At 35.8% G+C, this 57671-nt stretch carries 61 protein-coding genes (2 of these 61 cut by a window edge); 24 read left to right on the top strand and 37 right to left on the bottom strand.

Annotated elements, in window-relative coordinates:
• Window positions 1-46 carry the 3' end of a hypothetical protein gene (locus tag HN643_02580; GenBank protein MBT7500530.1) on the top strand. Its footprint begins 500 nt before the window's first position, so 46 of the gene's 546 nt are visible here — the last part of the coding sequence; its start codon lies off the left edge, out of view; the stop codon is at window positions 44-46.
• Between the two features lie 36 nt (window positions 47-82).
• On the opposite strand, the gene HN643_02575 is transcribed toward HN643_02580, so the two are convergent.
• The 7 genes from HN643_02575 to HN643_02545 all read right to left on the bottom strand — a co-directional run bounded on the left by HN643_02575 (window position 83) and on the right by HN643_02545 (window position 5588).
• A complete protein-coding gene (locus HN643_02575; GenBank protein MBT7500529.1) occupies window positions 83-667 on the bottom strand; it encodes a hypothetical protein in 585 nt (194 codons plus the stop codon).
• A 10-nt stretch (window positions 668-677) separates the two neighbouring features.
• Window positions 678-1646, bottom strand: coding sequence for an FAD-dependent oxidoreductase (locus HN643_02570; protein MBT7500528.1), 969 nt, complete (start codon window positions 1644-1646; stop codon window positions 678-680).
• A gap of 129 nt (window positions 1647-1775) precedes the next feature.
• Window positions 1776-2093 carry a thioredoxin gene (gene trxA / locus HN643_02565; GenBank protein ID MBT7500527.1) on the bottom strand — a complete coding sequence of 106 codons (318 nt, stop codon included), beginning with the start codon at window positions 2091-2093 and terminating at the stop codon, window positions 1776-1778.
• Between the two features lie 124 nt (window positions 2094-2217).
• A complete protein-coding gene (locus HN643_02560) occupies window positions 2218-2358 on the bottom strand; it encodes a ribbon-helix-helix protein, CopG family (GenBank protein MBT7500526.1) in 141 nt (46 codons plus the stop codon).
• A 255-nt stretch (window positions 2359-2613) separates the two neighbouring features.
• On the bottom strand, window positions 2614-3009 hold the full coding sequence (locus HN643_02555) for a diguanylate cyclase (protein ID MBT7500525.1): 396 nt from the start codon (window positions 3007-3009) through the stop codon (window positions 2614-2616).
• A complete protein-coding gene (locus HN643_02550; GenBank protein MBT7500524.1) occupies window positions 2999-3364 on the bottom strand; it encodes a hypothetical protein in 366 nt (121 codons plus the stop codon). Before HN643_02550 ends, HN643_02555 begins: the two co-directional genes overlap by 11 nt.
• A 238-nt stretch (window positions 3365-3602) precedes the next feature.
• Window positions 3603-5588 carry a translation initiation factor IF-2 gene (locus tag HN643_02545; GenBank protein ID MBT7500523.1) on the bottom strand — a complete coding sequence of 662 codons (1986 nt, stop codon included), beginning with the start codon at window positions 5586-5588 and terminating at the stop codon, window positions 3603-3605.
• A 367-nt stretch (window positions 5589-5955) separates the two neighbouring features.
• Here HN643_02545 and HN643_02540 point away from each other — a divergent pair, with 367 nt between their 5' ends.
• On the top strand, window positions 5956-7092 hold the full coding sequence (locus HN643_02540; protein ID MBT7500522.1) for a hypothetical protein: 1137 nt from the start codon (window positions 5956-5958) through the stop codon (window positions 7090-7092).
• Window positions 7093-7241: 149 nt separating this feature from the next.
• Here HN643_02540 and HN643_02535 read toward each other — a convergent pair whose 3' ends face one another.
• From HN643_02535 to HN643_02485, 11 genes are all read right to left on the bottom strand, one after another.
• Complete coding sequence (locus HN643_02535) at window positions 7242-8252, bottom strand: hypothetical protein (GenBank protein MBT7500521.1); 1011 nt, start codon at window positions 8250-8252, stop codon at window positions 7242-7244.
• A 290-nt stretch (window positions 8253-8542) separates the two neighbouring features.
• Window positions 8543-8851 (bottom strand): hypothetical protein, encoded by a 309-nt coding sequence (locus HN643_02530; GenBank protein ID MBT7500520.1) that lies wholly within the window; start codon window positions 8849-8851, stop codon window positions 8543-8545.
• Between the two features lie 102 nt (window positions 8852-8953).
• Window positions 8954-9460 (bottom strand): hypothetical protein, encoded by a 507-nt coding sequence (locus HN643_02525; protein ID MBT7500519.1) that lies wholly within the window; start codon window positions 9458-9460, stop codon window positions 8954-8956.
• 162 nt (window positions 9461-9622) lie between these two features.
• Entirely contained in the window at window positions 9623-11560 is a 1938-nt protein-coding gene (locus tag HN643_02520) for an ATP-dependent metallopeptidase FtsH/Yme1/Tma family protein (protein MBT7500518.1), read from the bottom strand.
• Window positions 11561-11653: 93 nt separating this feature from the next.
• Window positions 11654-15571, bottom strand: coding sequence for a DNA-directed RNA polymerase subunit beta' (gene rpoC / locus HN643_02515; GenBank protein ID MBT7500517.1), 3918 nt, complete (start codon window positions 15569-15571; stop codon window positions 11654-11656).
• A gap of 87 nt (window positions 15572-15658) precedes the next feature.
• Complete coding sequence (locus HN643_02510) at window positions 15659-19003, bottom strand: DNA-directed RNA polymerase subunit beta (GenBank protein ID MBT7500516.1); 3345 nt, start codon at window positions 19001-19003, stop codon at window positions 15659-15661.
• A 291-nt stretch (window positions 19004-19294) separates the two neighbouring features.
• Complete coding sequence (locus HN643_02505; GenBank protein ID MBT7500515.1) at window positions 19295-19636, bottom strand: hypothetical protein; 342 nt, start codon at window positions 19634-19636, stop codon at window positions 19295-19297.
• A 33-nt stretch (window positions 19637-19669) separates the two neighbouring features.
• Window positions 19670-20974 carry a UDP-N-acetylmuramoyl-L-alanyl-D-glutamate--2,6-diaminopimelate ligase gene (locus HN643_02500; protein MBT7500514.1) on the bottom strand — a complete coding sequence of 435 codons (1305 nt, stop codon included), beginning with the start codon at window positions 20972-20974 and terminating at the stop codon, window positions 19670-19672.
• A gap of 96 nt (window positions 20975-21070) precedes the next feature.
• Window positions 21071-21292 (bottom strand): hypothetical protein, encoded by a 222-nt coding sequence (locus tag HN643_02495; protein MBT7500513.1) that lies wholly within the window; start codon window positions 21290-21292, stop codon window positions 21071-21073.
• A gap of 13 nt (window positions 21293-21305) precedes the next feature.
• On the bottom strand, window positions 21306-21818 hold the full coding sequence (locus HN643_02490; GenBank protein ID MBT7500512.1) for a hypothetical protein: 513 nt from the start codon (window positions 21816-21818) through the stop codon (window positions 21306-21308).
• Between the two features lie 176 nt (window positions 21819-21994).
• A complete protein-coding gene (locus HN643_02485) occupies window positions 21995-22495 on the bottom strand; it encodes a hypothetical protein (GenBank protein MBT7500511.1) in 501 nt (166 codons plus the stop codon).
• A gap of 268 nt (window positions 22496-22763) precedes the next feature.
• On the opposite strand from HN643_02485, the gene HN643_02480 reads away from it, so the two are divergent.
• Together HN643_02480 and HN643_02475 are read left to right on the top strand one after the other, a co-directional pair.
• Entirely contained in the window at window positions 22764-23099 is a 336-nt protein-coding gene (locus tag HN643_02480) for a ribosome-binding factor A (GenBank protein MBT7500510.1), read from the top strand.
• A 7-nt stretch (window positions 23100-23106) separates the two neighbouring features.
• On the top strand, window positions 23107-24057 hold the full coding sequence (locus HN643_02475) for a hypothetical protein (GenBank protein ID MBT7500509.1): 951 nt from the start codon (window positions 23107-23109) through the stop codon (window positions 24055-24057).
• A gap of 74 nt (window positions 24058-24131) precedes the next feature.
• On the opposite strand, the gene gyrA is transcribed toward HN643_02475, so the two are convergent.
• From gyrA to HN643_02460, 3 genes are all read right to left on the bottom strand, one after another.
• On the bottom strand, window positions 24132-26645 hold the full coding sequence (gene gyrA / locus HN643_02470; GenBank protein ID MBT7500508.1) for a DNA gyrase subunit A: 2514 nt from the start codon (window positions 26643-26645) through the stop codon (window positions 24132-24134).
• A 74-nt stretch (window positions 26646-26719) separates the two neighbouring features.
• Window positions 26720-27043: a hypothetical protein gene (locus HN643_02465; GenBank protein MBT7500507.1), complete on the bottom strand. Its 324-nt coding sequence runs from the start codon at window positions 27041-27043 to the stop codon at window positions 26720-26722.
• 85 nt (window positions 27044-27128) lie between these two features.
• Window positions 27129-27788 (bottom strand): MBL fold metallo-hydrolase, encoded by a 660-nt coding sequence (locus tag HN643_02460; GenBank protein ID MBT7500506.1) that lies wholly within the window; start codon window positions 27786-27788, stop codon window positions 27129-27131.
• A gap of 337 nt (window positions 27789-28125) precedes the next feature.
• On the opposite strand from HN643_02460, the gene HN643_02455 reads away from it, so the two are divergent.
• A complete protein-coding gene (locus HN643_02455; GenBank protein MBT7500505.1) occupies window positions 28126-29499 on the top strand; it encodes a S1 RNA-binding domain-containing protein in 1374 nt (457 codons plus the stop codon).
• A gap of 63 nt (window positions 29500-29562) precedes the next feature.
• On the opposite strand, the gene HN643_02450 is transcribed toward HN643_02455, so the two are convergent.
• Entirely contained in the window at window positions 29563-30033 is a 471-nt protein-coding gene (locus HN643_02450; GenBank protein MBT7500504.1) for a hypothetical protein, read from the bottom strand.
• Between the two features lie 423 nt (window positions 30034-30456).
• On the opposite strand from HN643_02450, the gene rny reads away from it, so the two are divergent.
• Window positions 30457-31974 carry a ribonuclease Y gene (gene rny, locus HN643_02445; protein MBT7500503.1) on the top strand — a complete coding sequence of 506 codons (1518 nt, stop codon included), beginning with the start codon at window positions 30457-30459 and terminating at the stop codon, window positions 31972-31974.
• 175 nt (window positions 31975-32149) lie between these two features.
• Here the strand turns inward: rny and HN643_02440 are convergent, their stop codons facing one another.
• A complete protein-coding gene (locus tag HN643_02440) occupies window positions 32150-32410 on the bottom strand; it encodes a hypothetical protein (GenBank protein ID MBT7500502.1) in 261 nt (86 codons plus the stop codon).
• A gap of 149 nt (window positions 32411-32559) precedes the next feature.
• Between HN643_02440 and HN643_02435 the strand changes: the two genes are divergently transcribed.
• From HN643_02435 to HN643_02410, 6 genes are all read left to right on the top strand, one after another.
• Window positions 32560-33357 carry a TIGR00282 family metallophosphoesterase gene (locus HN643_02435; protein ID MBT7500501.1) on the top strand — a complete coding sequence of 266 codons (798 nt, stop codon included), beginning with the start codon at window positions 32560-32562 and terminating at the stop codon, window positions 33355-33357.
• 34 nt (window positions 33358-33391) lie between these two features.
• Window positions 33392-33754: a four helix bundle protein gene (locus HN643_02430; protein ID MBT7500500.1), complete on the top strand. Its 363-nt coding sequence runs from the start codon at window positions 33392-33394 to the stop codon at window positions 33752-33754.
• Between the two features lie 50 nt (window positions 33755-33804).
• On the top strand, window positions 33805-34161 hold the full coding sequence (locus tag HN643_02425; GenBank protein MBT7500499.1) for an HU family DNA-binding protein: 357 nt from the start codon (window positions 33805-33807) through the stop codon (window positions 34159-34161).
• A gap of 148 nt (window positions 34162-34309) precedes the next feature.
• On the top strand, window positions 34310-34810 hold the full coding sequence (locus HN643_02420; GenBank protein ID MBT7500498.1) for an Hsp20/alpha crystallin family protein: 501 nt from the start codon (window positions 34310-34312) through the stop codon (window positions 34808-34810).
• 68 nt (window positions 34811-34878) lie between these two features.
• A complete protein-coding gene (locus tag HN643_02415) occupies window positions 34879-35097 on the top strand; it encodes a DUF3006 domain-containing protein (protein ID MBT7500497.1) in 219 nt (72 codons plus the stop codon).
• Window positions 35098-37041 (top strand): hypothetical protein, encoded by a 1944-nt coding sequence (locus tag HN643_02410; GenBank protein ID MBT7500496.1) that lies wholly within the window; start codon window positions 35098-35100, stop codon window positions 37039-37041. It begins immediately after the preceding gene.
• A gap of 60 nt (window positions 37042-37101) precedes the next feature.
• Here HN643_02410 and HN643_02405 read toward each other — a convergent pair whose 3' ends face one another.
• From HN643_02405 to clpP, 4 genes are all read right to left on the bottom strand, one after another.
• A complete protein-coding gene (locus HN643_02405; protein ID MBT7500495.1) occupies window positions 37102-37452 on the bottom strand; it encodes a hypothetical protein in 351 nt (116 codons plus the stop codon).
• Window positions 37453-37575: 123 nt separating this feature from the next.
• A complete protein-coding gene (locus tag HN643_02400; GenBank protein ID MBT7500494.1) occupies window positions 37576-38631 on the bottom strand; it encodes a type I glyceraldehyde-3-phosphate dehydrogenase in 1056 nt (351 codons plus the stop codon).
• Window positions 38632-38659: 28 nt separating this feature from the next.
• On the bottom strand, window positions 38660-39154 hold the full coding sequence (locus HN643_02395) for a hypothetical protein (GenBank protein ID MBT7500493.1): 495 nt from the start codon (window positions 39152-39154) through the stop codon (window positions 38660-38662).
• 526 nt (window positions 39155-39680) lie between these two features.
• On the bottom strand, window positions 39681-40253 hold the full coding sequence (clpP, locus tag HN643_02390; GenBank protein ID MBT7500492.1) for an ATP-dependent Clp endopeptidase proteolytic subunit ClpP: 573 nt from the start codon (window positions 40251-40253) through the stop codon (window positions 39681-39683).
• A 968-nt stretch (window positions 40254-41221) separates the two neighbouring features.
• On the opposite strand from clpP, the gene HN643_02385 reads away from it, so the two are divergent.
• The 6 genes from HN643_02385 (at window position 41222) to HN643_02360 (ending at window position 47526) form a co-directional block, all read left to right on the top strand.
• Window positions 41222-43684 (top strand): hypothetical protein, encoded by a 2463-nt coding sequence (locus tag HN643_02385; GenBank protein MBT7500491.1) that lies wholly within the window; start codon window positions 41222-41224, stop codon window positions 43682-43684.
• A 20-nt stretch (window positions 43685-43704) separates the two neighbouring features.
• A complete protein-coding gene (locus HN643_02380) occupies window positions 43705-44406 on the top strand; it encodes a helix-turn-helix domain-containing protein (GenBank protein MBT7500490.1) in 702 nt (233 codons plus the stop codon).
• Window positions 44407-44478: 72 nt separating this feature from the next.
• On the top strand, window positions 44479-45507 hold the full coding sequence (gene recA / locus HN643_02375) for a recombinase RecA (protein ID MBT7500489.1): 1029 nt from the start codon (window positions 44479-44481) through the stop codon (window positions 45505-45507).
• A 100-nt stretch (window positions 45508-45607) separates the two neighbouring features.
• The gene (locus HN643_02370) at window positions 45608-46309 is read left to right on the top strand and encodes a hypothetical protein (GenBank protein MBT7500488.1); all 702 of its coding nucleotides are present in this window, start codon (window positions 45608-45610) and stop codon (window positions 46307-46309) included.
• Between the two features lie 80 nt (window positions 46310-46389).
• Window positions 46390-46995: a hypothetical protein gene (locus HN643_02365; GenBank protein MBT7500487.1), complete on the top strand. Its 606-nt coding sequence runs from the start codon at window positions 46390-46392 to the stop codon at window positions 46993-46995.
• A gap of 54 nt (window positions 46996-47049) precedes the next feature.
• Window positions 47050-47526, top strand: a complete 477-nt coding sequence (locus HN643_02360; protein MBT7500486.1) for a hypothetical protein — start codon at window positions 47050-47052, stop codon at window positions 47524-47526.
• Window positions 47527-47595: 69 nt separating this feature from the next.
• Here HN643_02360 and HN643_02355 read toward each other — a convergent pair whose 3' ends face one another.
• The 6 genes from HN643_02355 to rpsF all read right to left on the bottom strand — a co-directional run bounded on the left by HN643_02355 (window position 47596) and on the right by rpsF (window position 50357).
• Window positions 47596-47826, bottom strand: coding sequence for a hypothetical protein (locus HN643_02355; GenBank protein MBT7500485.1), 231 nt, complete (start codon window positions 47824-47826; stop codon window positions 47596-47598).
• Window positions 47827-47867: 41 nt separating this feature from the next.
• Window positions 47868-48059 carry a hypothetical protein gene (locus HN643_02350; GenBank protein ID MBT7500484.1) on the bottom strand — a complete coding sequence of 64 codons (192 nt, stop codon included), beginning with the start codon at window positions 48057-48059 and terminating at the stop codon, window positions 47868-47870.
• 146 nt (window positions 48060-48205) lie between these two features.
• Window positions 48206-48769, bottom strand: coding sequence for an elongation factor P (efp, locus tag HN643_02345; GenBank protein MBT7500483.1), 564 nt, complete (start codon window positions 48767-48769; stop codon window positions 48206-48208).
• 87 nt (window positions 48770-48856) lie between these two features.
• Complete coding sequence (locus HN643_02340; protein MBT7500482.1) at window positions 48857-49081, bottom strand: 30S ribosomal protein S18; 225 nt, start codon at window positions 49079-49081, stop codon at window positions 48857-48859.
• A 113-nt stretch (window positions 49082-49194) separates the two neighbouring features.
• A complete protein-coding gene (locus HN643_02335; GenBank protein ID MBT7500481.1) occupies window positions 49195-49695 on the bottom strand; it encodes a single-stranded DNA-binding protein in 501 nt (166 codons plus the stop codon).
• A 137-nt stretch (window positions 49696-49832) separates the two neighbouring features.
• Window positions 49833-50357: a 30S ribosomal protein S6 gene (gene rpsF, locus HN643_02330; protein MBT7500480.1), complete on the bottom strand. Its 525-nt coding sequence runs from the start codon at window positions 50355-50357 to the stop codon at window positions 49833-49835.
• Between the two features lie 277 nt (window positions 50358-50634).
• Between rpsF and nusA the strand changes: the two genes are divergently transcribed.
• From nusA to HN643_02310, 4 genes are read left to right on the top strand one after another with little or no spacing between them, the layout of a single operon-like run.
• On the top strand, window positions 50635-52065 hold the full coding sequence (gene nusA / locus HN643_02325; protein ID MBT7500479.1) for a transcription termination/antitermination protein NusA: 1431 nt from the start codon (window positions 50635-50637) through the stop codon (window positions 52063-52065).
• Between the two features lie 17 nt (window positions 52066-52082).
• A complete protein-coding gene (locus tag HN643_02320) occupies window positions 52083-52877 on the top strand; it encodes a membrane protein insertase YidC (GenBank protein ID MBT7500478.1) in 795 nt (264 codons plus the stop codon).
• A gap of 14 nt (window positions 52878-52891) precedes the next feature.
• Window positions 52892-53200, top strand: coding sequence for a hypothetical protein (locus HN643_02315; protein ID MBT7500477.1), 309 nt, complete (start codon window positions 52892-52894; stop codon window positions 53198-53200).
• Window positions 53201-53203: 3 nt separating this feature from the next.
• A complete protein-coding gene (locus HN643_02310) occupies window positions 53204-54139 on the top strand; it encodes a hypothetical protein (GenBank protein ID MBT7500476.1) in 936 nt (311 codons plus the stop codon).
• A 39-nt stretch (window positions 54140-54178) separates the two neighbouring features.
• On the opposite strand, the gene HN643_02305 is transcribed toward HN643_02310, so the two are convergent.
• Window positions 54179-54634 (bottom strand): hypothetical protein, encoded by a 456-nt coding sequence (locus tag HN643_02305; protein ID MBT7500475.1) that lies wholly within the window; start codon window positions 54632-54634, stop codon window positions 54179-54181.
• Between the two features lie 112 nt (window positions 54635-54746).
• A complete protein-coding gene (locus HN643_02300) occupies window positions 54747-55154 on the bottom strand; it encodes a hypothetical protein (protein ID MBT7500474.1) in 408 nt (135 codons plus the stop codon).
• 74 nt (window positions 55155-55228) lie between these two features.
• On the opposite strand from HN643_02300, the gene HN643_02295 reads away from it, so the two are divergent.
• Window positions 55229-56533 carry a hypothetical protein gene (locus HN643_02295; GenBank protein ID MBT7500473.1) on the top strand — a complete coding sequence of 435 codons (1305 nt, stop codon included), beginning with the start codon at window positions 55229-55231 and terminating at the stop codon, window positions 56531-56533.
• The gene (locus HN643_02290) at window positions 56520-56891 is read left to right on the top strand and encodes an NUDIX hydrolase (protein ID MBT7500472.1); all 372 of its coding nucleotides are present in this window, start codon (window positions 56520-56522) and stop codon (window positions 56889-56891) included. Before HN643_02295 ends, HN643_02290 begins: the two co-directional genes overlap by 14 nt.
• Window positions 56892-56933: 42 nt before the next feature.
• Here HN643_02290 and HN643_02285 read toward each other — a convergent pair whose 3' ends face one another.
• A complete protein-coding gene (locus HN643_02285; protein ID MBT7500471.1) occupies window positions 56934-57275 on the bottom strand; it encodes a hypothetical protein in 342 nt (113 codons plus the stop codon).
• A gap of 40 nt (window positions 57276-57315) precedes the next feature.
• Window positions 57316-57671, bottom strand: partial view of a phosphatase PAP2 family protein gene (locus HN643_02280; GenBank protein MBT7500470.1) — the 3' portion only. Its footprint extends 283 nt past the window's final position; the window shows 356 of its 639 coding nt (coding positions 284-639); the start codon falls outside the window, past its right edge — the gene reads right to left on this strand; the stop codon is at window positions 57316-57318.

Genomic DNA, 57671 nt, shown 5'->3' with positions numbered 1-57671 from the left:
TGCTTATATGGGAGAGGATAGAGATTCAATTCACGTCTATAGTTAAACAAAATACAAAGTCACTATCAATTAGTGACTTTTATTATTTATACCCTAAACCTGCCAGAAACTTGTTTATTTTTTCACGAACTTCATCGCCTTTTTCACTTTCAATTTGGCTCATAACCATCCCGAACTCTTCAAGGTCAATATTTTGTTTAATTTCTTCAATTTGCATACCATTTTCTAGCAAGCCAAGAACAAACATCACTGAACTAATTCGTTTATTGCCATCCTCACAAGGATGATTTTTTGTTAAACGAAAAACCAAGGTAGCAAAAGCTTCTTTCGGATCTTCAAGATATTCCAAACCTGCAAAACAAGCAGCCAAAAAACGTCCACCTTCTCGATAAGTCATTTGCCAAGCTTCTTCTCCTCCAACTTTTAAAGTCACTTCTAATTCTTTAATCATTTCTTGCAGTTGCATTAAATCATATTCAAATTTAAATTCCCCTCGTTCAACTTCGGATTGTTCGAACTTTAACCCGTAATTTTCAAAATCAAAATCACGTGACTCTTCACCTTCAACCTCACCAAGACCAAGCTGGTGTAAATCATCTTTAAAAGTTTGGGAAATTTTTTGTAAACTTTGTTTTAGGCTTTCTTGTGGTTTAATTGATTCTTGCATAATTCATTATTTACTTTCGCTTAGCTCTATCACTCAAAACATCTCCAATCTCTCTCCCTCTTGAGCGTTGAATGTATACTGCTGCGCCCATAGCTGCCTTGGCGCCGTCACCCGCTGAAATTACAGCCTGTTTGAATGGAGTATCGGTAACATCTCCGGCAGCAAATATTCCGTCAGCTTTTGTTTTGCCTTCATTATCAACAACAACAAAGCCACGTTCGCTAACTTCAACCAATTCAGATAGTCCTTTAATTTGTTTAACTTGACTTTCCCAGCCAATTTCAATAAAAACACCCTCCAGTTCAAGTTCGCTTTTTTCCTTGGTTTCATTATTCATCAATTTCACTTTTTCTAATTTATGAGCACCAATAAATTCTTCAACTTCTATAAAATCTATAATTTCAACATTATCTCTTGCTTTGACTGCCTCAATTAAAGTGTCCTCAGCTCGATACACGTCTCGGCGAATAAACATATAAACTTTTTCTGCCAAATCTGCTAAATAGTCCGCTGCATCAAAAGCAGAATTACCACCACCAGCAACTGCAACCCTTTTTCCTTTGAATAACGGGCCATCACAGGTAGCACAATAAGCCACACCTCTACCAGTTAATTCCTTTTCACCTGGAACACCCAGCAGGCGCTGTTTTAAGCCAAAAGCGAGTATAACCACTGGGGCTTCATACTCTTCCTCCTTGGTTTTAACAACATAGCCAGATTCCTTTTTTTGAATCTCTGTAACTTCAGCAAATTTAATTTCTGCTCCAGACTTTTCAGCATGTTCTTTGAATTTCATAGCTAATTCAGGTCCTTTGATTGACAAAGTTCCTGGGTAGTTTTCAACTTCAGTAGTAATAGCTAACTGGCCACCTACATCTTTAGTTAAAACCACAGTTTTTAATTCACGTCGAGCGGTGTAAACCGCCGCGGACAATCCGGCACAAGCACCACCGATTATAATGACATCATATTTATTCATAAACTCTAAATTCTAATCGCTAAACTCTAAACAAGGCCCAAAACTCAAAATCACTAAATTCATCTCCATATTTGCATTTTGAAAATTTTAATTTGTTTAGGATTTAGGATTTAGATATTAGGATTTAAATTACATTAACGCTTGTAATTTTTCTTTTAGAACATCTTTATTTTGTAAACCATTCATGGTTTCCTTCGGTTCCCCTTTAACAAAAATAATCAATGTTGGAATACTCATTACGCCATACTTTTGAGCGGTTTGATTGCTCTCGTCAACATTTAATTTAAATACCTTTGCTTTAGTGTCCTGCATTTCCTTGGATAGCTCTTCAATGATTGGACCTTGCATTTGACACGGTCCACACCAAGGTGCATGGAAATCTACTAACACTGGCCCCTCTTCGTACTTAAGAACTTCTTGTTCAAAGTTGTTGTCTTTTAATTCCATATGAAATTGATTACTGATTGTTACTGATATACTGATAAATAAATTTAAATAGTAATCACCAACATCAATACAAAATAATTTTTAACTCTATTTTTTCACATCAGTAAATTAGTATTATCAGTACCTATTTACCATTATTCTCTAACCAAAAACGAAGAACATGTCGCATGAATTCACTTTTAGACACAAACTTATGTTTTTTCATTTGTTTTGCTACTTCTTTGCACATCTCTTCTGGCAAAGAAATGGTTACAACACATCGCATAACTATATAATGACCAAATCACAACCACCAAATAATAAACAAATTATAATATTCAATTCACAACTCTCAAAATATTTATAGTTTGGTTATTTTTATTTAGGTAATTGTTTAGGATTTGATTATTGATTATTGGTAATTCCTTCACGCATGGCAGTGTATTACATTGTAATACAATTTTATCATCTTAAAATTATTTGTCAAGAACAGTTGTGAGAAATAAAAAACCCGGAAATTTTTCCGGGTTGGGTCATTTAATTAGCTAGGCTTGAAGACAATTTGATAGTCTCCACTCTTCCCATATACAGACACACAATTCCTACAACCTGCATCCTTGCCATGCTTCATTGCACAAAATGCTTTTTCACGCAGTTGCGGTAAAGTCATATTATGATCATAAGTAGCGATCCCGATGGTAACAGCAATTTTGACCTCGTCGTCCTGCCCACTACCGAAAGCCTGACGATTTATTCTCTTAGAAATTTCCTGCGCTTTCATAATACCAGCTTTTGCATCACAATCAATCAGCGCTACCCGGAACTGTTGACCTTTTCTGGTAACAATGTCACATCCACGAATCTTTTTACTAATAACCATTGCCACGAATTGCAAAATCAGATCGCCAAAATCACTTCCATACTGATCATTGATCATTGATCATTGAGAATCGATCAACATCAATAACTAAAATTGTTAACGACTTCCCCGGAGCTTTCCCCAAACTATTGGTTACACTTTGAAGACTTCGTTGCGCTTGTAAGAAATACTTCTCTAAAATTTTATTGAACAATTTGGATGGCATCAAATCAGTTAGCTGATCTGTTTGAAACTCATCCAGTTTCTCCTTCAATTGCTCAATTTCTGCCAGTAATTCATCTTCCTTGACTCTCATAGAGCCAATCAAGTCATCAGCTTCTTTAAGCTTAGAACTAGTCTTTTTCATCAGTCTTTCAGTTTGCTGATACAATTCATACCAATTAATTGTACCTGTATCTGTAGGATTAGACATTTCACATCCTCCCTGTGTCCATTTAAAGGTCCTTATCAATAAAAGACTTTACCAAAACACTTTAATTTTGTCAAGAGTAACAAAAAAACCCGCGCCCTCACTTGTCGTCCCGGACTTGATCCGGGATCTCATGAATCATCACACAGATTCCGGGTCACGGCCCGGAATGACGGAGGGGAGTGATTAATCAGGAGTAACAAAAAAAACCTCTTGGTTAGGGTTTACTATTTACTATTTACTATAACGATTTAAAAACTTCTTCTTCTTGATAAATATCCAAAATATCACCTTTTTCAATTAAAGGCTGACCTTCAAAGCTAATGCCACATTCTTGACCCTTAACACAATCCTTAACTTCTTGTTTTCCAGCTTGCAATTGAGTCACCTTACCTGAAGTTATAAATTCCTCACCACGTAAAACTGCAACCTTTGAATTTGATTCAACTTTTCCAGAAATAACTTTTCCGCCAACAACCTGCATCTTATCAGCTTTCTTGAATATCTCTATTACTTCTAATTTTCCTAAATCACGTCGAACTACTTCCGGTTTGATTAATTCTTTCAGTCTTTTTTTGACCTCATCAATTAATTCATAAATTATTTTAAAGGTTTCAATTTCAACCTTACTTTCTTTTGCTAAATCAGTAGCTGCTGTTGAAGGCATAACATTGAATCCTAAAATCAATGAGCCAGTTGCTTCTGCACTCTGAACATCACTCTCTGTTATATTTCCCAATCCCTTAGAAACAAATTTAATTTTAATATCTGCATTTTGAATTTTAGTTAATGATTCGATAACTGCTTCCTGTGATCCAAGTACATCGGCTCTAAGAATTAAGTTTATTTGTGTAATTTTTGAATCATCACTACTTTCAGTATCTTCAGCTGAATGTTTAATGAAAGTTTCTTCTTTTTGCATTTTATATGACTTGGCTTTTGCTGCTGATTTTGGATCATCGGTCACTTCTAAGACATCACCAACCTTTGGGGCAATCTTGAATCCTAAAATTTCAGCTGGTACGGAAAGCTTAGCATCTTCGATTTCTTTTCCATGATAATCTCTCAATACTTTAACCTTACCATACAACACACCATCAATAACTAGATGATCACCTACTTTCAATGTGCCGTTACGAACCAATACCGTAGCTACAGGACCTGCTCCTGGATTTACATGCGACTCAATGATACTACCAACAAAATCACCGTCTGGATTGGCACGCAATGTTGCTTCTTCCATGTCCGCCATTAAAATCAAATGGTCCAAAATAGCATCAATATTTTTATTAAACTTTGCAGAAATTGCAATAAAGGCGGTCTTACCTCCCCATTCTTCTGCCACTAGATTATAATTACCTAATTCTTGTTTTACTTTATCTGGATTGGCATCAGGCAAATCAATTTTATTTACAGCTACCAAAATTGGAATTTTTGCTTCTTGAGCAATCTTTAGAGCTTCAACTGTTTGCGGTTTAACACCCTCATTGGCAGCCACAACTAAAACGGCAATATCTGCCACCTTTGCACCACGTGAACGCATCGCAGTAAAAGCTTCATGTCCTGGAGTATCTATAAAAGTGATCATACGACCCTTTTTCTCAACCTGATATGCACCAATGTGCTGAGTAATCCCACCAGCTTCACCAGCAACCACGTCAGTTGATCGAATTGCATCCAATAATTTGGTTTTACCGTGATCAACATGCCCCATGATAACTACAATTGGTGCTCGATGTTTTAGATCCTCTTCTTTTTCAGCTGTTAATTTATCAGAAACTTTCTGAGCTTTATCTAATTCAGTTTTTTCTTCTGCATTAATCTCTGATGATTCATAACCTAAATCAGCTGCCACAATTGCTGCTGTATCAAAATCAATTCGTTGATTCAAAGATGCCATTACTCCATTTTTCATCAATTCCTGAATAACAATCGTTACTGGTAATTTCAATAATTCAGCAAAATCTCTAACTGTTAAGACACCTGGAATTTCAACTTTTTTGTCTAATATTACTTTGCCTTGTTCATCTTTATTAGTAATAGCCTCATAAGCATCTTTCTGTCTTACCCTGTCCTGAAATTCACGCCAAGATCGAATTATTCTAGATGCTAATTTATCATCTACCTTAATTGCCTTTTGACCAATATCAAAACCAATCTCTGGTAATTTATCCCTGAGTTCTTGAGTATTGACTTTTAATTTTCTGGCCAGCTCGGTAATATTCATATAAACACAGATTCCGCTAATCTAACGCGGATAATGCGGATTATTGGCTAAATGTAATTACATTCTAGCAAATCTGCTAAAAATAGTCAATGTTACTATCTATAAACAAAATTCACTTCATCTTGTAGCAAGCTCTTGACAAATATTTACAAATATACTAAGATGTGCGGAAGGGTTGTGGAATAAGCTCTACTTGTAACAATCTCTCTCCTCATTATTAGTAGAGCAAACTGACACAGCCTTTTATTTTTGTTATAATGCAAAGAAGGTAAAAGTCCAAAGGTAAAAATTTACAGTATTATTATATTGTAATGAGTGCCTTATCAAATACTTTTACCTTTTACTTTTATACTTTTAACTAAAAACCATGGAATACTTTTTTATTCTGGGTAATCATCCAGAATTATCTAAATCTGAGATTCAAAGTGTTTTAGAAAAACAAAAAATTTCCTACAGTCAAACGGCTAGCGAAGCTACTTTTTTGATTCTAGAAATTGAACATGATTTAAATGGAATAGAATTTATCAATCAACTTGGTGGGACAATTAAACTTGGGAAAGTTATCGAACAGATCGGCCAACCAACCCCTCAAGCATTGGTTAAGGAAATTGAAATTGATGATAAAAAAATAAACTTTGGCATCAGCGTTTACAATAATAACCTAGATCCAAATAAACTTGGAATACAAATCAAAAGGCTACTAAAAGAAGACGGTCATAAGGTTCGTTTTGTAACTGGGAAAGAACAACCACTAAGTTCAGTCATTGTGAAAAAAAATATTTTGAACAAGCAAGGCACTGAACTTGTTTTACTCAAACATAAAAACCATTTTTATTTAGGTCAAACTCTGGCGGTGCAACCATTTGAACTTTATTCTCAATTGGACTATGGCCGCCCAGCAAGAGACGACCGATCAGGGATGATCCCTCCTAAGCTAGCGCAAATTATGATCAATCTATCCCAGATTGGCAAGGATGAAGCCTTACTGGACCCATTTTGTGGCTCTGGTACGGTTCTACAGCAGGCTTTACTTTCAGATTATCAGAAAGTAACGGGTACTGATGCCAGCAAAAAGGCTATTTCTGATTCCAAGGAAAATCTTGATTGGCTAGCCGATCAAATAGAACAAACTGTCACCGCTACTATTAAACAAGAAAACGTTGTAACCCTAGATAGAGTAATTAAACCTGAATCAATTCAGGCAGTTGTAACTGAGCCCTATCTTGGTCCACCTCTCCGCGGTGGTGAATCACCAGAAAAAATGCAAAGCATAGTCGAAGATTTAACTAACCTATATGCAAAAACTTTTAATTCGTTAAAAAAAGTTTTAGTTAAAAATGGAACAATAGTTATAATCATCCCCATGTTTCAAATGCTTAAAAATCAATACCCGATACATCTAGGAAACATATTACCAAAAGGCTTAGTACTTGAAAATCAATGGCAATATTCTCGACCAGGACAACAGGTAATTCGGAACATTTATAAAATTGTAAAAAAATAAACAACTAAAAAGAATTCCTTCAGGAATTTTTTAGTTTTAAAAAACAAAACTGCCCTTGTTTTGCGGCAGTCTTGTTTTTTGTTTTTGTTTTTGGGAACAGAATGCTCCCTATGATCCCCTCCCAGTGTGGAGGCTAAATGAACATAAGTTTATTTTCGTTTTTTCTTTCGGCCTTTAACGTTTTCAAACCAGCGTTGAATCTTGGACTTTGCATTAGAAGAGTCCAATTTTTCAAACAACAAGGCCCAAGTTCCTAATTGGAAAGAACTCCACCAAGATCCCACAACCAACATAACAGCAATAAAAACTAAAATCATAACTATCATTAAAACTGCAGGTATAATTTTTGCGCCAGTAAACAGGAATAAAACATAAATGACAAAAATTGGAGAAATAACTATGAAGTTGGCAATGAAAAACAAAATTCCAACAACAATATTCAAAATAAATAGCAAGAATCCCATTTCCAAATTCAACATTACATTCCTAGTAAATAATTTCCAAGCATTTTTAAGGCCTCCCCATGGTCCCTGATTTCGCAAAATAATATAAGCTGTACCATAAATAGTTAGGAAATAAATGATTATTCCCAAAATCACAAAAACTATAAATGACAAAACATAAATGAAAATATTAAACGCTGAAGATGCAAACACAATTAACGAAGCTAAATAAGCCAAGAATATCAGAATCCCTAATAAAAACACTTTAGTGATCACATTTAATTCAAGAATCGGCCAGAATTTTTCAACACCAACATGAAACGCATTTTTCAGCTTTACTTTTTTATTTTGATCAATACCAATAACTCCAGCGATCAATGCACCTTGTCCAATCACTCCAATAGTGATTAGAATTGCTATCAAGCAAATCATTACTATCATATAGAACATACTCATGCCAAAAGCTGAAGGATCTGTCTGCCACAAGGCTGACAACTTGGCCCAAGAAAACATGCCAAATACTCCAGATTCCACATACTCACGAAATGTAAAAAACACTGAGCGACCTTCTGAAATATTATTAAACCCACGAAGCAAAGCTTCATAAACACTGCCATTCCCAATTATAGCGGCAAACAAACCAAGTAACCACAACCACTTGTTTCTCAAGTTTATTTTCCAAGCATTAGTCAAAATTGAACGATAAAATTTTTCCATATAAAATTAAAAAGGGATAAAGGGGATAAAGGAGATATATTAATACCTTTATACCTCTTTTTTAAATTACAAAATTAAAACCCAAAATTATTAATAAAATTTTGCATTTATATTATAGCACATTTTGTGCGTTTACTGAAAATATTGTGTGGCTAATTATCAACAAGGACGGATTACTGATTTGTACGAATATACAGAGCTACAATAATCATCTTTATTAATCCGTACATCCGTACAAATCCGTAATCCTTAATAAAAAAAGCCCTGATTAGATCAGAGCTGTTGCTATCTCATTGTAAATAATCACATACCTCTTTTTGATAATTGTGATCATCCTTGAACAAAAGAGCAATCAATTCCTCTTGCATATGAGGATGGATGCTCAGTTCAGGCTGAAAAACTCCATTAAACAAAACCGCAAACTGTTTAGAAGAAATTGCATCTGAAAAAGATCCTAGTAATTCTAAACGATCTACTAGATCTAAACAAGCCTGTTTAATTATCTTCTTGTGTGTGTTAAAAAGCTCCCTCCACCACTGGTCTCCGTTAAACCATTCGTCTAGGTTTTTCAATCGCCAAAGTATATCCTGAGTTTTCACGAGAGCCTCCTTCGTTAACTAAAGATATTTTATTACACTTTCATACTAATGTCAAAATTTTATCCAAATAAAAAATCGGCAATGCTTTGCCGATTTATTTTTTTAAACATCATGTTCACGACCATGCGCAATACAATATCCATTAAAACCACTTTGCCTTCTTTTTTGACAACCCTTTTCTTTACATGGACCAGTAGATCTTTTCGTAATTCCATACGCTCGTCCGTGAGCAACACAATATCCATTAAAACCACTTTTCCTTCTTTTCTGACAACCCTCTTCTTTACATAAGATGCTGCTTATTTTCGTAACTCCATACTCTCGTCCGTGAGCAATACAATATCCACTAAAACCACCTTTCTTTCTTTTCTGACAGCCCTTTTCCTTGCATTCAGGATTAGATTTTTTTGTAATCCCATATTCACGACCATGCGCGATGCAATAGTTTTCAAATCCAAAAACTGCTACTTTTTTACAACCTATTTCTTTACATTCAGGATTAGATTTTTTTGTAATTCCCTGTTCACGACCATGCGCCACGCAATAACCGAAAAAACCATTTTGCGATTGCTTTTGACAATCCGGTTCATTACATTTTTTATTTCCCAAAGATATCCTCCTTTTCAGTTAAATGAACATCAAAATACATTAACTAAAATTAATCCTATTGTCAAGCATACTAATACTTTTAAATAATAAAACAAAAATAGGCACCTCCCCACAAGAATGCCTATTTTCTATACTGAACTTAACGAATCCATCCCGGGAACATTAAGCTTTTTCTTTATCTTTTTTTATTTCCTTTTTTTCCTCGGATTCATCTGAAGAAGTTGCTTCTTTATCTTCTTTGTCCTTCTTATCTTTTGAATCTTTAGGGGCAGGAAGTTTAATTCCATCAACCAAAAACAAGAATTCGTCTTTTTCTATTTTCTCCTTTTCTAATAATTCGTTTACTATTTTCTCCATTTTATCCTTGTTTTCAGAAATTACCTTCTCTGCTGTTTGAGCTGCTTGTAAAACTAGCTTGTCTATTTCACTATCTATTTGTTCAGCTACTTTTTCTGAATAATTTCTCTTTTCTGAAATTTCTCTACCCAAGAAAATCATTTCGTCTTTATCACCATAGGTTCGTGGAGCCAGATCATCACTCATACCATATTGGGTAATTAAACTGCGCGCTAAATCTGTTGCTCGCTGAAGATCATTTGAAGCTCCAGTTGTAACCTCACCAAATTCAAGTTTTTCTGCCTTATGACCAGCCAAAAGCACTGCTAAATTATCAATGTACTCTGATTTAGAATGTAAATATTTATCTTTCTCAGGTAAATTCATTGTATAGCCAGCTGCTCGACCACGAGAAATAATAGATACTTTGTGAACAGGGTCTGAATTAGGCAGAATATGTGATACTAGAGCATGACCAGCTTCATGAACTGCAGTTACCTTTTTTTCCGCAGCAGACAAAATATGACTTTTTCTCTCTGGACCTAACATAACCTTTTCAATACTCTCTAGCAATTCTTTTTGATCAATCTTTTTCTTGTCCCTGCGTGCTGCTAAAATAGCAGCCTCGTTAAACAAGTTTGCCAAGTCTGCACCAGAAAAACCTGGTGTGCGCTCAGCAACTCGTCGCATGTCTATATCTTTTGATAAAGGTTTTTGTTTAGAATGTACTTTTAGAATTTCTTCACGATCATTTATATCTGGCAATTCTAATATCACCCGCCGATCAAATCTTCCTGGTCGAAGCAAAGCTGGATCAAGCACATCTGGGCGATTCGTTGCGGCCATGACAATGACATTAGCGTGTGGATCAAAGCCATCCATTTCTACTAAAATCTGATTCAAGGTTTGCTCACGCTCATCATGAGAACCTCCTAGTCCTGCACCACGTTGTCTACCGACCGCATCAATTTCATCAATAAAAACTATACATGGTGAATTCTTTTTGGCCTTTTTGAATAAGTCTCGTACACGCGAAGCACCAACACCGACGAACATTTCTACAAATTCAGATCCTGAAATTGAAAAAAATGGCACATCTGCCTCACCCGCAACCGCTTTTGCCAAAAGAGTTTTACCCGTTCCAGGTGACCCCATTAAAAGAACACCTTTAGGAATTTTAGCACCTAAGGTGGTAAACTTTTTAGGGAATTTCAAAAATTCAACAATCTCTTGAAGTTCTTCTTTGGCTTCCTTAACACCTGCTACATTCTTAAATGTAACTTTATCTTTACCTGATTGTTTAACCTCTCGCGCTCGACTCTGACCAAAACTCATGGCTCGACTATTAGCACCCTGAACTTGACGTAGCATGTACCAAAGAAACACTCCGATAAACAGAAGCGGAATTAAAAATGGTAAAATAGCTCCCATCCAGTATTTAAAACCACTTTCGTCTTTAACTTCAATGGCAAATTTCTTCATCTTGTCTTCCGAAATACTAAAATTATTTAATAACTCTGACAATGACTCAGAAGTTTCTTTTTTTAATTCTTGATTTGTACCATCTAGTAGGGTTATCTTTAACATGTCTCCCTGAACATCAATTTTTTGCACTTTTTCTTCATTAATCTCCTGTACCATTTTCTGAATATCAATCTTACCAACCTCTTTTTCTGATACATTATACAAACTAAAAATACTTGCAATAAACAGGAATACAATTAGAAACAAAACTAGATTTTTTATAATACCGTATTTGTTCATACTTTCTAAATACGTAACTCATAACATTTATCACATAGCAACAACGTAATTGCCAATGCCTGGTATGTGATTATGTTACGCTCTACATTATTATCATTTCTTTACTTCTTTTTTCTCTGTATCTTTATGATAATGTTTAAACCCTGTACCAGCTGGAATCAATCGACCAATAATAACATTTTCTTTTAGACCCTCTAGATGATCAATTCTACCAGTGACTGCAGCATTGATTAAAACTTTGGCAGTTTCCTGAAAAGAAGCAGCTGACAAAAAGCTACTAGTAGATAGAGAAATCTTGGAAATTCCTAGGAAAATCTCATCTGCTGTTGCTGGTTTCTCACCTTTTTTCAAAGCTTCATTAGCTTTAACAAAACTTGCTTTTTCCGAAATCTCACCTTCTAATAGATCAGTATCACCGGAATCAGTTATATAAACACGAGAAAACATCTGTCGACAAATTAATTCCACATGTTTATCATTTAACTTTTGACCCTGAGAAGAATAAATATACTGAATTTCCTTAATAATATAATCTTGCACAGCATTACGTCCACTAATTTTATATAACTGCGCTAATTCCAAACTCCCCTCAGTCAACTGAGCTCCCTTTTCAATCAAATCACCATCTTTTACCCAGACGACTGTTCCTGGTGGAATGATATATTCTTTTTCACTATCAATCTCAGTCACAATTCTCAAAACACCTTCTTCAATCTTGGCTGTGCCGTGGCGCTTGGACTTTATCTTTTTCTTCTTATCATCAATATACAAGGTTTCCTTTTCATTAACCAAGGCACCTTCTTTTACCTTGATTGTGAAGCCTTCTTTTATTTTGTAAACATCTTCTTCTTTTTCGTCATAACGAATTTTCAAAATTCTTTGACCAAATGATGTCTTAGCAATAATTTCACCTTTTGGACCCATTATAGTTCTAGCCTGTTCCTCAATTGAAACCAAACCACCAACTTCAGCGATTAAAGCTTTTTTCTTTGGCGGACGAGACTCAAAAATTTCTTCTACTCGAGGTAACCCCTGAGTAATATCATCACCACCAGCTACACCACCAGTATGGAAGGTTCTCATTGTTAGCTGAGTTCCAGGCTCACCAATACTCTGCGCTGCAATAATACCTACAGCAGTTCCCAATTCAACTGGCTGATTATAAGCAAGGTCATAGCCGTAGCATTTTCGACAAGCACCTTTATCAAATCGGCAAGTAAGCATTGAACGAATTTTCGCAGATTCAAATTGAATTTTTTCTAATTTTCTAGCAATCTCGTGAGTAATCAATTCGCCTGCTTTAACTGCAACTCGGCCAGTCTTTTCATTTCTAATTGGGTCAATAAGATATCGACCAGTAATTCGCTCTATGAAATTCAAATTCATTTTATCACTATTTTCACGAGTAATAACTCGACCAACATCATCACCACAATCATCTTTCAGTACAACTACGTCTTGAGCTACATCAACTAAACGCCTGGTTAAATATCCAGCATTAGCAGTTCGAAGAGCAGTATCAGACAAACCTTTTCGAGTACCATGAGTTGAAATATAATATTCTAAAGCTGTAAATCCTTCCTTAAAATTCGCCTTAACTGGCAATTCAATAATTTGTCCAGCTGGATTAGTTACTAGCCCTTTCATTCCGAGCATCTGAGTTAACTGTCCCCAAGAACCACGAGCACCTGAACTAATCATAGTGAAAACCGGACCTCCGTCTGGTAAAACATTTTGACTTTGTGCAGTAACCTCGTCTTTGATCTTGGTCCAAGTCTCAATAATCTTGCTATAACGTTCATCATTAGTCAAAAGACCCTCTTCATACTGAACTTGAACTTCTTCAACGGACTTAAGACCTTTTTGAACTAATTCTCCTTTGCCTTTAACCTCAGGTAAATCACCCATTCCCCATGAATAGCCAGACTTAGTTAATTGCTTGAAACCAAAATCTTTAATTGCATCCAAAACTTCAGCTGTTTCATCAAATCCATAAAACTCTAAACACAATTGAACAATAGCAGCCATCTTCTTTTTATCAATCACTTCATTGTAAAATGGAATTTTATCAGGCAGTAAATTATTGAACAAAACTCGACCCAAACATGTTTCAAACGTTTCTTCCTTTATCTTCTTTCCTAATTCATTTTTATTTACCTGTATTTTAATTGGTTGTTTCAATGTAATCTTGCGAAGATCATAGGCGATCTTGGCTTCTTCTACAGTGGAAAACATTTTAATTGGCCCATCTTCCTTAGTCATGTAAGTCACATGAAAAGCGCCCCAAACCATATCCATAGTTGGAGTGGTAATTGAATTACCTGTTGCCGGTTTGAGCAAATTCTTACTTGACAACATACGTTCACGAGCCTCAGTTTTTGCTTCTTCCGTTAAAGGTACATGTACTGCCATTTGATCACCATCAAAGTCAGCATTAAAAGCTGAACATACTAATGGATGCAATTGAATAGCCCTTCCCTCAATTAAAACTGGCTGAAAAGCTTGAATTCCTAAACGATGCAAGGTTGGAGCACGATTTAATAAGACATGAGCATCTTTAATGATATTTTCTAAAATATCCCAAACTTCTGCTCGGTCAGCTTCAATAAAACGATTAGCGCTTCGAATATTATGTACGTATTCTCGTTTAATCAATTCACTAATAACAAAAGGTTTAAATAATTCCAAAGCCATCTTCTTTGGCAAGCCACATTGATGTAATCTTAAATCAGGACCAATAACAATTACACTACGCCCAGAATAATCAATACGCTTACCAAGTAAATTTTGTCTAAACCGACCTCTTTTACCTTTTAAATAATCAGCAATCGATTTCAATTTTCTTTTTTGACCAGTTGAAGCAGTTGTTGTTTTACTTTGTCTCGCAGAATTATCAATTAGAGCATCAACAGCTTCTTGTAGCATTCGTTTTTCATTTCTAATAATAACTTCTGGGGCATTCAATTCTTTCAAACGACGTAAACGATTATTTCTAGAAATTACTCGTCTATATAAATCATTTAAATCTGAGGTTGCATAACGACCACCGTCAAGTGGTACCATCGGCCTTAGATCTGGAGGGATAACGGGTATAACCGTCAAAATCATTTGTTCTGGCTTGATTTTATTACGAAGTAAACTCTTAAGCAACTTAGCCCTGTTAATCAATTTCTTTTTTCCTGCACTTTTATCTGTGCTCAACTCAGAATCTAATTCAGTAACCAACTTTTTCAAATCAACTCTTTCCAAAAGCTTGCGAATAGCTTCAGCTCCAATCGCAGCCTCAAACACATGTCCATATTTTAATGACAAATCATGATACTCAATTTCAGAAATAATTTTCAATGGTTTTAATTCTTTTAATTCCTTTTCTGCATCACTAAAATCTTCTTGTAGTTCCTCTAACAAAACTTGATTTTCTTCCGTTGATTGTTTAATTGCTTGTTTTTTGTCAGCACTCTTCATTTCATCATTAGCTTTGATCAATTCAACTTTTTGATTTAACTGAGCAGCATAAGATTTTTGCTTTGAGATGAATTCCTTTTTTACCTTTTCAACCTCTTCTTTTCTTAGATTTTCTTCAACATCAGTGACAATAAAATTGGCAAAATAAATAACTTTTTCTAATCTTTGTATCGACAAATCTAAAATTAGACCAATCTTTGAGGGGATTCCTCTTAAAAACCAAATATGCGAAACTGGCACTGCCAAATCAATATGGCCCATTCGCTGACGTCTCACAACTGCACGAGTCACTTCAACACCACATTTATCACAAACAATTCCCTTATATCGAATTTTTTTATATTTACCACAATAACATTCCCAATCCTTACTCGGACCAAAAATTTTCTCGCAAAACAAACCATCTTTTTCTGGCTTCTGAGTACGATAGTTAATAGTTTCTGGCCGAACAACTTCGCCGTGTGACCATTCATGAATATCACTTGGTGAGGCCAACTTAAGACGGATTGCATCAAAGTCATTTATCTTTAAGCTTTCTAAACCCATATTTTATAATCATGTATCATATATCATGTATCATGTATCACCACTAAAATTGATGTTACATGTCACATGTTACATGTTATATGTATATTATTTTTTAGTTTTTTTATCCTCAAAGTCTTTTTCGTCAACTTTAATCCTTTTTCCATCTTTCAACAGTTCAACATCTAAGCATAAACCTTTCAGTTCACGAACCAATACATTGAAAGACTCTGGGACATTTAATCTTTTTATAGGCTCTCCCTTAATAATCGACTCATACGCTTTTGCACGACCCAAAACATCATCCGATTTGATCGTTAAAATCTCTTGCAAGGTGTGGGCACAACCATAACCTTCCAACGCCCAAACTTCCATTTCTCCAAAACGTTGACCACCAAATTGAGCTTTACCACCAAGAGGCTGTTGGGTAATCAATGAGTAAGGACCAATTGACCGCTGATGGATCTTGTCCTCAACCATATGATTAAGTTTTATAATATAGTTATAACCAACAGTTACTTTATTTTCGAATTGTTCTCCCGTCTGACCATTATATAAAGTCAATTGTCCATCTTCAGGAAATCCTGCTTTGACCAATTCTTCTTTTATCTGATCTTCATGAATACCATTCAAAACTGGAGTAGCAGCTTTATAGCCAAGTTTATCTGCAGCTAGTCCTAAATGTGTCTCTAGAATTTGCCCCAAGTTCATACGTGACGCAATTCCAAGTGGAGTCAAAATAACATCTACCGGTGTACCATCTTCCATGAAAGGTAGGTCTTCAAGCGGCACAATCTTTGATATAACACCTTTATTACCATGTCGACCAGCCAATTTATCACCTACTTGAATCTTTCTCAAATTAGCAATTGTAATCTGAATTGACTTTATTATACCTGGTGATAATTTATCACCATTTTCTTGAGAGAAAATTTTAATATCTACAACCTTACCATGTTCACCATGTTCTAACCGTAATGAAGTGTCACGCACATCTCTAGCCTTTTCACCAAAGATAGCTTTTAATAATTTTTCTTCTGCTGAAAGTTCAGTTTCTCCCTTAGGTGTAATTTTTCCTACTAAAATATCACCGGACTTAACAGTTGCTCCAATCCGGACAACACCTTCAGCGTCAAGATTTTTTAATTTTTCTTCACTAATATTTGGGATGTCAGCAGTGACCATTTCTGAACCTAGTTTAGTATCACGGACATCAATTGTATAATTTTCAATATGTACTGAAGAAAAACGATCATCACGTACCATGTTCTCTGAAACAATGATCGCATCCTCATAGTTATAGCCACCCCATGCCATATAAGCAACTAGTGCATTCTGCCCAAGTGCTAATTCTCCATTCTGAATAGCTGGACCATCCGCCAAAACTTGGCCCTTTTTTACTTTATCTCCAACATCACAAATCGGTCGTTGATTTATACTTGTTGAGGCATTGGAACATACAAATTTATTCAAGTTGTATACTTTTACTTCGCCTTTCTTAGTTAACATCTCAACCTTATCTCCCTGAACTGCAGTTACCTCACCATCAGCTTCGGCCAAAACCACATGACCAGAATCACGAGCAGCAACACTCTCCATACCTGTACCGACAATAGGTGATTGAGGTTTAACACAAGGAACCGCTTGACGTTGCATGTTTGATCCCATCAATGCACGTACAGCATCATCATGTTCTAAAAAGGGAATTAAAGAAGTAGCTACGCTCACAATCTGATTAGAAGACACATCCATGTAATCAATATTATACGTATAATCAATTGTTGGCTTCCCAAAATGCCGAGTGTCAAGTTTCTCATTCTCAAATCTACCATTTTTATCGACGGCAGAAGTAAATGAAGTAGTAATTGTTTTTTCTTCTTTTAATGCATTTAAATATTCAACTTTATCAGTTAATCGAGTTTCAACATTATCTCTTATTTCATTGGTTGGGATTGAACTTTGCTCCAAAGACAAACCAGTTACATCCTGCCCCTTTTTGAATAAAACATCACCAGTCTTTGGATCTTTTAAGTCTTTAGTTACCTTATGTTTAACTTTTAAATATGGGGTTTCAATAAAACCATAATTATTAACACGGGCATGTGAAGCTAAATGACCAACTAACCCAATATTTGGACCTTCTGGCGTTTCAATTGGACAAATTCTACCATAATGAGTGGTATGCACATCACGAACTTCAAATCCAGCACGTTCACGAGATAAACCACCTGGTCCCATAGCAGAGATTCGACGCTTATGTTCCAATTCAGCCAAAGGATTAGTTTGGTCCATGAACTGAGACAACTGAGAAGACATAAAAAACTCTCGAACTACTCCAATAACAGGCCGAGCATTAATCAACTTTGAAGATGTCAAAGTTGTAGGATCCATTGTACTCATTCTATCCTTAACAATTCTTTCCATTCGAGCAAGACCAACTCTAAACTTGTTCTGAATCAATTCGCCAATAGCTCGAATTCTTCTATTTCCTAAATGATCGATATCATCAGCTGGATCCTGGGTAATATTTAATCTAACAATTTCTTTAATAACATTTACTACGTCCTCAATTTTAAGGAATCGGTGTTCTTCAGTTAAAGGATATTCTGTATTAAATCTTTGGTTTAATTTGTATCTTCCTACATTAGCAAAATCATATCTGTCAAAATTGAAAAACATCGCAAAAATAAGTGACTTAGCATTTTCAGCTGTTGCCATATCACCTGGACGAATTCTTTTATAAACTTCAATTAAACCTTCATCCTGAGTTTTTGATGCATCCTTGGCAAGAGTTGCCTCAATATATTTAATATCTGGATGAGTTTCTACGTCCTTGAATAAACTAAGAATCTCAGCATCTGTATCAACACCAAAAGCACGTAATAATGAAGTGGCAGCAACTTTTCTTTTACGATCAATCTTTACCCAAACTACATTATTAGCATCAGTTTCAAACTCCAACCATGCTCCACGATTTGGGATGATCTTAGCTCCATAAAAAACTCGGTTTTTCTCACGAACAAAATTTGAAGTAAAAAACACACCAGCAGAACGGATAATCTGAGAAACAACCACTCTTTCAATTCCATTTACAATGAAAGTTCCTCTATCTGTCATTAGAGGGAAGTCACCTAAAAATATTTCTTGTGCATCCTTTTTCTTGGTCTTTGTATTATGCAAAGAAACCTTAACTCTAAGTGGTGCCTCATAAGTAACATTTTTTTCCTTGCAGGTTACTTCATCAAACTTTGGCTCATCTAGATAATAGTCATCAAATGATAATTGCAGGCCTTTATCTGAAATATCAATGATCGGTGAAAGCTCATGCAACAGTTCACGTAGACCTTGTTGCATAAACCAATCGTAGGAATTTTTTTGAATTTCAATCAAATCCGGTAAGTCGAATTTGTAAAAGTCAGAAAAGTACTTTCTTGGTTCAATATTTTTAGACATAAAAAACACTCCCCCTCCCGGGACGGAACGGGGATTATTGTTATTAATTTATCAAATTGTGGAAATCTAAGCCCTCTAGCATGTAGTTTAGTGAAAACCTAAAGTCCCCGACTCTCCAATCGCAAGACTAAGTCTTCCTGAGGGTTAATGAAGATTAGTTATAAATAGACTATCAAATTATCATGTACCTGTCAATAGAACATTTTTGTGGATAACATTTTGTGTAAAATTAAATAAAAAAAGCCTCTGTTTTAACAGAAGCCTTTGTGATAGATTTTGGAATGATTCATGTTACGGTCTTGGTACATTTTCACCCATTACATATTCAACCCACACCTTCAGAGAAATCCCTGTCCAGTTTTTCCTATCATCCACTTGTTGTGGAGCAAACTCACTTGGAAAAATTCGACAGAACCTAGCAAGACTTGCCACTTTCTCAAAATTTTCATTACAATTAGATCCACAATCTTCCCAATCTGGCTTCCTCCCTGTAATTTTCAAAGTACAAACACGCCCATTTTGCAAACAACAGCAATCACCATGCTTAACCACCAACCTACCGCCACTACGGGCAAAACCAAAAAATGGACAAGCGTATCTAGGCTTAATAAGTGTAGGGTCTAACTCAATCATTCTATCCTCTTTTCAATGAACCTATAGTAAGATTCAATTTGAATGCAATATTTTACGTATCACGGCACGATCATCCCACTCCACATATTTCCCACCTGCAACTGCCATACGCTGTTCAGAACCTTTACCGGTCACTAAAACCAGATCATTTTCTTTTGCCATAGAAAGAGCTTTTTCAATCGCTTGTTTGCGATCTAATATTTTAAATAAATCTTTATCTATAATTTTTCCTGCTTCAATAGAACCAACTGCAACATCGTTAATAATCTGCATTGGATCATCATCATAAGGATCTTCGTTTGTAATAATTACGATGTCAGCTTTTTCCCCAGCCATCTTTCCAAGAATCGGTCGACGCGCTTTATCTCGACCACCCCCACAAGATCCTAACACGTGAATAACACGATTGTCATGCTGAGCTTGCCGAAGTACGTCAATCGTTATATAAAGCTTCCCCATTGAAGCAGGCTCTGGGGCATAATCAACTATCACTGAAAAGTTTTGTCCCTCGTCAATTGATTCCATTCGACCAGGAACAACCTGAACAGACTCTAATCCCTGTTTTATTTTTTCTAACTTAATACCTTCTTGCTGAGCAATAGCAATAGCTGGCAGAGCGTTTTCAACATTAAAAGCGCCAATTAATTTTAGATTGATTTGAACATCCTTAACTTGAAACGAAGTTCCACTGGTAGTAACCTGAATATTTTCAGCAACCAAGTCAGCATTTTTATTTTTTATTGAAAAACCAAATTTTTTGTCTGCCTTAAATTTCATAAAAAATTCTGCGTGCTTATCATCAAGGTTTACAATTGATATTTTTTTCTTTTTTTCTTTTTTTCTTTTTTTGCGTGTCAAATGTTCAAAAAGCTCGCCCTTAGCTCGCCTATAATTCTCAAATCCACCATGCGACTCTAAATGTTCCGGAGTTAAATTTGTGAATATCGCATAATCAAAATTAATCCCTAAATGTCGGGACTGTTTAATTCCCTCAGACGAAACTTCAATCACTGCATACTGACAGCCAGCTTTAACCATTTCATGTAAAAGACTTTGTAACTTGAACCGACCCAGCATGGTCATTTTTTTATCATTCAACCATTCCTTATCCGCAATTTTGAAACCTACAGTTGAGGTTGCACCAACTTTAAAACCACCAATTTCTAACACTTTGGAAATTAAAGCTACAGTAGTCGACTTGCCATTCGTTCCAGTTACGCCAATCACAGTCATCTTATTACTTGGATAACCATAAACTAAAGCTGACAACAGGGCCAGACCTTTGTGATACCAACTTAATAGGTTTTTAGGAATAAATTTTTTAATTAAAGATTTCATATCCTAAACATACACTTAATTTAATAATTTTTCAATCTTTTTAAAAGAAAAGAGCTGACTTCGTATGAGAAGTCAGCTCTTTGGTTGAGATAAAAACTAATCTACCGATAGGTTATCCAGCTTGAGCCCTGTTACAAAGGCAGCAACTCCCAGAATCGACATCCCGAGAAAGAATGCTACCTTGCCCAGAATTACCTTGGTGGCAAACAGGGCTACAAACGCCTGCACTGCACCACTGGCAGTTGCCAGGCAACCCACCATAATCAAGAACAAAGCCAAAAGCGAAACCGCGGCTGCACAAAATGAATCAAGAATCATAACCTTCTCCTTTCTATTTCTTTTCTTCGGTTTGACACTTACCTTCAGCGTCGCATTGCACAACCGTGTCAATGGACAAAGAATAAAGCTTGCTGCCATCCTTAAGTTCTTTGACTAACTTGAAAGGATAGTAGGCGGTGCGAGAACCAGGTAGTAAAACTACAGCCATTGCTTTCTGCTCCTGAGGCTTGACTACAATCCAGTCCAACTCAGGAATCGGCTGCAGATAAATTACTATCTGCTCTCCTTCTGGCGTAAGTTCGGGCATGACTCGACGGCCATACACATTCTTACGAGAAACCTCTTGCTCGCAGGTTGCCCCATTCTCCTTTCTAATTGTCTTGGTTTGTTTTTCAACCTTGACTTGGAGAACGGTCAGCGCAGGAATCGGCTTGGAGTAATCAACCATGAGCATTAATTGCTCTTCAGTGTTGATCTGCTCATCTTCAAACTTCTCCCAGGCCATTGCCTGAGCGTTAAACAAAACTGCTATCACTACAATTACCAAAAATGAGACACGACGCATCTTGCGCCTCCGGTGTGAAAGAACCAACCAACTTGGGGGTAAGCCAAGCTGGAGCCACGTAACAAAGACACTATAGCACATTTTTTATATTTTGTCAATAAACCTTGCCAGACATTGGCTAAATTTACAAAAAAAAAGAGTCAACCAAATATGATTTGATTAACTCTTAGGTTTACTTATTCACTCTTCATCAATGAAGAACATTTTTCTGCGTTGCCTTCGCAATCAACAATCCTGCTTGTGTCGATGTCATACAACGCGCCAAGAAGGTGAGGCAGATAGTAAGGTCTCAACTTGGTAGCGAAGCTCAAACTTGCTCCAGCACTCAGATCATCCTGCACAATCACTCGCTTGTCCTTTGGACAAACCACAACCCGACTGAAAGGCACAAAACCTGAATCCTCATAGACCAGACAGCCCAGTTCATTCGTCCTGTTAGGAACCATGAATCTGGCATGACTGAAAACTTCAGCCAATGTCATTTCCACATTGTAATACATGAACACAACCTGAAGTTCATGCTCATACTGTGGCTGGGCGTTTTCCCAGGCCACGGCAATCACCGGAACAGCATCCTTCAGTTTTTCATTTCGATCCTTGGCCTGCGAACTCGTTGTTCCAGCCAGTAGTACTACCAGAGACAGAAGACCAACCAGAACTACTCTCAGTCTACTCATGCTTTCCTCCTTGCTGAGTAACTAAAATGAACCAAAACACCATTCACCAGAGTATAACACTATAACTCGACCATGTCAAGATACCCCATCTTATAGAATGACAGGATTGACAAATCTGCTATAATAGAATAAGCTTAACTCTTAATGAACGATAAGTTCTAAAACCTAATATATAAACCCTAAACAAACTCAAATTATTAAAATTTAAAAATTTGTAATTAAAAATTGTTTAGAATTTAAAGTTTAGGAGTTAGGATTTAAAAATATTATGGACAGAATGCTACAAGTTAATGCAATGTTACAAAAAGCTCTAGGCGAAATAATTTCGCAAAAAATAGAGACCCCTTTTGATTTATTAATAACTGTATCACTGGTCAAGTGTGGCTCTGATCTAAAAACTGCTTCTGCTTTTGTGAGTATCCTTCCTTTTGATAAATCAAAAGAAGGTTTAGCATTTTTAATTAACCATAGACACGAAATCCGCGGCTTACTAGGCAAACATATTCATTTAAAATTCACACCCACACTTACTTTCAAAATTGATGACCGAGAACAATTTACTGATGATATGTACAGCAAGCTTGATGAAATTAGTGAAAAGTAATTCAATTATGCTCGATTCAGATAAAATATTTTCCCTAATCAAAGAATGTAAAAATATTCTCATTTTGTCACACCGCGGACCCGATGCAGACACTTTAGGCTCAGCAGGTGCTTTGGCATTTTACATTAATTCTCTACCAGACAAAAAAGTTACCATTGGAAACATAGATCCAGTTCCTACAAACCTGGATTTTTTTGACATAAACCAATTTTATACAAATTCAGAGGAATTAAACTTCTTCAACTATGATTTAATAATTACTGTGGATTGCGGAGACACTACTCAAACTGGTGTTGCTGAAAAATTTTTACAAGTCCGAGGAAAGATCACTACAATTAATATTGATCATCACCAAACAAATCCTTATTACGCTGACATTAATGTTGTTCAACCGGCTGGCGCTACCACGGAGTTGATTTATCGTTTCCTCAAAAAACATCACATTCCAATTACAAAAGAAATTGGGACCTTACTCCTGACTGGGATTATAACTGATACAACTTACTTTACTAATGCTGGAACCACCAAAGAATCAATGTCTATCGCCTCTGAACTTTTGCGAAACAAAGCTAACATAAAAAAGATTATTCAGAACACCTGGAGAAATAATTCACCTGAAGCATTAAAACTTTGGGGTAAAATTCTATCTCAATTACATTTCAACGAAAAACACAAGATTGTTACTGCCGTTATCACCAAACAAGACGCCATTCTGCCAGAAGTATTTGAAGGCATGGCAAACTTCCTAACAACTTTATACGAAGCAAACATAATTTTAGTAATGAGAGAAAGCGATGACAACATTATTAAATGTAGTCTACGCACCACAAAAGACCACATTGACGTGTCCAGATTAGCACAAAAATTCGGCGGTGGCGGACATGCAAAAGCAGCTGGCTTTTCTATCACCGGCAAGTTGGAAAAGATTGAAGCCGGCTGGTCAGTAGTAAAAATATAAAATCAGGATAAATATATAAAAAAATCAGGCGACTCAAAAGCGCCTGATTTTTATTTGAACTATATTACAAATTATTATCCTCGATCTTTCACGTCAGTTACAATTTTTGAAAATGTAACTACCTTATCCTTGGATTCTTTAAAGCGCATCAATCGAACTCCCTGAGTATCACGCCCAAGTTCGCTGATCGTCTTGAAAGGCATTCTTATTACTTGACCTTTACTAGAAATGACCATAATATCATTATCTTTATTTTGCTCAGAATCAATAATCATCCCTTTCACAACTTTTCCGGTTTTGCTGGAAACCTTCAAGGTTCTGATACCACCACCACCACGATTTTGGACTTTGTAGTTTGATAGGTTTGAACGCTTACCAAAGCCGTTTTCTGCTAAGGTCAAAACTTGCAAAACTTTTTCTTTGTCCGGTTCAATCATTCCGACACCTACTAATTGATCATCGGCTTTCAGTCTAATACCACGCACACCTGCCGCAGTACGCCCCATGCTTCGTACGTCTTTTTCCGCAAACCTGATTGCTTGACCACGAGCAGAAATTAACATCATTTGCTTTTTTCCATTAGTTGGTTTAACCCAACGTAAACGGTCCCCAGGCTTTAGACGAATAGCAATCAAGCCAGAACGACGGACATTAGCAAAATCTTCAATCGCAGTTTTCTTAATCGTTCCCTTCTCAGTAACCATGAATAAAAACTTAGCATCGGTCTGATCTTTTATTGGTAATATTTCTGTTACTTTTTCATCAGGTCCGAGCTGAAGGAAATTGACCAAGGCCTGTCCCTTTGAGGTTCTTGAACCAATTGGCAAATCATAAGCTTTTAGCTGAAACACTCTGCCCATTGAAGTGAAAAACAACAAATCGTTATGTGTCAAAGTAGTAAATAATAAATCAACAACATCTTCCTCCTTGGTTGTTAGACCGATAACCCCTTTACCTCCTCGATGTTGAGTTTTGAAAGTCTCTAGTGGCATTCGTTTAATATATCCATCCGTTGTGACCATTACCAAGGCTGGCTCATTCGGGACCAAGTCTTCCTGAGAAAACTCACCTACTGCCGACTTAATGATCTTAGTCTTTCGTTCATCACCATATTTTTCTTTAATTTCAGTTAACTCATCTTTAATTACACCCAAAATACCTTTTTTAGAAGATAGTAATTTTTTTAATGCGGCAATAATTTTTTTCTTTTCTTTTAATTCGTTTTCTATTTTTAAACGCTCCAAATTCGCCAAGTTCTGTAATCGCATTTCCAAAATAGCAACTGCTTGAATATCAGTAAATTTAAATTGCTTAATTAAATTTTGCTTTGCTAATTCCTTGTCTTTTGATTTTCTAATGATTTTTATCACTGCATCGATCTTATCAATGGCCTTGCTTAAACCTTCCAAAATATGTGCACGATCTTCTGCTTTTTTTAATTCATATTTTGTTCGCCGAACAACAACTTCCTGACGATGAATAAGATAATAATTAAGAATATCAAACAAGTTCATAACCTTTGGCTGATAATCACCCGTCAAAGCCAACATATTAACATCGAAATTTGATTGCAGTTGGGTTAATTTAAATAACCGATTCAAAACTTTTTTAGGGAAAGCATCTCGCTTAAGCTCAACCACAATTCGTACACCATCCTTATTAGACTCATCTCTCACATCCCTAATACCTTCTAATCTTTTTGTTTTTACAAACTCTGCAATCTTTTCCAATAGACTGGCTTTGTTTAATTGATATGGAATTTCCGAAATAATTATTTTGAATTGACCGGCCTTGCTTTCAACAATCTCAGTTTTACCACGCATAACAATCTTACCTTTTCCCGTAGTGTAAGCTCTTTTTATTTCAGTTTGATCATAAATAATACCGCCAGTTGGGAAATCTGGGCCTTTGACATGCTCCATTAAATCTTCTGAATTACAATCGGGATTATCAATCATATGACACACCGCATCACAAACTTCCATCAGGTTATGGGGAGGTATCTTGGTTGCCATACCAACTGCAATACCCACACCACCATTCAAAAGTAAATGTGGCAACTTGGCTGGCAAAACACTGGGCTCTTTGTGGGATCCGTCATAGTTGGGATTAAAATCAACAGTATCTTTTTCTAAATCAAATAATAATTCTTCAGAAATGCCTCTTAATTTTGCTTCGGTATAACGCATCGCCGCTGGCCTATCACCATCCATTGAACCAAAGTTTCCCTGACCATTAACCAACATGTAGCGCATGTTAAAGTCCTGAGCCATCCTAGCCATTGAATCATAAACAGCTTGATCACCATGCGGATGATATTTACCTAAAACCTCACCGACTACCGTAGCCGATTTACGAAATTTAGAACTAGAACGAAGTCCAACGCTCCACATAGCATACAGAATTCGACGATGAACAGGCTTTAGCCCATCTCGGACATCTGGCAACGCTCGAGAAACTATAACACTCATAGCATAATCAATGTATGAACTTTGCATTTCATCAATTATAGAAATATCCTGAACTGCTGCCTTGATTGGAGCCTGCTCTTCGTTGGGCTTTTTTTCAGTTTGTTTTTTCTTTGGCATAAATTATTAAAAATAAAAAATATATAAACATTTACATCCGTAGCACGCTAAGGACTTGTTGATAATTACTTTGATTATTCTGTTTCTGTTATCACCTCATCTTCTTTTATTTTCTTATCGCCTGAGACTTCCAACTCTTTTTCTTTTGCTGCCTCTTTTTCAAGCACCTCCTCAAGAAGACTTCCTTGTTCTTCCATTATTTTCTTCACACCATCAAACATCTCCCCCATCTCCTGAGTTGCTTTTTCAACTGTTACATCTTGATTGACCATTTCCTCATTAATCTTGGTAAAATTGTACTTCATCACAAAAATCCAACCAGTAAAAATTATTACGGCAGAAATAATAACGCAAATCCAAAGGGTTAAATATCTTGTGTCTGGTTCATGACCCTCCATATGTTTAATTGATTACTGACCATACTGATTTACTGATTAGTTCATATCTTCACATCAGTATATCAATATTCTTCAGTACTCATTTTTATGATTTTTCTAAAATAATTAATTTAACATCATCGACCGGTAAGTCTTTTTTCGCTATCTTTAATTTACTTACCGTCTCCGCTTTATTGCCCATTTCTTTTTTAAAATTATCCAAGCCATCAAGGTCAATTTCCAATCCTGGAATTTTATAATGCATAGGGATAACAATACGCGGCTCAATCTGACGTACAATTTCTGCTGCCTCCTTTGCATTTACTGTATATTTGCCACCGATGGGAATTAACAAAACGTCTACATCGTCAATCTTTTCTAATTGAAGATTAGATAAAACTGTCCCAATATCTCCCAAATGTAAAACTTTAATTCCACCTACATCAAATTTAAACATTACTGACTTACCCAACTCTTTACCTTGTTTTTTGTCGTGATAAGAACCTATGCCAAACACAAACACATCAGCAACTTCATATTCACCTGGGCGATCAATAACTACAAGACCTTTGTCTTCTACAGGAGTAACCCCAGCAACATTACTATGACCATCATGATAATGACTTACAGTAACAATTTCTGCCCTTACTTTTGGTAAACGCAAACCGGTACTCTTATCAAAAGGATCTGTTAATATTGTAATTTGCTGACCCTTGATTTTTCCCTCTATTTTGAAACAAGAGTGCCCTAACCATGTTATATTCATAATGTTATATGTTGTAAATTATATTTAAGCACACTAATCTATGTCACATTAATCTAATTTAAAACTAACGATACATTAAGTGTATCTTATTTAATAAAATATTATGTACCTACATTTTAGCAAAATTAAATGAACTTGTAAACCGATAATCCCTCCTTTTTATACACCTTCTTTCAACGCCTTGACATAAATCTATATTTACGGTAAACTAATCAAAGAACTTGTACAAATCTTTAAATTTTAATCTAATTCATAACCCTTGGAAAACTAAATTTTTTATAATCTCCACCAAAGGTGGAATTTTTTATATCAAATTATAGGAACGAGACCATCTAAAATGGCTAAAAAACAAATCAAAGTAGACCTTAATTCACCAATGAACAAATTGATTGAGGATGATAAAAACGTACAATCACTACCTCAAGTTGGTGATACTGTTAAAGGTCTAGTAATCGCTGGCTCAAAAAAAGAAGTTTTACTTGACATTAATGGAGTCATGACTGGTATTATTAGAGGAAAAGAACTTTACAATGAATCAGACGAATTTGGTAATCTAAAAGTAGGAGACACAACAGAAGCAACAGTAATGGAACTTGAAAATGAACAAGGATTGCTAGAATTATCTTTCCGCTTTGCAGGTCACCTAAAAACCTGGTCCGTACTGGAAGAATACAAATCTAGCGGAGAAACAATCCCAGCTAAAGTTACTGACGCAAACAAAGGTGGGCTACTAATTACCGTAAATAGGGTTCCAGGATTTTTACCTGTTTCTCAACTTAGTCCAGAATTTTATCCCCGTGTTCAAGGTGGTGATAAAAATAAAATTCTCGAAAAATTAAAAAGCTATATCGGCCAAGAATTCAAAGTAAAAGTATTAGATATTGATCCTGATAATGAAAAATTAATTGCCTCAGAAAAGGCTGCTTGGGAAGAAAACCAAAAAGACACCTTAAGTCAATACAAGCCAGGAGACCTAGTTGATGGTAAAATCACAGCGGTAACTGACTTTGGTGTTTTTGTTGAATTTGGTCAAAACCTAGAAGGCTTAATTCATATTTCTGAATTAGCTTGGCAAAGAATTGACAACCCATCTGATTTATTCAAGGTTGGTGACAGCGTTAAAGCTGAAATCATAAAAGTTGAAGGCTCAAAGATTTTCCTATCTAGCAAAAAACTACAAAGAGATCCTTGGGACAACATTAACGAAAAATATGCCGTTGGTGATGTGGTCGAAGGTGAGATTATCAAATCAACACCTTTTGGTTTATTTGTTAAACTGGATAAAGATATTCACGGACTTGCTCATATCTCTGAATTATCCAATAAAAAAATTACGAACACTGAAGATTTTGCCAAGACCGGTAGCACTATGAGTTTCAAAATCGTTTCAATTGAACCAAATGAACATAGACTTGGTTTAAGTATCAAATCTATGGATGACAAGGATGATAAATCAGAAGATAAAAAAGCAAAAGAAGATAAAGCAGAAGTTGTTGAAGATTCAAAAGAAGAATCTAAAGTTGAAGAAGTTACTGAATCAAAAGAAGAATCTAAAGTCGAAGAAGTTACTGAATCAAAAGAAGAACCTAAAGTCGAAGAAGTTACTGAATCAAAAGAAGAACCTAAAGTCGAAGAAGTTACTGAAGCAAAAGAAGAACCTAAGGTTGAAGAAGATCCAAAAGATACTTCAAAAAAAGAAAAAACTGAATAAATTCTATATTAAAAGACTCTCCGATGTTTCATCGGAGAGTCTTTGGTTTGTAACGTCCAAATCCTATATGATATTTGGGTCCCGCCTAACTAACTTAAATTCACGATATACTATCAGACGAATTACATTTTCAGGAACATGAAAAAAGGATAATTCAGCACAATGGCTTCTATAATTATATGATTTTACTCCACTCATATTATCAAGGGTAATGTCTTCAAACATATCATTACTCATCGGACAGCCAAGTGAATTCTCTAAATAGGCCATAACAAATCGAAATTTATCATCAACCCTAAGTACTAAATATCCTCTCACCCCATAACTAGGGTAAAGTCGAAAAATATCACTTCCATTGTCATCCAAAATTGCATGTACTTTTTTTGCTATTTCAGGAATTTGAAAAACTGCCTCGACAACATTACAAGCTTCTTCATAAAAAGCTTTTAGAATCTCAAGACGACTTCGTAAACAATAAACATCTTGAACTTCATTATAAACCCTTTGACATACCTCTGTAAGTTGTTCTGACATAGCACTCCTCATTGTTGAAAAAACTAAATACAAATTCACTTTTTAGCCAATACTATAGAATAAGCCATAAAAAACAAAATGTCAACAACTAAATTAAGCCTCTTTTTACACATTGACAAACCTTGAAATCCTTGCTATAATGTATGTACAATTAAGAAATAATAAATTGATTGCTATCTCTTGAAAAAGCGCATTTGGTTGAACAAGATTAAACTTACTTTCTTTCTTCGTTGTCCTAATTTTAGGACAATTAGAAATATAAAAACATGAATTTAATTACTTCTTCAAAAACTGGACTTTTGCTAAAAAAGCCCCGAAAAACGGACTTCTAGTTTTGTGTTTCTATAAGGGCCTGCTGTCGGACAAGTATTCAACAACAGACCCTCTTGCCAAATGTTTCTTCAGGAGTAGCAGTTATACAATATGCTATATCCTATTTTGATTGGAGCAGGTGTAATCCTAGGTATCTTAGCTGGATATTTTGTCAGAAAAAAAATGGCTCAAGTAGAAGCAGATTCCCTAGAATCCAAAATGCAAAACATGATTAGTGAGGCCAAGACTCAAGAAAAAGAAATTTTGCTAAAAGCAAAAGACCAAGCCTTGTCAGTCATAGATGAAGCGAAAAAAGAAGAAACCAGTCGTCGATCTGAAATAAGGGAGTTGCAAAAAAGATTGGAAAAACGTGAGTCTCTATTTGATCAAAAACTATTAAATCTAGAATCTAAGCAAACAAAACTTCAAGAACGTGCGACAAAATTAGAAAACATTAAAGCTCAAATTCAGGAAATTAAAAAAGAACAACTTGCTAAATTAGAAAAAATTGCTGGCTTGAACAAAGAACAAGCAAGGGAAGTTCTTCTGAACAACGTTGAAAGCGACATGGCCGAAAATTTAGTAAGCCGAATCAAAAAACTAGAAGATGAAAACTCAACTGAACTGGAAAAATTAGCCAAAGAAAGTTTAGCTTTGGTTATTCAACGTTGTTCTATTTCTCATGCGGTTGAATCAACTACCTCTATTGTTGATTTACCATCTGACGAAATGAAAGGACGAATTATTGGTCGCGAAGGTCGCAACATTCGTGCCATAGAACAAGCTACCGGAGTAGAAATCATTGTTGACGACACACCACAAGCAATAACAGTTTCAGCCTTTAGCCCAATTCGAAGACAAGTAGCAAAGAAGGCTTTAGAAAAATTAATTTTGGATGGAAGAATTCATCCAGCCCGAATTGAAGAAGCTATTGAAGAATCAAAAAAAGAAATTGCTCTTGAAATTAAAAAAGCTGGAGAAGAGGCCTGTTATGAAGTTGGTGTCGCTGGCCTAGATCCAAAATTAGTACAAATTGTTGGACGCTTGAAATACAGAACTAGTTACGGTCAAAATGTTTTACAACATTCAATTGAAGTTTCTCATTTGTCAGCATTACTAGCTGAACGTTTAGGCGCCAATGTAACAATAGCCAAGAAGGCTGGGTTTTTACATGATATTGGAAAAGCAGTTGATCACGAAATCCAGGGAACTCATCCTGAAATAGGTCGTGATATCGGTAAAAAGTTTAAGCTTTCAGATGAAATAATTGCTCCAATTCTAACTCACCACGACGATAAACCACCAACCTTAGAAGCAGTCATTGTTAAAGTTGCTGATGCTATTTCTGGTGCTCGTCCAGGCGCACGTAAAGATACTTATGAAAGATACCTTCAACGACTGGAAGAACTTGAAGGCATTGCCAAACGACATGATGGAGTAGATAAGGTTTATGCTATTCAGGCAGGTCGTGAAGTTCGTGTATTCGTAGAACCAGATAAAATAAATGACCTTGCGGCAGAAAAGCTTGCTCAAAAAGTTGCTAAAGAAATTGAAGAAGAACTTAAATACCCTGGTGAGATTAGAGTTACCATTATTCGTGAAAGTCGGATTACTGAATACGCAAGGTAATGTTTACTGATTTTTACTGATATACTGATAAACTAAATCTCCAAATACTAAATTATAGCAACCAAATAAAAACTCCCCGCTTCTGTCATGCTGAACTTGTTTCAGTATCTAGAAGTGGGGAGTTTTGTTTAAATTAAAAAAGCACTCCGAACGTAGTCGAGGAGTGCTTTTGGTTTTATGTTACAACTCTTGTCTTGCGAACAAGTTTCACTGTTCCATCTTCTAAGGTTTCTTGCTGTTCTTCCAGAACTTCAACAACACTTTTTATTTCACTATCTCGCGGATCAAAATGAAAACCGCTAAACACATTTTGAGCGTGAATCAAAACATCATGATCTGAAACTGGGCCTCTCATAGAAAATCGACATTCTGTTTTATCAACAGCAGCGGCCATATTGTCCCAGACTAAACCGATTTCCATAATATAGGTTTTCATGAGTATCTCCTTATTGAAAGAGCAACCTTTATTTAATCTTAATTAAAAAGCGGCAAAACGTCAAGATATCCACACAACCATTTTTATTGTTGTGTTAATTTAGCAAAGGTGTTATAATCCCTATACGATATTTAGCAAATAAATTTATGATCAAAATTTTATTCTTTGGTGACATCATGGGCAAAATTGGCCGTAAAGGGCTAACCAAGGCTTTACCAAAGCTAAAGAAAAAATATAAACCTGATTTAGTCATTGCTAATGCAGAAAATTTAGCGCATGGTAAAGGCATTACAGAAAAAACTCTGAAGGAAATGATTTCCGCCGGTGTTGATTTTTTTACTTCTGGAAATCATGTCTTTTCTAATGCTGCTGAGGTTGAGCAAATTCTATCTGAAGGGAAATTACCAATCATTCGACCTGCCAACTACCCTCCAGGTGTACCCGGTGATGGTTATAGAGTAGTTGAAGTTGGGGCATATAAGATTTTAATTGTTAATTTAATGGGACGAGTGTTTTTTCGTGAGCAGTTTGACTGCCCTTTTCGAAAGCTCCAAGAAATATTAGACGAATACAAAGACAGTAACCTAGCAGGTGTCATTGTTGATTTGCATGCGGAAGCTACTTCAGAAAAAAACGCTTTACCAAGATACTTTGACGGACAAATCAGCGCAGTCATTGGAACACACACACATGTACAAACCGCAGACGAACAAATCCTAGAAAAAGGCACGGCCATGATTTCTGATGCTGGTATGGTTGGTCTAAAAAACTCAAGTTTAGGCGTTGGTCTTGATAATGTTATGAAAAACTTTTTAACTCAAACTCCAGCGGTTCACGAGATTCCAGAAACTGGGACTTGCCAAATTGATGGAATTTTTGCTATAATTAAGCCAGAAACAGGACTTGCTGAGTCAATTGAAAGAATTAAAATAAATGTTGAAGTATAGATTCAAGTTGTAGGATTTAAGATTAAAGAACATTATGAGAGTTGAAGATCTAGATGTCTATAAAAAATTATTCACTTTAACACTGGAGATCAATCACCTTACAAAGTCTTTTCCTAAATTTGAACTTTTTGAATTAGGTTCTCAATTAAGACGCTCCTCAAATTCTCCTCCAGCGAATCTAGCTGAAGGGTTTGGAAATAAACATACCAATATATATCTTGAATGCATAAGCAGAGCACAAGGAGAAATTAGAGAGACAAAACATCATTTAAAAATTGCTACGGCTAAAGGTTATCTTACTAAAAAACAACTCTTTTCATATATTCTTAGGTATAATGAATGTTCTAAAATGCTTTATGGCTTAGAAAAGTCACTGATTTTAAAACATAAAAAATAACCTAATTACTTAAACTTAAATCTAAAATCTAACAACTAATAAACGATTCTATGAATAAAGCAGAATTAGCTGGCGTTATTGCTGACAAAGTTGGCGTCACAAAAAAACAAGCTGAAGACATGCTTGAATGTCTTACCAGTACCGTTACAGAAACTATCAAAAGTGGTGGTGAAGTAACATTAACCGGGTTTGGAACTTTTTCCGCTAGAGTTAGAAAAGGTCGTGAAGGTGTAAATCCACAAAATCCATCACAACCAATTACTATTCCTCCAACTAAGGTTGTAAAATTCAAAGCTGGAAAAACTCTAAAAGATGCGCTTAAAGCATCTCAACACGCTGAAGCTCCAGCTGCTCCAGTAGAAGAAACAGTAAATGAACCAGTAGATGAAAGTTCAGATGTAATGTAAACTTTACATAAAACAAAAGAGTCCTCACGTGGGACTCTTTTGTTTTCCTGAGTTTCATTATATAATGAAGTTATACTGTTATATTGTTATATTGCTATATTGTTTAAACAACAGTTTAACAATTTAACAATTTAACAATTTATTTAATATGACTGACGACTTTAATCAAAATTGGTTCAACCACCTAGATGATCTAGAACAACACTATCATCCAGATAAATTTTTTTCTGATGAAATATCTAAACCAACGGACGAAGCAAGTGTCAAGGATCACTATTATGCACCAGCCTTCACTGAAGAAGCGGACATTCCAGAGGAGGCCCAACTTTCAATTGATATTTATCAAGACGAAGATAATCTATATGTAATTACTCCTGTGGCCGGATCACTATCCCAGAGTCTTGATATTCACTTAGACAAAGACATACTGACCATCAAAGGTGAACGCACCAGCGAATATGCAGCTGAAAAACATAATCAATATATATATCAAGAATGTTACTGGGGTAAATTTTCCCGAAGTGTAATTTTACCTTTTCCTGTTCTGGCAGACAAGATTGAAGCCACCCTCAAGGATAATGTTTTAAAAATAAAATTACCAAAAGCTGATGAAACGAAAAAGATCAGCATCAAAGTAAAGGAACATTAAAGCGAAACAAGCAAGACTAGTAAAACAAGTTAAATATCTACTCGTCTCGCTCGTATCGCTATCTAGCTATGAATTACATCAAAGGTACAATTGATCGGATCGAGGAAGATAAAGCTGTTATCAACCTGGGAAATGGCCACAATCTAACCTGGCCTGTCGACAAACTACCCACAAATCACCACGAAGGTGATGCAGTTAGAATTCACATTACCGAAGACGTAGAACAAACCACCATTTCAGAAAATACCGCTGTTAACGTACTTAACGAAATATTAAAGGATGACTAAATGACACTTGATTTAAATAACAAAAAATATCTTAAGTGGCTAGGCATAACCCTGGGCATTATTTTTATAATTGCACTTATTTTATTTGGAACTTCAATGGCCTTGGCTTATAAATACAGTAACCAAATTTATCCAGGTATAAAAATTGATGATGTTAATCTCGGTGGGTTAACCAAAACTCAGGCCACTAATATAATTAAAGGTAAGTTTAAGCAAACCTACAAAGATGGTTTTACTTTTTCATATTTAGACAACACTAAACAAATTGAAAACCTCGATGAAAATATTTTAACCCTGAACTTGGAAAGTTTAATTGACCAGGCTTTTACGGTTGGACATAATGATGCCTATTGGAAAAAATACTTGAAACTATTAGCCTTTCCTATCACTAAAAAATCAATTCCTGTCGACTATCGTTTTGACAAAGAATTATTAAAACAAAACCTACAAACAGAGTTCGCTATTCTGGAGAAACCGGCTCAAAACTCGGAAATTATAATTGAAATTAATGATCCAGAAGAACAACAATACACCCTAGATTTTTCTGAAGCCAAACAGGGCGAAACTTTTAATTTTAATCAAGCAATAAATCAACTCGATCTAGCAATTCAAAATTTTAGTAATCCAGCTATCACCTTAATCCACAGCGTTGATCAACCCCAAATAACCAAGAACGATGCTTTGACACAAAGTGAATTAATCAAAGAGCTTTTGCAATTAGAAAAAATAATTTTCACTTATACTGATAAACAATGGGAAATTGGCTGGGAGGATTTTACTCATTGGCTGGAGTTAGATTTAAATGAACAAGAATTAGTTTCAATTTCCCTAAATCAAGACATGGTTAATGGTCAACTAGAATCAATTGGTCAGGAAATCAACCAACCAGCAATTGATGCTAAATTGCAAATTAAAGCTGGCCGAGTAGCTGAATTTCAAGCAAGTGAAGATGGTCTTGAATTAAACCAAGAAGAGTCGTATAACAAAATTTTGCAAGAAATAATTAAGAATAAAAACCCCAAGATTGAACTAATCGTTGAGGTCACTAATCCCGAGGTAAATGTTGGCAGTACAAATGACTTAGGAATCAAAGAAATGATTGGCTCTGGCTGGTCTGATTTTTCTGGCAGTCCTTCTAACCGACGGCATAATATTGGGATAGGCGCAGCTTCTCTACACGGTGCACTCATTGCGCCAGGTGAAGAGTTTTCTTTAATTGGAATCTTGGGTGATATTGATGGGCAACATGGATACAAACCAGAATTGGTTATCAAAAAAGGCGAAACTATACCTGAGTACGGAGGAGGTCTTTGCCAAGTTGGTACAACAATTTTCCGCTCTGTTTTGCAGTCCGGCTTAAAAATAACTGCTCGCAGAAACCATTCTTACCGCGTTGGTTATTACGAACCGGCCGGCACTGATGCCACCATTTACGATCCCTGGCCAGACTTTAAATTTATCAATGACACAGAACACCACGTCCTAATCCAATCAAAAATATGGGGCAATAATTTAATGTTCGAAATCTGGGGAACTAAAGATGGCAGAAAGGTTAGCTTTGAAGGACAAACGAATGTTGCCAATGTCCGATATCTAAAACCAACTATCTTTAATATAACTAAACCTGGCCCAGCCAAAGAAATAGAAACCACAGATTTAGAACCAGGAGAGAAGAAAAGAACTGAGCATGCGCACAACGGAGCAGATACAGTTTTTTATCATTATATAACTAAACCTGGACAAGAAACTGAGAAAATTACTTACTCCAGTCATTACGTTGCGTGGCAAGAAGTTTTTCTAGTGGGAGTTGATCCGGAGGCTAAAGAAAAGGAAGCCCAGGATATAATTGAAGAGCAAGAAGCTGAGGCCTTAGCTGACGATCCAGAAGTTACGAATGATCCGGAGGAGGAAGAAGCGGAAGAGACGGTAACAACTGAAGAATAAGTAAATTAATTATACAAATATAAAACCCGTTCCGATAATTATCGGAACGGGTTTGTGGTTTTAATAATTCCGCATCTTCAGCAAAGCAGTAACATCTGCCACCAGTTTACGAAAATCATTGTGATGGAGATCTGGAAATTCCTTGCAAGTGGACGGATCAGTTCCAGACCAACGAATCTCAATTTTACCGAACTTGAAATTTGGTTCAAAGCTAGAGCAGTGACCTTCTTCACAAACATCATCACAATCAAAGGTACCGCAATCGCAACGATTGTTTTCCTGATAAAAAAGCCCTTCCCTTTTTAAGACCTTGTGCTCATCATCAGTGGTAAGACCAATTATATCTGCATTGACAAGATGCTTTAGCATTTCGAAAAAAGCCAGCCAATTTTCTCTTGATGTTCTTCTCATGGCAAACCTCCTAGATTGGTGCCGTTAAAGCTGCTCGATTTAAAGCTTACTATTTCCAATTTTATCTGTCAATTGCCAATAATAAAGCTGAGACAATTTTGTCTCAGCTTTTTGGTTTAGCTATCAGTGCTCAACATTGTGTAAGAAAATCAGTTCGCAAAGCTGATATACATAACTCAACTCATTGTCGTACCAAATCTTGATTCGGAAAGTTTTCTCCCAGGTTCTCTTGATCAAGTCTAAACTAACAACTGATGGAGCTGTCATCCCAGATACGTCGATTGACACAAACTGCGGATCATCGATCAGCTCCACAACTCCTTCAAGACCATAACCACAAACACTCTCCAGAAATATAGTCTTCAGCTCCTCGACTGAGATGTCTTCATTTAAAACAACTTCCAGATCAACATAGGAACCAGTTACCAAAGGAACACGCGTAGCTTCGCCTCCAAGTCGACCCTTCAGCTTTGGCAAAATCTTTTCCAACGCCACGGCCGCTCCGGTCGAAGCCGGAATAATGCTAGACATGCAAGCACGATCACGTCGAGGATCTTTTCCCCCCATACCGTCAAACAACTTTTGTCCGTTGGTAACAGCGTGAACTGTGTTCAAATACGCTTTATCAACTCCAAACAATTCTTGAAGTAGGAACAGTACCGGCGCCACACAATTGGTGGTACATGATGCATTGGAAATGATGTTATGCTTTTCAAAATCATCACCATCCGTATTCACACCATTCACGTACATGGGAATGGACTCATCTTTCGTCGGGGCAGTCAGAACAACTCTCTTGGCTCCCGCGATAAAATGAGCATTCAACTGTTCACGTGTAGTAAATCGGCCAGTGGCATCAATAACAATGTTCACTTCCAGTTCCTTCCAAGGCAACTGAGCAGGCTCACTCTCTGAACAAACACTGACATAGTGAACATGCGAACATGAACTGTTCTTAATGGAGAGAGTCGGCCGATCTTTTCCTTCAAGACAGTCGACAAACCCAGGGAATTTACCATAAACCGAATCCCTTTCCAGGCGACGTTGAATATCTTCAATACTCGCCAAATCATTCACCGCGACTACGTCAAAATATTCGCTGTAATCTTCAACCAACATCACAATAGTCTGCCGACCAATTCGACCACAACCATTGACTGCCACTCTCAACCTTTTCATCCTCATCCTCCCTGGTCAACAAAGTTTATCACTTCAGCTCTTGCTCAGCAAAATACTGAATGAAAATAACATACCCCTCGAACATTCCACTTGAAATCTGAACATCTTCAGGATGTAGATCATGCTTGTTTAGAAAATCTACAACTTGATCAATTGGTGATCGGTTTTTATCCTGCTTACTAGAACACAACCTGCCGAATAGCTTACGGTCACCCCGTTTCTGCCTTTTCTTTCTGTGATTGCTGTTCCCCGAATTGCAATGCTGACAATTAATTGCCGGAGCATAAAAGAACAAATAAACGGCATAACAATCACTGAAAACATGACTGCAAACTACATAGTCCCTGGGGCCGACCCCCTGTGAATTTAAAAAATCGACAACCTTTTGTTGTTGAGTCTGCCCACTTACGTCCTTTTCTCGGTAGGACTTTTTATACCAACACTTACAACGAGAAGCTGATGACTTTGCTTTCGCCAGAGTTCCGGGCTTTTCAGTCTTGGAATTTCCATCAGGTCCTGGCATGTCTGTCCTCCATTATTTAAGTTAGATTATAATGAACATCATGATAGTAAAGATTAATATAAATTATAACTTTTGTCAATACAACATTATATTCTTTAAAATAAAAAAACCTCTTTTTATGGACAGACAAGAAATTTTTACTCAGGTCAAATCGAGCCGAAGCCTGATCTTACCTAAAGCAAAAATCCCATGCTTGTCGTGTCTGCCCGTAAAAAGAGACTTTTCATATCAATGTAGCAAAGATTAGGTATCTTTGTCAACTAAGTATAATAGCAAACTTTCAAAACTTTGTCAATAGCCGATAACACTTGCACATTGTTGTCTAAATTTAGCAAAATCGGCATAGAGAGGATTATCCATTTTTTATTTACTTAAACAACTACTTACAGTATAACATTTAAACTCCCTCTTCTCTACCCCTTGACTATCCCGACATTATCCTCAGTTTATACACACAAAAACAGCCTAACAGCTGTTTTTGTTATGTTACGTAATATATGTGTGATATGTGATTCGTGTTACGTGTTTATATAATCTTATCAATCAAACCATACTTTTTCGCTTCTTCTGCTGTCATATAATTATCACGATCAGAATCCTGCTCAACTTTTTCTAATGGTTGACCAGTATGTTTGGCAAGTATCTTATTTAAATTTTCTTTTACCTTGATAATTTCTTCTGCTTGAATTTTTATATCACTTGCCTGTCCTTGCGCGCCACCCATAACCTGATGAATCATTATCTTTGAATTTGGTAAAGAAAATCGTTTTCCTTTAGTTCCTGCTGTCAAAAGTAATGAACCCATACTAGCAGCTAAGCCTACGCAAATTGTAACTACATCCGGTTTTATATACTGCATGGTGTCATAAATTGCTAAGCCAGCACTGACTGAACCGCCAGGTGAATTAACATAAACCTTAATATCTTTTTTGGGATCTTCACTTTCTAAATACAATAACTGTGCAATTACTGAATTGGCCACTTGATCATCAATGGCTGAACCAATGAAAATAATTCTTTCTTTCAATAATCTTGAATAAATATCATAGGCTCTTTCACCATAATGACTTTTTTCAACTACCGTTGGGATTAAATGCATATTTATATGGGATAAAGGGGAGAAAGGAGATAACAATAAACATTTACTGTAATCAACTTGATCGACTTTATGAACTTTTTACTTTATAAACTTTGAACTGATAATCAACTATATTATATTTCATTTTAATTGTCAAGTCAAAAACTACCTTTATTATATATTACTAACGCGAGCATTACTCTAATTTTAGCTAAATATCATTATAACCGCCAGAACCTATTGACAAAATATTAAATATGTGCTATAATGTCCCATTAACATACTTAATAATTTATCTGTAGAATGATGTACGAGGAGAGAGAAAGTAGATGGTCGCTAGCTAAATTGATTAACCTCGATTAAGCTGGCCCATCTCTATCATCAACTATTGGACAAATGAGAATTATTCATTTATTGCTCAACTGTTCCAATTTCCTCTACATCATTTTGCTGATAATTAACTTTCAGAAAATTGATGGGGAGAGAGGCTGGGCTACAAACTTATATAAGAGCTCGTACGCCCCCCCTCATCATTTTTCTGGAAGTTAAATTCTCTTAAGTGAACTTTTCAAATGAGTAGACAAGCCCTGGAGGGATCTCTCTCCTCTTTTCACAACACCATAAATTGATCTTTTTATAATTTCGTTGTGAAATTTGTCTGCTCTTTTGGGAAGTTCCCTCCAATTTCCCAAATTATATGAAGGGGGCAGCTCCGTGTGAGCTGTCCTCCTTTATTTTTAAATGATCAATTGATCAATGCCACAAGTTCCAATTAAACTACAAATATAAATTTTCAAAACTCAAAATAACTTTAGAAATTGTAATTTGCAAATTTGGATTTAATTGATACTTATTATTTGAGTAATTGGTAATTGTTCATGCTGTACATCTACAGCTGTATATGATAAAATAGCTTATAGAAACAAACATAAAAATAAAGAATATAGGGCCAAATCAAAACTTTTGCCCTTAGATTCTAATATAAACAAATGGCTAAACGAAGAAAAAAATCAAAACGTTATCAAGAGGTTGAGTACTATAACTTAAGTCCAGAAACTAAAAAGGGAATTATTATTATATTCCTTTTTATTATTGCCATAATTTGCATTTTAAGTTTTTTAGATTTAGCTGGTAAGGCTGGAGTCTATATTGATTGGGCCTTGGGTATTACCCTTGGTTGGGGTCGCTTTATATTTCCCCTAATTTTAATTGGCCTAGGGTACGCACTAGCAAAACCAAACGAACATCAAGTTACCATTTCAAATTACACTGGCATTGGTATATTTTTTCTAAGTATCCATGGTCTCCTACATCTCAAAGTCCCTTTTGTTAACTCTTTTGAATTATCTTTTAGTGGACTTGGTGGTGGTATCATTGGGTATGCAATTAGTTACCCGTTAGTACTATATTTAGGCTTTTGGGCCGGGCTACTTATTTTAGTAGGACTTTTGCTGGCCAGTATTTTATTAATGTTTAATACAAGTCTAGAAAATTTGTTCGAAAAATCAAACATCTTCAAACAAATCCCAGCTATGCTAGGTAGAAAGTCAAATAGAGACGAAACAGATGACGAAGATGAATATGAAGACGAGGAAGAGGATGAGGATGAATACGAAGACGAAGAAGATGAGTACGAAGAAGAAATTGCACCAACAAAAGTTAGTGATGTAAAGGTAACCGCTCAAAGTTTAACTAACCGTGATAAAACAGCCACACCCGCAGGTATTCGTTCAACAAATATCAAAATTGATTTACCAATGAAACTACTTGATGACCGTAAATCAAAACCAACAAGTGGCGACATCAAAGCTGGGACTGAACGAATTTCCAAGACTTTAGAAAATTTCAATATTCCGGTAGAAATGGACACAGTGCAAGTCGGACCAACCGTTACACAATACACACTAAAACCAGCAGAGGGCATAAAGCTTTCTCGCATTACAACTTTGAGCAATGATTTAGCTTTGGCACTAGCAGCTCACCCTATTCGTATAGAAGCACCAATCCCAGGGAAATCTTTGGTTGGTATTGAAGTGCCAAACCAAAAGCCAGCTGTTGTCAGAATCCGAGAAGTTCTACAATCAAGATCTTTTAAAAATCGTAAAACAAATTTATCGATTGTTCTCGGAAAAGACGTAAGTGGAAAATGCCTGATCGATGATATAACTAGCATGCCTCACCTACTGGTTGCGGGTGCAACCGGGTCTGGAAAAAGTGTTTGTTTAAATGCAATAATAATGAGTTTACTATATCAAAACAATCCAGACATGCTCCGCTTGATTCTGGTTGATCCAAAAAGAGTTGAGTTTCCAGTATATAATGGGATTCCCCATCTACTAACTCCAGTTATTACAGATGTAACCAAAACTGTTTATTCTTTACGTTGGGCTATTAGTGAAATGGATAGGCGTTTTGACATATTAGCTAAAGTAAAAAAACGTAATATTGGATCCTACAATCTATCTTCCAAAGAAAAAATGCCTTACATTGTTATTATTATAGATGAGTTGGCCGATCTAATGGTTGCAGCGGCAGCTGAAGTAGAAGGTTGTATTATCCGTTTAACACAAATGGCAAGAGCTGTTGGCATTCATATGGTAGTTGCCACACAAAGACCATCAGTTGACGTTATTACTGGATTAATTAAAGCTAACATTCCATGTCGTATTGCCTTCAGTGTTGCCTCCTTGATGGATTCACGTACCATACTTGATTCTTCAGGTGCTGAAAAACTAGTTGGAAAAGGAGACCTGCTATTCATGACTCCACAAACCGCAAAGCCAATAAGATTGCAAGGTGCTTTTGTTAGTGATGAAGAAATTAAACGAGTAGTTAATTTCTTGAAAAATGCTTGTGGAGGAGAAGCTGATTATCATGATGCAGTGACTGAAAAACCAAATAGTGGCAGCAGCACCAGTTTTGATTTCAAGGGTGCAGGTGGCAATGATGGAGATGAACTATTTGACGAAGCTAAACATTTGATTCTTGAATCAGGTAAAGCCTCTGCATCTTATTTACAAAGAAGATTACGTATTGGCTATGCAAGAGCAGCTCGTTTAATTGATATGTTAGAAGATTCAGGTATTGTTGGTCCAGCCGATGGCGCCAAGCCACGACAAGTTTTTGGTGACCAAGAAGAAGTTGCAGTGAGCTCTGAGGTTACTCCATTTTCAAGTCAAGAAGATGATATTGAAGACGAAGATGAATATGAAGAAGACGACTCCGCTGATGAGGAGTTTGAAGATGAAGTCGAAAACGAAAGTGCAGATGATGAAGAATTAGAAGATGATGAGAATGAGGAAGAAGATAATCTGTCCTCCGAGGATTTATCGGAGGAGGGTGAATTTGATGAAGACGAATTGGACGAGGACTTTGAAGATGAAGCAAATGATGAAATAGAAGAACCAAAAACAAAGAAAACTCAGAAGTCCAATGCTGATGAAATTTACTAGTTTGTAATTGGCATTATACTATGACCGGTTTTATCAACAAAAAAATTGAAACTATTCAGACGCTAGGAGAGAGATTGGCAAAGCATCGGAAAGAAAAAGGTTTATCACGAGACAAGGCAGCTCGGGCAATTAATATTAATGTTCGTTACCTTAGATATCTAGAAACTAATGCTTACGGGCAAATGCCAGCTGATGTTTATGCCTTGAACATTATTCGTGCTTATGCTGACTTATTAGAATTAAATCCCTCAACTGTAGAAGACTTATACAAAAAAGAAAAAGCACTTTACTCCAAGACTCAAAAGAGAATAAAGCCGATAAAGCTCAGTCGGTCCCAGAAAATGCTCAACCGTTTTCTAAATCCTAAAACTCTGAAATATTCCGTCATAATAATTTTTATCGCAGCAATTTTGCTCTACATCGGAAGCGAGGTTAACACGATAACTTCTTCACCTGAATTAATCATTGCCTCACCTCCCGATAATCTAATCACTCAGACCAGTCAAGTAAAAATCCAAGGGCAAACAGAAAAAGAAGTTCACCTAAGAATTAATGATCGCCCCTTGCTAAGTGATAAGAATGGAAACTTTTCCATAGTTCTCGACTTGCAAAAAGGATTAAATATTATTAAAATATCAGCACAAAAGAAACACAGCAAAGAAAAAGTTGTTTACAAAAAAGTAATTGTAACCGATGAACAACTTACTGAGCCAATACAATAAAAATTTAAGCAATATAATTTATTTAACCATCTTCGATAAACACCCCCATGCTTTGATTATTGAAGAGATAGTATGAAAAAAAAATCAAGTACAACAGAGGAAACCCAAAAACAAAATGCTGCTACCGATGCAATTGCCCAAATTCAAGAAAAATTTGGTGAAGGCGCAATTATGAAACTAGGAGAAGCAGCCACAATGAACGTTGAAGCTATTTCCACTGGCAGTATCTCTCTGAATATTGCTCTAGGTGTTGGTGGCGTACCTCGTGGCCGTATTATTGAAATTTATGGCCCTGAATCTTCAGGAAAGACAACTTTGTCTCAGCACATTGTAGCTGAAGTACAAAAAACAGGTGGCACTGCCGCTTTTATCGACGCAGAACACGCCCTAGATCCTGACTATGCCAAAAAGATCGGTATAGACATTAATGAAATGTTTATTTCTCAGCCCGACACAGGAGAACAGGCATTAGAGATCGTAGAAACTTTAGTCAGGTCAAATGCGATGGACATCATTGTTATTGATTCTGTAGCAGCTTTAACTCCAAAGGCAGAAATCGAAGGCGAGATGGGCGACAGACACATGGGCCTTCAAGCTAGATTAATGAGTCAGGCTCTTCGTAAACTTGCCGCAATTGTTGGAAAAACCAAGACAACTGTGATTTTTATTAATCAAACTCGCCAAAAAATCGGTGTGTTTTTTGGGAATCCAGAAACTACTACTGGTGGTATGGCACTTAAGTTTTACAGTTCTGTTCGAATTGAAGTTCGCCGAGCTGCGCAAATTAAAAAAGCAGAAATGACCATCGGAAACCGAGTGAAATCCAAAGTTGTAAAAAACAAGGTTGCACCACCCTTTCAGACTTGCGAATTTGATATTATGTACAATGAAGGCATCTCAGTTTCAGGTGATGCAATTGATACCGGATTAAAATATGGAGTAGTCAGCAAAGCTGGCAACTCATATTCATATGGTGATGAAAAATTAGGCGTTGGCAGAGAAACTGCCAAACGATATCTTCGTGAAAATAAAAAACTTCTCGATAAAATCAATAAGGAAATTTGGGTTGCTGTTTTAGAAAAAAGAAAAGAAGACCTCTAGAAAAGTAACTAGTAAACCTTAAATAATAAACAATGTATTGATGCAGGTTTATTGTTTAACGTTCCCTCATTCTGCGGGATGAATTATCATCTATTAAAATATGATTTCTCCGGAAGTAAACCAAATTCAAGAAAAATCCCTTCATGCTAACTTCACCGAAGTTCAGCAGGTTCATTTTGATAAGCTGATGGCTAAACTAAAAGAAATTTCCGATGGTCTTGGTTTTGATGAGCTAAAAGAAAAAGCTGAAACCGGAGATAGGGATGCGTTGCAGGTTTTACGCGATTATATTGAAAATAAAGAACAGATAGTCGAATTTATTGAAAACAAGCGAATCCCGTTGGAGCCAGAGGAAAAAACACCCTACCTCACCCGAGAACAAATAGTAGTGGGAAAAAGAGTAATGCTACCCGATGGACAGATGCATGGTGACATTGTTAAAGTTGATGCTCAAGGTTTTGAGGTTCAATTTTCTGGCACCAGAAATCCTACAGCTTATGACTGGGAAGTAAATGATTTTTTAGTAGAGGAATATCATGAACAAACTGAAATAAACGGTATTCGCATAAGTATTGGTTACGATAGTACGTACCAGGATTACACTCTTTATTTTCCCCAACTTGACCCTGATGATAAAGTTCAAGCAATAGGCATTAGTGACCAAGTATTCAGAATTGACGAAAATCCCAAAAATGCCAAAAAAGTATACGACTTTGCGATGAAAGAAGCAGAAACAGTAGCTGATGTTTATGAACTTTACAAGAAAGCTAAAGCTTTTGCAGACACACTAGGGGCGGATTAATAAAATTTATTGTTTTATCTTCACTACAACAAAACCAGAATAATAACGTAATAAAAAATAACGTATACCTAAGATTTAACATGAGAGCACTAGAACAAATCCAAGAACAAGCACTCCATGCTAACTTCACCGATGTTCAGCAACAACATTTCGGTAAATTAATGTCCGAATTGGAAAAAATATCTGGTGGTTTAGGTTTTGCTGAACTTAAAGCGAAAGCTGAAGCGGGCAACAAAGAAGCACTTCAGGTTATGAGAGATTATATTGATAAAAAAGAGCAAATAGTGGTGTTTATTGAGACAAAGCAGTTCCCCAGCAAAGAAATCGCTGTAAATCTGATTGTTGACTACTTTTCAAAGCGACAGCAAGAAGTAGAAGATTCTATGAAAGATCCAAACACAAAGATCACTGGAGGAGACTTTGATATTGCTCGTTGTGAGGCCTACTTGCAACGTGCACGTGAAGAAAAATTTCATGAGGAGTTTAACCTTTCTGGAATGTACGACGGTAAGCCAATGACACTCAGCGAGCCGTCAATTTTTGATTTTTTCGAGAAAATTGCTGACGCCACGAAAGAATACATAAAAGCTTTTAAGGATGATCTAGCATTAGTTGAAAAAAGGAAAAAACTGGGAGAAAAAGCTCAAAAAATTGTAGATGCAATATTGGAAACTGAAAAGAAATAACTTGTTTTAAAACATGGGTCTAAAAAAATTATTAATAAAAAGTAACACCTTTATATGTTTAATAAAAACGAACTGTGTAAGTTTTTGGTAAAAGCAAAAAAATCTACTTATGCAGCTAGTGATTCAGCAGAAAAAACTATTAATGAGGATAAATCAACAACTTTAATTTTCGAATCTGGTGATTGGAAATATCATGACAACTATTTTGGTGGAGAACCTTATGGTGGCCGAGAAGTTGTATTTTTCAAGGGTGAACCTATTTATATAATGGTTTATTACGGGTTGGTTGATGAATCTGTTTCGGATCATAATAAAGTTTACGGAATTTTAATGAATGCTTTGAAACTTATCCCAAAAGACAAACCCTATCGTGGTCCTGAAAAATACGACGAAGATGTTTTATCCTATTCCAATAGCTTCACCGGAGAAGTTGATAATTTTTCTGGCGAAGAAATCATTACAGAAAACGGCAAAGAAATTTATCAAGCCAAATATATAGGTGGTTTTGTTGATCAGAGAAAAGAAGTTTAATAATAATATCTGATATAAAACTATACCATAATAAAAAAAGCCCTCCGATGTTGGAAGGGCCTTTTGTTTTTACTTTGCTCGAGCTTCTAGCTCAGCAACCGTGTACGGCTGTCCATGTCTATAATGCAAAGGATCCGGCGAATTATTGTAAAAGTGTCGCTTGATAAGCCTACCCGGAATAGGCTCACTAGCTTCCACAGTATTAAACAACGCCGTGTCACCAGCTGGACATTCACATGGCAAATCATTGTTGCCGGTTTCGTTTACGCCTGTGTCATTACACTTAGAGCAGTCTACCATTACAACCTCCTCAATTTGAGAATATGGGCATTTTGAGAAAATTATTCTTTCAATTCTGAAGCCTCATCAAGCTTTGGAGCCAAAGCCACTAAACAGAACAAGGCAAAAGGTCCAGTGAATAGACCAAATAACCAACATCCAAAACCATCCCGGTTTTTTCCTTGTGCAATTCCCGCAATAATTAAAGACAAACTAAACCAACTAACAGCTGGCTCAACAATTGACTGTTCCATGTCTTAAGCCTCCTACTGTAAAAGTACAATCATTATCAATTCGGAACACTCCAATTTAGCAAATTAACATTAAATTGTCAATACAAAAAAAACAACCCCATAAATTGGGGTGTTTTTATATTTTCACTTTATAAACTTGTAACTTTCTAACTTTTAACTCTTTCAACATACTGCCCAGTCTCAGTGTTGATTCTAACTTTATCACCTTCCTTAATAAACAAAGGTGCATTCACCTGATAACCGGTTTCTAGAGTAATTGTTTTAGTTGCAGTTCCTGCAGTATCACCCTTAACACCAGGAGGTGCTTCAGTTACTGTTAATTCAGCTTTTGTAGGAATTTCTACAGATACTGCATTGCCCTCAAAATATAAAATTGTAACATCAGCGCCTTCAACTAAAAAGTTAATTGATTCACCAACGTTTTCTTTTTCAATGCTAAACTGTTCGAAGGTTTCATTATTCATAAAATGGACTTCCCCACCTTCTTTGTATAAATACTGAGCTTTACCTCTAGCCAAGTCAGCGGAATCCATTTTATCATTTCCCTGCAAAGTCTTTTCTAGGACTTTTCCGTCGATAAGATTTTTTATTTTGATTGTTTTGATTGAACCACCACGGCCAACTTGTTTTTGAGCTGCTGAAATAACAGTGTAAGGTGCACCATCATGTTTTACAACAGAGCCAAGGCGAACTTGTGAAATATCTAACATAATGAAAAGGGCTAAACAAGGCTATACAAGGTAGCAAGACTCTATAAAATCCTGTTACCCTTTATAGCCATATTTAGCCTTACAATTTTATCTATTTACAAAAGGAAGCATAGCCATAATTCTGGCTCTCTTAATTGCTTGAGCTACTTTACGTTGATGCTTAGAACAAACCTTTGTTCTTCGTTTAGGTAAAATCTTAGCATAAGAAGAAAGAAACTTACGTAAAACCTGGATATCTTTATAATCAATATCCACTACTCCATTTTCACAAAAATAGCATTTCTTTGGTTTTTTGGTTAACGAATTTTTCATATATACAGATTACAGATTAATATACAGATAATACGGATTACCACAGTAGTGGCAAACAAAATTGATTTTACAATCTTGTATAATCTTGTAAATTAAACCTGAAATCAAAATGTTTAAAAAGGTATATTTTCAATTTTAATTTCATCTTCACTAGCACCACTGTCACTACTACCACTATTGCCACCTTCATTACTTTGTGGGATCTGAGTATCAGGATCAGGGGCATCTGCCTGAATTGTTGGCAATGGAGCTGGTCCAGACTGCTGTGGTTGTCCAGCTGCAGAACCTCGAGAGTCCAACATAATCATATTATCAGCAACAATTTCAGTTCGATAACGCTTGATACCATCTTGGCCTTCCCAATCTCTTGTTTGCATACGACCTTCAATATAAACTCGACTACCTTTTCGTAAATACTGAGTACAAATGTCAGCTAACTTTCGCCAAGCAACAACATTATGAAATTCTACTCTTTCTTGACGTTGACCATTGGCATCATTCCACACAAAATTTGTAGCAACTGCAAAGCTTGCAACTGTAGCACCTTGTGGTGTAGTTCTTCCCTCTGGATCTCTAGTTAATCTGCCAATCATCATGGCTTTGTTTAAATCCATATTTTTTTAAACTCTAATTTCTAATACCGAAACTCTAAACAAATTCAAATCTTAAAAATATTAGCATCAACAACTCACTTTTAATTTTGAACTTTGAACATTGTTTAGGATTTAGAATTTAGGATTTAGAATTTATTTTAAAGTATATCATCAGTCAAAATTTCATCCAACTTTTTGTCTAACTCTTCTAAAGTTGATCTTTGAGATTTTTCTTTCTCTTTTGTAACTATTGGCTTTGCTGATTCAACACCTGACAACTCTTCCTTTTTTACACCATCTTTTTCCTTTTCTTCAATCTCAGCTAACTCTTCTTCTTTGGACTTTCTCATGCCTTCTTTAATCATTTCTTGTCTCTTTACTTCAGCTTCTGTCTTTACCTTTCGACAAACAATCATGTGTCGCAAAACTTCTGGAGTCAAAAGAAGTTGATCGTCAAGCTGTTTATTATTAGCTTTGTCCATGTCGTACTCAACCAAAACATATGTACCTTGATGAATATCATTGATAGCATAAGACAATCGTTGTTTACCTAAATTGTCCTGTTTGGTAATTTCACCATTAAATTTCTTAATCATAACATCAACTTGCTCAGTTATCTTTTGCAAATCGTCATCCAAAAACTTAATCGGCACGATATAAAGTAATTCATAGTGCTCTGTCATATTAAATTGTTTCGACATTCTGTAATTTTACACCAATAGAAGCTGGTCAAAATTAATGGGCTATACAAGCAGAATATCTTTATTTATAAACTGCTATTACTTTAGCACACAAAGTTGAATTTAGCAAGGCCTATCTAGACAAAATATTATGCTCATGTTATACTATCACCGTAAGCTAGTTTATGATTATTAAACTAGCATTTTTTATAAAAATTTATAATTATGTATTAAGTACTAAATTTATCATTTATTATTTAATAGTGCTTTTGTTAAAGATATGGAAAACATTAAACAAGTAATTAAACAAATTTGTGCAGAAAAAGGTTTATCTGAAGATTCAGTTTTAGAAACCATTAATTCTGCTCTTGCTGCTGCTTTTCGAAAGGATTTTGGGGACAAAACCCAAAATATCCAAGCTGAATTTGATGCCTCTACTGCGCAAGCAAAAATTTTTGATATCAAGGAAGTTGTTGAGGATCTATCCGAAGAAGAGTTAGAGGCTTTGGAACAATTAAGAATTGAGAGAGAAGAATTAAAAGAGAAAATTGCTAACGGTGAAATCTCAGCCGAGGAATTAAAACAAATCCGTGAAGAAAAAGAAGCTCAAAGGTTAGCAGAACATAATGAAAACAAAAATGAGGGAGAAGGTGAGGAAGATGACGATGAAGCTAGACGCTTCAATCCCAAAACGCAAATTCAAATAAAAGAGGCCAAAGAAATTAAAAAATCTTACAAGCTCGGTGATTTTGTTAAAACAGAGCTAGACATTCCTGGTGAATTTGGTCGTATGGCTGCCCAAACTGCAAAACAAGTTATTATTCAAAAACTACGTGAAGCAGAACGAAATATAATTTATCAGGATTATAAAGAAAAAGAAGGTCAAATTGTTACCGGGATGGTCCAAAAATTCGATGGCCGAAATATTGTTATTGACCTAGACAAGGCTTCAGCTATCTTACCACCACATGAACAAATACGCGGCGAAAGATTTAAAGTTGGTGACCGTGCCAAAGTTTATCTTAGCAGCATTGCACTAACAACTCGTGGCCCTGAAATAATTGTTTCGCGCGCTCATCCAGAAATTGTTAAAATGTTGTTTGGGTTAGAAATTCCTGAAATTGCAAATGGAATAATTGAAATTAAAGGTATTGCCAGAGAAGCTGGTAGTCGAACCAAAATCGCCGTTCATACTGAAGATGAAAACATTGACCCAATTGGTTCATGCATTGGCCAACGTGGTGCTCGTATTCAAACAATTATCAACGAATTAAATGGTGAAAAGATCGATATCATTGAATATTCAGATGATCCAATTAAATTTATTACTAATGCACTTCTACCAGCTAAAATCACAAATGTAGAAGTTGATGAAAAAGAAAAACAAGCTACCGTAACTGTCCCACAAGATCAATTATCATTGACCATTGGTCGGGCTGGACAAAACGTAAGACTGGCTTCAAAATTAACTGACTGGCGATTAAATATTAAGGAACAAGAAAGTGGCAAAGAAATTGGGCCAGAGGAAATTGGCATGAATTCAACTGACGATACTAAAGAAAAAGAAGTCGTTGCTGAGGTCAGCACCGAGAAAGCGGAGAAAGAAGAAAAACCGTCAAAAACTTCAAGCGCAGCCAAAAAGAAGAAAAAAGTAGTTAAAAAAACAACCGTTAAGAAAGCTACTAAAGTAAAAAAAGAAAATAAAAAATAAAACGAATTTAATACTATATGGTCGGAATTTTCAATACGTTTCTCTACGAACCAATTTACAATCTACTAATATTCTTTTACAACGTAGTACCTGGAAATGATATAGGATTGGCAATTATTGCAATAACTATAGTTGTAAAACTTATACTACTACCTCTAAGCCTGTCTGCTGTTCGCTCACAAAAATCACTTCAAGAACTCCAACCAAAAATGGATGCTCTAAAAAAGAAGCATAAGGGCGAAAAAGAAAAACTAGCCGCAGAAACAATGAAGCTCTACAAAGAGCAAAAGGTTAATCCACTATCTTCATGTTTACCACTATTAGTTCAGTTTCCTTTTCTAATTGCTGTATATCAAGCATTCCGAGTAGGTTTAACCAGCGAAAATTTTGAAATTCTATATTCTTTTGTGGCTAACCCTGGTCACATTAATCCAATGGCTTTTGGTTTTATCAACATGGCTGTTCCTAGCATTGCCCTTGCAATACTAGCTGGGGCCGCTCAATACGTTCAAACCCAAATGCTTTCAGCCAAAAAACCACCAAAAGTGAAAGGTGCTAAAGATGAAAGCATGATGGCCAACATGAATAAAAGTATGATGTACTTTATGCCATTCATGACCGTCCTTATTGGAATGAGCCTACCTGGTGGTTTAACCTTTTACTGGTTTTTAACAACTGTTTTTACCAGTTTGCAACAAAAAGTCATGTTCAGAAAAACTGATCCACCAGGACAACCCGAAATAATTCCTCCAACTGACGTACCAGAAACAACGAAAACAAATGAACCAGAAAACAAACAACTTAAAAGCTAAACTCTCACATAAATATGCGAGTTGAATTAAAAAAATTAAAAAAACTGACAGTTGAAACTGAAAAAAATGGAATTAATCTCGGACGAATAGTTAATATGGAGCTTGATACAAAAAGCCATCAAGTAATTAAATATTTTGTAGTTAAAAAACGTTTGTGGTCAAGAAGCCCTCGTTTACTTCTTGCTCCTAGTCAGATTATCAGAATAGAAACAGATAAAATTGTCGTACAAGACAACATTGAGGAATCACAAATCAAACAAATTGCAAAACAGCCCGTAAACTTAAATAAAGCACCTACCACTCAGGCAGAAATGAAAAAATAGCGTATGTCTCTAACTTCCCTTGAAAAATGCATCCTAGACACTCTAGCTTATTTTCAAATTTTCAATTTTCCTATAACTAGTTGGGAAATTTATAAAAACCTTTGGAAACCGACTGAACAATATAGCTTTGAACAGGTTAAAAGCACTTTAGATAAACTGTATAAAAATAAAATCCTCGGTACTAACGAAGGATTTTATTTTTTTAAAACCAAAGCAGACTTAGTAGCCACCCGCAAAAAAAAGTATTTACATGCACAAAATAAAATTAAAAAAGCCAAAAAATCGTTATGGCTAATTAGTCATATCCCCTTTGTGAAGGCTATTTTTATTTGTAATAATTTAGCTTACCAGAACGCATCTGAAGGAAGCGATATTGACCTAGCAATCATTTGTGAAAACAATCGAATCTGGACTGCTCGTTTTTTCTCAACCTTATTGATGAAAATGCTTGGACAAAGACCAACTGAAAACAAGCATCAAGACAAAATTTGCCAAAGTTTTTTCATAACTACTTGCAACTTAAATCTTAAGTCATTAGCTTACAAAAATGATATCCACTTCACTTATTGGTTAAATCAATTTTTGCCTATATACGGAAAACCTGAACTAATTGAAAAATTTTTCAATAGTAATTCCTGGACAAAAAAATGTTTACCAAACTTTGAACCAATAACAACCAATGAACGATGGGTTATAAAAAGTAAAAGCTTGAATAAACGATTTTTTGAATTAATCCTAAAAACAAAATTGATTGGTGGCCCATTAAATAAACTTCTTAAAATACTCCAGTTAAAGATTTTGCCAAAAAACTTGAATAATTTAGCAAAGGAAGATAATACTAACGTGGTTATTTCCGATGAAGTTCTTAAATTTCACGATAAAGATAAGCGAATTCAGTTTCGCGACAAATGGGAGAAGACAATTGAAAACCTCAAATAAAAAATCCCCCGAGTTCGATCAAGGGGATTTTGTGTTTGATCACTTTTTCTGTAAGGGCTTAACAAGTTCATCGTAAAAAGGATGCTTTGTTGGCTGATGACCGCATTTATCAGGAGATTCTTCGGTGGCAAAAAGCAGATCTTGCCTATCACCGTTCACTTCCATGAGTGCCCAGCTCATAGCAGAATCACCGGCGGCAGATCTGTAACTTAATTCCAAAATACCACCTTGGGCAAACCAACCGTTTAACCGCAACTCTCGAAAATCCATTTTAAAATGTGTTATTCCAAATTCTTTTTTGGTAATGATGATTTTTTGGTCATCATAACTGGATTGAATAACCATTCCTTGCCATTCGTCCACGCAATATCCATTTCGAATAACTACTTCCGGATCTAATTCTTTATATTCTTGACCAGAAGTTATCTCCTCGATAGAAAATACACCCATCCAAAAAGCAACAATACCTACTATTATGAATTTTAGATTCTTCATCTTCTCCTCCGTTGTTCAATAAATTTTAAAAGAATATCATACAACATTATCATTAAACAATCACCTTGTCAATATATAAAAAAAGACCCAGATATTATCTAGGTCTTGAATATCATTGCACTGAATCTTCTTCAGCGCAAATTTCATACCACTTGCCATCATTGATTCGGAAATATAGAGTGCCAAGCAGTTCCCCGCGGAAAAATGGCAAAATGTATTTTCCCCCAGTAAATGGAAGAATCTCGTAACCAATCAAGGTTGTACTATCTTCTGTTGGTTTATTAGCAATATCTAATTTAACCTTCTGGTCACCATCATTTTTATAAAGTATGGTTTGTTTAGCACGTATGACTCGAAAAGAATCCTGTAAAACCTTATTACAGTCTTTTCTACCGTCAGCTGCGTCTTCCTCTTTTTGAGAAACAACAACTTTTTGATTATGCTCGGTTATACTCTTTCTATTATTTTCCCCACAGGAACAAACAAATAGAACGACAAACAGTAACCACAAATTTCTCATTGGATCCTCCTCATTTGTCAAATGAACCATAAACTTATACTATATTAGTATATTATTATAATAAAATCAATACCATGCAAAAACTACAACAATCAATCAACTGGTTAATCTACCTCTTCATTTTTTTACTACCTCTGCAAACACGATTAATTTATAAACAAGCTACGCTTAATGGTTTCAATTTTGAGTATGGCAGTTTGAGTTTATACGCAACTGAATTATTATTAGGATTAATATTGTTACTAAGTATTTTTTATTTAGTTTGGAGAATAAAAAAGAAAGAAATAAAAAAAGAAAAAAGGAATTTACGAAGAGTAGTTTTACTAGTTTTGCTCGTCTTGCTTGTCTTGCTTTCCTGTTTTCTCGCTTTAAATAAAGAAATAGCTTTTTATAAATTCGGTCACTTAATTCTGGCAAGTGCACTAGTTTTCGTAATCATGTTTTTCAAACCCAATTGGGAAAAAGTTTCCTGGGCCTTTGTTTGGGGAGGATTAATCCAAGCGTCTTTGGCAATCAATCAATTCGTTGTGCAACACATTGTTGGTAACAAGTGGCTAGGCATGGCAGAGCAAGATCCTCAAACTCTGGGCGTTCCTGTTGTTCAGATTGGCGAACTCCGGTGGCTTAGAACTTTTGGGACACTCCCGCACCCTAATATTTTAGCCGGCTTTCTAGTTGTAAGTTTAATTTTGATTATTGGATTATATTCTTTGACTAAAATCAAAAAACACCTAAAAATTCTACCAGTATTTTTTGTAATTAATTTTTTAGCGCTGATGACCACCCTATCACGAGCTGGAATTTTGGTATTTATAATTTGTATTATAATATTTGCCTTTACCACTAGAAAAAATAAGGCCGAAAGCAAAGTTACAACCAAATTTGCCTTGATCACAATTATAATTTTCATTTTATTTATTGTTTCCTTTCCCGAATTACTACAATCGAGAATAATGAGTGATAATCGTCTAGAAAACTTATCAAATGCAACTAGAATTGAACAGTATCAACAGTTCGGCTCAATAATTAAACCCAACTGGAAAACTGGGACAGGTTTAGGTAATTACGTTATGCATATAGTTGAGAAAGATCCAACGCTCGAAGGTTGGCAATATCAACCAATTCATAATACATACTTATTAACCTGGGCTGAGCTTGGTTTAATCGGGCTCGGTTTCAGTTTACTGTTTATTATTTACTGCTTATATAACTTGTTTAAAGCTCACACCTGGTCAATTGAAAAACGGACAAGTTTCATTTGTTTAATTTGTCTAGCCGGATTGGCACTATTTGATCATTATTTATGGAGCTTCTGGGTTGGGTTAATGTTAACTGCGATAATTATCGGGTTAAATTTTGCAAAATATGAAAACAATTAAAGTTTCTGGTCCAGTTATAATTAAAGATAATAAAGTCCTTCTTATTAAAGACATTAAAGATGCTTTTTGGAAATACCCAGGTGGCAAAGTTGAATCTGGAGAGTCACTAGAACAAACTTGCATTAGAGAAGCCAAAGAAGAACTAGCTATTGATGTTTTTAACTTAAAACATTTAACTACAATTACTTCACAAAAAGATGAAACCACTAAGGTTGAGCTGGTTCACTACTTAACTGATTATTCCGGTGAGATTGTTAAAGGTTTAGATATTATTGAATGGGATTGGTTTGATATAAATAATTTACCTGACAACTGTGCTCCAAATATAATGCCAGTAATTGAAGAATATCTAAAATAATCAAATTAAAAAGAGCCCCCGCTCGGCGGGGTGCTCTTTGTTTTACCTTGCTTTTTCTACAATATACAACTCATGCACAGTTTGCTCTTTGCCATTCTCATCTTCATAAATAAACGAAAATCTTTGACCTCCCAAATCATTTTGAATACGGACGGCTTGAACTGTATAGCGAAAACGAATAAATAGATCAGGCTGCAATGGAGAAAACTTGATATGTTTTTTTCGCACTGTGATCAAATCACCTGGTTGAATCTTGCTTTGCAGTATCAGTTCATGGCACTTATCACGACAAGACCAAGTTGGATCAAAATGCTTGTAGTACTCACCACAATATGGACAAAAATATCCAGGAGCTTTGATAAGTGGAGGTTTAGGTTGCGACATATTACCCCCTATTAAAAGGTTAAACGTTTTCACGATGTCACTAGCTACAATTCTTATCCTTATCCAAATTCTTCTTTTTTACAGGATATTGTTCGTAAGCAATCACGTAAGCCATCAGCGCAACTAGAACGCCACCAACGATATCCCAGAAATAGTGCTGCTTGGTTGTCAATGTTGTGAAGATAATCACGCTACAAATCACCACATGCCACCGGAACAATTTCATTTTTTCTTTGAAGTAGATAAACGTCAAAGTTGTGGCTACGCTAACATGAAAACTGGGAAAACAGTTGGCGCTTGAATCAAATGCATACATTGTTTCATAACCCCAGCGCCAAAATGGTGATTGAATTTGCTCCAGCAAATCCTGCCTAATAGGGTAATGTGTTGGAACAA

It is taken from the genome of Candidatus Falkowbacteria bacterium, assembly GCA_018674305.1.
Classification (GTDB): Bacteria; Patescibacteriota; Patescibacteriia; order UBA11705; family JABHMO01; genus JABMRF01.
The sequence above is the reverse complement of the archived record's forward strand: the minus strand, read 5'-3'. Positions and strand labels throughout refer to the sequence as shown.

What these genes read in the sequence shown, in the direction of transcription:
- HN643_02575 (MBT7500529.1), bottom strand. Translation starts at nt 667, where the DNA reads ATGCAAGAATCAATTAAACCACAAGAAAGCCTAAAACAAAGTTTACAA.
- HN643_02570 (MBT7500528.1), bottom strand. Translation starts at nt 1,646, where the DNA reads ATGAATAAATATGATGTCATTATAATCGGTGGTGCTTGTGCCGGATTG.
- trxA (MBT7500527.1), bottom strand. Translation starts at nt 2,093, where the DNA reads ATGGAATTAAAAGACAACAACTTTGAACAAGAAGTTCTTAAGTACGAA.
- HN643_02560 (MBT7500526.1), bottom strand. Translation starts at nt 2,358, where the DNA reads ATGCGATGTGTTGTAACCATTTCTTTGCCAGAAGAGATGTGCAAAGAA.
- HN643_02555 (MBT7500525.1), bottom strand. Translation starts at nt 3,009, where the DNA reads ATGATCAATGATCAGTATGGAAGTGATTTTGGCGATCTGATTTTGCAA.
- HN643_02550 (MBT7500524.1), bottom strand. Translation starts at nt 3,364, where the DNA reads ATGTCTAATCCTACAGATACAGGTACAATTAATTGGTATGAATTGTAT.
- HN643_02545 (MBT7500523.1), bottom strand. Translation starts at nt 5,588, where the DNA reads ATGAATATTACCGAGCTGGCCAGAAAATTAAAAGTCAATACTCAAGAA.
- HN643_02540 (MBT7500522.1), top strand. Translation starts at nt 5,956, where the DNA reads ATGGAATACTTTTTTATTCTGGGTAATCATCCAGAATTATCTAAATCT.
- HN643_02535 (MBT7500521.1), bottom strand. Translation starts at nt 8,252, where the DNA reads ATGGAAAAATTTTATCGTTCAATTTTGACTAATGCTTGGAAAATAAAC.
- HN643_02520 (MBT7500518.1), bottom strand. Translation starts at nt 11,560, where the DNA reads ATGAACAAATACGGTATTATAAAAAATCTAGTTTTGTTTCTAATTGTA.
- rpoC (MBT7500517.1), bottom strand. Translation starts at nt 15,571, where the DNA reads ATGGGTTTAGAAAGCTTAAAGATAAATGACTTTGATGCAATCCGTCTT.
- HN643_02510 (MBT7500516.1), bottom strand. Translation starts at nt 19,003, where the DNA reads ATGTCTAAAAATATTGAACCAAGAAAGTACTTTTCTGACTTTTACAAA.
- HN643_02505 (MBT7500515.1), bottom strand. Translation starts at nt 19,636, where the DNA reads ATGATTGAGTTAGACCCTACACTTATTAAGCCTAGATACGCTTGTCCA.
- HN643_02500 (MBT7500514.1), bottom strand. Translation starts at nt 20,974, where the DNA reads ATGAAATCTTTAATTAAAAAATTTATTCCTAAAAACCTATTAAGTTGG.
- HN643_02495 (MBT7500513.1), bottom strand. Translation starts at nt 21,292, where the DNA reads ATGATTCTTGATTCATTTTGTGCAGCCGCGGTTTCGCTTTTGGCTTTG.
- HN643_02490 (MBT7500512.1), bottom strand. Translation starts at nt 21,818, where the DNA reads ATGCGTCGTGTCTCATTTTTGGTAATTGTAGTGATAGCAGTTTTGTTT.
- HN643_02485 (MBT7500511.1), bottom strand. Translation starts at nt 22,495, where the DNA reads ATGAGTAGACTGAGAGTAGTTCTGGTTGGTCTTCTGTCTCTGGTAGTA.
- HN643_02480 (MBT7500510.1), top strand. Translation starts at nt 22,764, where the DNA reads ATGGACAGAATGCTACAAGTTAATGCAATGTTACAAAAAGCTCTAGGC.
- HN643_02475 (MBT7500509.1), top strand. Translation starts at nt 23,107, where the DNA reads ATGCTCGATTCAGATAAAATATTTTCCCTAATCAAAGAATGTAAAAAT.
- gyrA (MBT7500508.1), bottom strand. Translation starts at nt 26,645, where the DNA reads ATGCCAAAGAAAAAACAAACTGAAAAAAAGCCCAACGAAGAGCAGGCT.
- HN643_02465 (MBT7500507.1), bottom strand. Translation starts at nt 27,043, where the DNA reads ATGGAGGGTCATGAACCAGACACAAGATATTTAACCCTTTGGATTTGC.
- HN643_02460 (MBT7500506.1), bottom strand. Translation starts at nt 27,788, where the DNA reads ATGAATATAACATGGTTAGGGCACTCTTGTTTCAAAATAGAGGGAAAA.
- HN643_02455 (MBT7500505.1), top strand. Translation starts at nt 28,126, where the DNA reads ATGGCTAAAAAACAAATCAAAGTAGACCTTAATTCACCAATGAACAAA.
- HN643_02450 (MBT7500504.1), bottom strand. Translation starts at nt 30,033, where the DNA reads ATGTCAGAACAACTTACAGAGGTATGTCAAAGGGTTTATAATGAAGTT.
- rny (MBT7500503.1), top strand. Translation starts at nt 30,457, where the DNA reads ATGCTATATCCTATTTTGATTGGAGCAGGTGTAATCCTAGGTATCTTA.
- HN643_02440 (MBT7500502.1), bottom strand. Translation starts at nt 32,410, where the DNA reads ATGAAAACCTATATTATGGAAATCGGTTTAGTCTGGGACAATATGGCC.
- HN643_02430 (MBT7500500.1), top strand. Translation starts at nt 33,392, where the DNA reads ATGAGAGTTGAAGATCTAGATGTCTATAAAAAATTATTCACTTTAACA.
- HN643_02425 (MBT7500499.1), top strand. Translation starts at nt 33,805, where the DNA reads ATGAATAAAGCAGAATTAGCTGGCGTTATTGCTGACAAAGTTGGCGTC.
- HN643_02420 (MBT7500498.1), top strand. Translation starts at nt 34,310, where the DNA reads ATGACTGACGACTTTAATCAAAATTGGTTCAACCACCTAGATGATCTA.
- HN643_02415 (MBT7500497.1), top strand. Translation starts at nt 34,879, where the DNA reads ATGAATTACATCAAAGGTACAATTGATCGGATCGAGGAAGATAAAGCT.
- HN643_02410 (MBT7500496.1), top strand. Translation starts at nt 35,098, where the DNA reads ATGACACTTGATTTAAATAACAAAAAATATCTTAAGTGGCTAGGCATA.
- HN643_02405 (MBT7500495.1), bottom strand. Translation starts at nt 37,452, where the DNA reads ATGAGAAGAACATCAAGAGAAAATTGGCTGGCTTTTTTCGAAATGCTA.
- HN643_02400 (MBT7500494.1), bottom strand. Translation starts at nt 38,631, where the DNA reads ATGAAAAGGTTGAGAGTGGCAGTCAATGGTTGTGGTCGAATTGGTCGG.
- HN643_02395 (MBT7500493.1), bottom strand. Translation starts at nt 39,154, where the DNA reads ATGCCAGGACCTGATGGAAATTCCAAGACTGAAAAGCCCGGAACTCTG.
- clpP (MBT7500492.1), bottom strand. Translation starts at nt 40,253, where the DNA reads ATGCATTTAATCCCAACGGTAGTTGAAAAAAGTCATTATGGTGAAAGA.
- HN643_02385 (MBT7500491.1), top strand. Translation starts at nt 41,222, where the DNA reads ATGGCTAAACGAAGAAAAAAATCAAAACGTTATCAAGAGGTTGAGTAC.
- HN643_02380 (MBT7500490.1), top strand. Translation starts at nt 43,705, where the DNA reads ATGACCGGTTTTATCAACAAAAAAATTGAAACTATTCAGACGCTAGGA.
- recA (MBT7500489.1), top strand. Translation starts at nt 44,479, where the DNA reads ATGAAAAAAAAATCAAGTACAACAGAGGAAACCCAAAAACAAAATGCT.
- HN643_02370 (MBT7500488.1), top strand. Translation starts at nt 45,608, where the DNA reads ATGATTTCTCCGGAAGTAAACCAAATTCAAGAAAAATCCCTTCATGCT.
- HN643_02365 (MBT7500487.1), top strand. Translation starts at nt 46,390, where the DNA reads ATGAGAGCACTAGAACAAATCCAAGAACAAGCACTCCATGCTAACTTC.
- HN643_02360 (MBT7500486.1), top strand. Translation starts at nt 47,050, where the DNA reads ATGTTTAATAAAAACGAACTGTGTAAGTTTTTGGTAAAAGCAAAAAAA.
- HN643_02355 (MBT7500485.1), bottom strand. Translation starts at nt 47,826, where the DNA reads ATGGTAGACTGCTCTAAGTGTAATGACACAGGCGTAAACGAAACCGGC.
- HN643_02350 (MBT7500484.1), bottom strand. Translation starts at nt 48,059, where the DNA reads ATGGAACAGTCAATTGTTGAGCCAGCTGTTAGTTGGTTTAGTTTGTCT.
- efp (MBT7500483.1), bottom strand. Translation starts at nt 48,769, where the DNA reads ATGTTAGATATTTCACAAGTTCGCCTTGGCTCTGTTGTAAAACATGAT.
- HN643_02340 (MBT7500482.1), bottom strand. Translation starts at nt 49,081, where the DNA reads ATGAAAAATTCGTTAACCAAAAAACCAAAGAAATGCTATTTTTGTGAA.
- HN643_02335 (MBT7500481.1), bottom strand. Translation starts at nt 49,695, where the DNA reads ATGGATTTAAACAAAGCCATGATGATTGGCAGATTAACTAGAGATCCA.
- rpsF (MBT7500480.1), bottom strand. Translation starts at nt 50,357, where the DNA reads ATGACAGAGCACTATGAATTACTTTATATCGTGCCGATTAAGTTTTTG.
- nusA (MBT7500479.1), top strand. Translation starts at nt 50,635, where the DNA reads ATGGAAAACATTAAACAAGTAATTAAACAAATTTGTGCAGAAAAAGGT.
- HN643_02320 (MBT7500478.1), top strand. Translation starts at nt 52,083, where the DNA reads ATGGTCGGAATTTTCAATACGTTTCTCTACGAACCAATTTACAATCTA.
- HN643_02315 (MBT7500477.1), top strand. Translation starts at nt 52,892, where the DNA reads ATGCGAGTTGAATTAAAAAAATTAAAAAAACTGACAGTTGAAACTGAA.
- HN643_02310 (MBT7500476.1), top strand. Translation starts at nt 53,204, where the DNA reads ATGTCTCTAACTTCCCTTGAAAAATGCATCCTAGACACTCTAGCTTAT.
- HN643_02305 (MBT7500475.1), bottom strand. Translation starts at nt 54,634, where the DNA reads ATGAAGAATCTAAAATTCATAATAGTAGGTATTGTTGCTTTTTGGATG.
- HN643_02300 (MBT7500474.1), bottom strand. Translation starts at nt 55,154, where the DNA reads ATGAGAAATTTGTGGTTACTGTTTGTCGTTCTATTTGTTTGTTCCTGT.
- HN643_02295 (MBT7500473.1), top strand. Translation starts at nt 55,229, where the DNA reads ATGCAAAAACTACAACAATCAATCAACTGGTTAATCTACCTCTTCATT.
- HN643_02290 (MBT7500472.1), top strand. Translation starts at nt 56,520, where the DNA reads ATGAAAACAATTAAAGTTTCTGGTCCAGTTATAATTAAAGATAATAAA.
- HN643_02285 (MBT7500471.1), bottom strand. Translation starts at nt 57,275, where the DNA reads ATGTCGCAACCTAAACCTCCACTTATCAAAGCTCCTGGATATTTTTGT.